Raw genomic sequence first — 57,671 nt, 5'->3', positions numbered from 1 at the left:
TCCCCTCTTTTTTGTAATCTAAAAACTAATTTTTATCCGTTTTTGCAAAGGTTTTTGCTATGAAAAATGATGAATTAAATTTTGGGCTTGATGAGCAACTTGTAAGGAGTATTTCCACGCAAAAAAATGAACCGCAATGGATGCTGGATTTTCGTCTTGAAGCTTTAAATATTTTTTATAAACTTCCAATGCCTCATTTTGGTCCTTCTTTGAAAAATTTAAATTTTGATTCGATTAATTATTATGTTAAGCCTTTGCAAGAGCAAAAACGTTCGTGGGATGATGTGTTACCTGAAACAAAAAAAACATTTGAGAAGTTAGGTTTGCCTCAAGCGGAGCAAGAGTTTTTGGCAGGTCTTGGTGCTCAACATGAATCGGAAATGATTTACCATCATATGAAATCAGAATGGGAAGATGAGGGGGTAATTTTTCTTGAACCATCGCAAGCGCTTTTGAACCATCCTGAAATTTTTAGAGAATATTTTTCCAAATTAGTTCCAGCCTCTGATAACAAATTTGCAGCTTTGAACAGCGCTGTTTGGAGTGGAGGAACTTTTATTTATGTACCTAAAGGCGTTGAAGTTACGATGCCATTGCAAACTTATTTTCGAATTGAGAGTAAGCAAATTGGACAGTTTGAACGTACTTTGATAATAGCTGATGAGAGAAGTAAGGTTCATTACATAGAAGGTTGTACTGCGCCGCAATATAAATCCGCTTCGCTTCATGCTGCGGTAGTTGAGATTTTTGTTAAAAAAGGTGCAAGCGTACGATATACAACAATCCAGAACTGGTCTAAAAATGTTTACAATTTAGTTACAAAGCGATCTGAAGTTTATGAAAATGGTAGAGTTGAGTGGATTGATGGAAATTTGGGAAGTGGCGTGACAATGAAATATCCTGCCGTTACGTTGAAAGAAACTGGTGCAAGTTGTGAGCTTTTATCGATCTCTGTTGCAAGTAAAAATGAGCAAACTCAAGATAGTGGTGCAAAAGCTATTCATTTAGCAGGAAATACAAATTCGCGGATCATTTCAAAATCAATATGCAAAGATGGCGGAGTTGTAAACTTTAGGAGTTTTGTGAAATTTGCAAAAAATGCTGAAAATTGTAAATCATTTGTTCAGTGTGATTCTTTAATTTTGGATGACAAATCTATTTCAAATACCTACCCATTTATTAGTATTGAAAATGGTGATGTCAATGTTGGACATGAAGCAAAAATAAGCAAAATAGAAGATGAACAGCTTTTTTATTTGATGAGTCGTGGAATTTCGCGGCAAGATGCCCAAACTATGATTGTGAATGGATTTATTGATTCATTTGTCAAAGTTTTGCCTATGGAGTATGCGATAGAAATGAATCGACTAATTGAGCTTGAAATGGAGAGTAATTAAATATGAAAAAGTTATTTTTATCTCAGGTTGTAGAAGATTCAAGCTTAGATTTTATTAGTTTAGATTTTGTGGATTCAAAAGATGTTTTGCTTATAGATGATTGTGAAAGTTTTGCAGAGTTTGAGATTGTTTTAAATTTGCAAAGCAAAGTTAAGCTTAATTATTTATTAAAAATTGAAAATGCAAAATTTGATTGTTTATCGCGCAAAATAACGGTTAATTTGCTTAGTGAATATTCTGATGCTTGTCTAAAAATTAGCGCTAAATTGCAACCATCACAAACTGTTTTTATAAAAACAAATCAAGTTCACTTGGCATCCAATAGTAAAAGTGATTTGATAGTTAAATCCGTTCTTGAAGAAAATTCCAAAATAAATTGTGAAAATCTGATCCGTATCGAAAAAGATCTTAAAAACGTTATTGCGTGTGAAAACAGTAAATCTTTATCACTTTCTAAAAATGTTAAAGTAATATTTATTCCAAAACTTGAAGTTGAGTCCAAAGATGTTATTTGCAAACATGGTGCAGCGTTTAGCAGTTTAAATGAAGAACAACTTTTTTATCTTCAAAGTCGCGGTATAAGCTTGCAGCAATCAAAAGAGATGCTAACAGATTCTTTCTTAAAAATTTGATTAATTTTATTAATTAAAATATTTCTGTATTAACTTTTTAAATTTTTGATAAAGTTTTAAAAGTTTGTATTTTTTAACATTCTAGGAGAATTTATGTTTAATCTTTTGGCACATTTGCTAGATCAAAATCGTTACATGGGGTTTGTTGGAATTTTAACAATTTTGACAATTGCTTTTGTATTTTCAAATAACAAAAAAAGGATTCGTCCTAAATTAGTCATTAACGCACTTTTGATGCAAATTTTATTTGCGCTTTTTATTGTTAAAACAACTTTTGGAAATGCAATTTTGAGTTTTATTTCAAGAGGTGTTGCAAAGCTTTATGATTTTGCAAATGTTGGTTCGAGTTTTGTTTTTGGAAAGCTTACTGATACCGCAGGTCCTTGGGGTTTAATTTTTGCTATCAAAGTTGCAACTATAATAATATTTTTTGGTGCATTGATGGCTATTTTATTTCATTTTAAAATTATTCAATTTTTCGTAAAATATATTTCTTTTGCGATTCGTCCAGTTTTGGGAACATCAGGTGCAGAAACATTGTGTGCGACTGCAAAATGCATTTTGGGACAAACTGAAGCGCCGTTACTTGTCAAAAATTATTTACCATCGATGACCGATTCTGAAATTTTTGTGATTATGGTTAGTGGTATGGCAACAATCAGCGGAGCGATTTTAGCTGTTTATGGTGCTATGGGTGTTTCTATGATTCATATGTTTTCTGCAAGCGTGATGGCGATTCCAGGAGCTATTTTGGTTGCAAAAATTTTATATCCAGAAGTTGAAAAACCAAAAACAATGAGCGGTGAAAGTGTAGATATGCCGGTAGAAACAAGCAATGTTTTAGATGCTGTTTCACGAGGAACAACGGATGGCTTAAAGTTAGCTGTTAATATTTTGGCAATGCTTATAACCTTTATAAGTTTGATTGCGATGATAAATTATATGTTATCTTCCGCTGGACTTTTTACATTGAATGATATTTTTGCTAAGATCTTTTCGCCAATTGCGTTTTTGCTAGGTGTTCCTTCGCAGGATGTTTATACAGCAGGGTCTTTGCTTGGTCAGAAATTAGTGATTAACGAATTTGTAGCATACAGCAGTTTTGTAAAAGCAAATTTAGCAGATAGAACACAAGTGATTTTGACATATGCTCTTTGTGGTTTTGCTAATTTTTCCAGTATTGGAATTCAAATCGGCGGAATTGGTGCGTTGTGCCCAACAAAGAGACATGTTTTAATTCGTTTAGGATTTAAAGCGCTTTTGGGTGGAACATTGGTTAATCTTTTGAATGCAGCGATAATTTCGCTAATAATTTAAATATTTTGGAGTTTTATTATGTTTAAGAAATTTATTTTGGGAATGTTTTTTGTTTCTAGTTTTGGTGTATTGAATGCATTAGGCGAATATGATGATCTAGTAGTTGGTGGTGGTTTAAATCACCAGGGTGCATATTTAAGAGAAGATCTTACTAAATATTTTAGTTCATTATTTGGCGAAGCATTGCGGTTTTATGTTTATTGTAAACAAAATGAAGTAACAATAGATTTTTGGAAATATTTAAATTCTTTAGTCTTAGACTTAAAAGCATATCCAGAAGAATTACAAAAAGATTATTCAACTGTTTTAGCTGAAATACAACAAACCGCTAGTTCTAAAATATTAGGATATTAAAGATGCAACTTGTTAAAATTTAATGGGAATTTTAAATGATTAAGAAATTGGTTTTATTTTTATTTTTTAGTTTATATTTAGGAATGGTTTCTGCAGTAACTGAAGATGATGTTAAAAATTATTGGAGGCTTCGCCGGGAACTAATTGATATTAATGCAACAAAAAATACAGATCAGATTAAAATAAAAGCTTTGAATTTAATAACTTTTATTGCACCTCTATTAAAAGATCCTTATTGGCGTTCTGAATTAAAAGCTCAGATGCAAATTACATTGGATTTTGCACGAGAAATTTATGCAGATTTGATGGGGTGTTCTAAAAAGCAAGAAGACCCGGAAAATGATGATGGCGATTGGGAAAAAATTTAGTTTAATTTCAAAATAATATTAGTTTTTATCACTTAATTGCTATTAAATGTGTAGACCTGCTAATTTTTTAGTAGGTCTTTTTTTGTTAAGGGGTGGGATATGTTAAAGAAATTGTTTTGGTTTTTAATTTTTTATTTAGCAATTAATACGGCAGTTTTTTGTACTGGGACAAAAGAAAAAGTTGATAATTTTATATGTAAATATTCGTTGATTATTAATAATTATCAGTTTTTGAATGTTGAGCCAACTGATGAAATATGTAAAGAATTTAAAATAGAGTATAAAGCTATTTGTCTTGAAATTTCTTCAACATTTGATTTAAATATTCAAGGAAAGCGTGAAGCGCGTAAAAATCTACGTTTTATAGTTTATAGTATGCATTTTTTGGGTAACTTTTGTAGATTCAAAAAGGGAATAGCATTTTGTCGAAGTCGTATAGGTCGTGAAGGTAGATTAGAATTGACGAATTTAAATTCAGCGGTGTTGGGTTTGGATCAATTATTGACAGATAATTTGAGAGCAGGTAAATATTCAGATGAAAATCTTAGAGCTTTTGTTGAAAAATTTTTGCAAAATTTAAAAAACATAGAAGCGGATATTGTGAGTTTAGAATATGTTTATTATGCAGCAGCTGGATAATTTTACTATTTTAATAAAGCAACAGTTTGATTGTGAATGATTTTTAGGCCAGCTGAGTTGTATTCGAGCAATTTAGTTGGCCGACTTACATAATTGATAATATCTTTTTTTCTAAAAAGTATTCCAAAATCAGCTGCTGATAAATATCGAATCAAGTCTTGTGATTTAATAAATTTTATTTTGTAACAAGAGTTATCTAGCCCTTTTTGCCTTGCAATTTTTTTAATTGTTTCTTCATCTTGGGAGTAGATTAGTAGAAAAATATTTTTGTTTTTTTCATGTTCTTTTTTAAAATATTCGATTGATTCTTCTATGCACTGCCAAGGTCTTGCTGAACCGCTATAACAATAAACTGCGGCTTCTTGTGGTATTTGCAGTTCACTGCGAATAGCTTGCCGGTATGTTTTTATTTCGACAGTAGATAATTTTTGTGGAATATCGAGTGCGGCTATTGTTATTTTATTTTTGTCAGCTTTGAATTCTGTTATCAAATATTCTTTTAGAGCTTCGCTTACAGATTCGATTTCAAATTTTGATAGATAATCTTTTCTGCAATAAGTTGCAAACTCAAGATTTTTTAATTTTTTGTAAATTATTCTGAACATTAATTTTTTTAGAATATTTTGGGACGGTGAATATTCGTTTGAAAATCGATATTCTTCAGCCCCAAGCCCGCGTGCCTGAACGGTTAGTTTTAGATTATATTTGTTTATTTTTTGCATAGTTTTAATAGCAACATATCCAGCTAGCGGTCCACGAGCAATTATTTCATCGAAGTAATTTTGTTTTAAAAAAATACAGAGGTTTTTTATAGGAAGAAAAAAGCTGATTTTGCCTATGAATGGAAATCTTTTTTTTATAATTAAATTTAAATTGGGATGAAGTTTGTTTATTTTTAGAAGTTCATTTTCTGTAGGTATTTTTTTTTCGAAAGATAAAAGTGTAATTTTTAAATTTGGGTTTTGATGCAATCTTTTTAAAATTGGATCGATTACCTGGCTTTGAAAAACAGAGTTGTGAATTCCATCGTAAACTATGAATAAAATCTGCTTATTTGATTCATTTTTCATCATATGTAATGATAGCTTCTGTGTTTGTTGGACGTTTTTAATTTACATGAAATATTATCATGTTTTTATGAATAAAAAATTATTTTTAGGAAATTTATGAAATACATAATTCCTTTTGAAGATATTAGATTAAAAGATTTACCGATTGTTGGAGGTAAAAACGCATCACTCGGTGAAATGATTTCTGCTCTTACTAGTAAAGGTATTTTGATTCCTTCTGGTTTTGCGATTACGGCTCAAGCTTACAGAGATTTTATTAAGTTTAATTTGTTAGAACAGAAAATAAAAAATTTGCTTTCTGAAATCGATATTCACGATTTAAAAAATTTTAGGCGAATTGGTGCAGAAATTCGTAAAATGGTTGCCTATGGGAAAATTCCAAACGAAATAGAAAATGAAGTAATAATCGCTTATGAAAAGTTAGAAAAGCGTTATGGTAAAAACTGCGATGTTGCAGTTCGTTCGTCCGCAACGGCGGAAGATTTGCCTGAAGCATCTTTTGCAGGGCAACAAGAAACCTTTTTGAATATTCATTCACATAAAAATTTGCTAGAAAGTTGTATAAAAGCATTTGCTTCACTTTTCACAGATCGCGCGATTGCATATCGAATTGAACATGGTTTTGATCATATGTCTGTTGCTCTTTCGATAGGTGTGCAAAAAATGGTGCGTTCTGATGGTGCAAGCTCGGGTGTAATTTTTACGCTTGATACTGAGACCGGTTTTCACGATGTTATTTTTGTAACATCTTCTTATGGTCTTGGTGAAAACGTTGTGCAAGGTTCTGTAAATCCTGATGAGTTTTATATTCATAAACCTACTTTGAAACTTGGTTTTAAACCTCTGCTCAAAAAAAGAGTTGGTAGTAAACTCTTCAAACTTATTTATGGTGGATGGTGGCAGAAGGTTGTAAAAAATGTTTCTGTTCCAAAATGTGATCAAATTAAATTTTCAATTTCTGACGACGAAGCTCTTTACCTTGCGCAGCAAGCTTTGATCATCGAAGAATATTATTCTGACCTCAAAGGTAAATGGACACCTATGGATATAGAGTGGGGTAAAGATGCAATCGATGGCAAATTATATATTCTTCAAGCGCGCCCGGAAACTGTTCATTCTTTAAAGCAAAATGCAACCACTTATGATGAGTATCGCTTTGAAGATAATGTGCGAAAAAAAGCAAAAGTTTTAACCGCTGGAAAAGGTGTTGGCCAAAAAATAGTAATAGGAAAAGCTAGGATCATCAAAAATATAAAAGATATGGCGAAACTTCAGAGCGGTGAGATTTTGATCACTGACATGACCGATCCGGATTGGGTACCTATCATGAAAATTGCTGGCGGAATAATTACTAATCGTGGAGGTCGAACATGTCATGCTGCTATAGTTAGTCGCGAATTAGGTATTGCTGCAATAGTTGGTAGCGCAAATGCAACACAAGTTATAAAAGATGGACAAGAAATAACTATGGATTGTAGTAGTGGTGAAGTGGGGTATGTTTATGATGGAGTATTCCCTTTCAAAAAAAATACGATTAAAGTTGCAAAGCTTCCTGAAATGCAAACTAAGTTTTTGATGAATGTTGGAAATCCTGATGAAGCATTTTCTTTTGCACAAATTCCAAATGATGGTGTTGGTCTTGCGCGTTTAGAATTTATTATTAATAGTTCAGTGAAAATTCATCCGATGGCGCTTGTTCATCCGCAAAAAGTAATCGATAAAAAAGTTAGAGATTTGATTGAAGAGTTAACGATAGATTATGCGGATAAAAAACAATATTTTATTGATAAACTTGCACAAGAAGTTGGAACGATCGTTGCTGCATTTTATCCAAAACCAGTTGTTGTTCGTCTTTCAGATTTTAAAAGTAATGAATATAGGCAGCTGATAGCTGGTGAATATTTTGAACCGGTCGAAGAAAATCCGATGATTGGTTTTCGTGGAGCGTCAAGATATTACCACGAGATGTACAAAGATGCTTTTGTGCTTGAATGCCTTGCAATGAAGAAAGTTTTGCAGGAAATGGGGCTTACAAATATGAAAATTATGATACCTTTTGTGCGAACGGTAAATGAAGGTAAAAAAGTAATCGATTTGATGAAGTCTTATGGACTTGTGCAAGGTGAAAATGGTTTGCAGATTATTATGATGTGCGAAATTCCATCGAATGTGATTTTGATAGACGAGTTTGCAAAAGTTTTTGACGGGTTTTCAATTGGATCTAACGATCTTACACAACTTACTTTGGCGGTTGATCGCGATTCAAATCTTGTAGCACCCATTTTTGATGAACGAAATGCAGCAGTTAAGAAAATGATTCAAATGGCAATCGAAGGTGCGCATAAGGCTAGGAAACCTATTGGAATTTGTGGACAAGCGCCGTCCGATTATCCAGAAATTGCTAAATTTTTGATAGACCTAAAAATTGACTCTATTTCGCTAAATCCAGATTCAGTTTTAAAAACTATTAGTGAAATTGGTAAAGGCTAAAAACAAAAAAGGGTGGAAAAATTCCACCCTTTTTTATTTCTTTGTATTTTATTTTGTTTTAGGATTTTCTTCATCAAGGTTGTAATGTCTAATTCTTTGCAAAGGAATTTCTTTTTGCAAAGGAATTCCTTTTGGATTTTTAATATTTGTTATTCCATATCGTGCAAATACTGTTTTACATTCTGGTGTTGCGAGAGCAAATGCTGCTTTGAGTTCTTTTTCGCTTAATTGAATTTTGTTATCTTTCCATAATGTTAAAAATGCTTCTATGCTATCAGGTTGCCCCGCTTTTGCGGCTTCCATTAAAGCTGTATTTTTATTATTATTTTTAATATTTATTTTAGCTCCAGCGTTTAATAATTTATTTATACAATTTACATATCCTTTTTGTGCTGCATAATGCAATGGAGTATTACCATTTGCATCTTGGACATTCACATTTGCATCTTTTTTTATTAAGGCATTTATTAAACGGGCATTTCCGTTCATTGCTGCAAAATGTAAAGGGGCATATTCTCCATAAACGGTATAGATACCAATTCTTGCAGCGCTAGTATCAGTCATATTTTTTGTTTGAGCATTAACGTCAGACTCTGCTTCTATTAAAATTAAAGCACATTCGGTTCTATCATTTCGGGTTGCGCGCAGTAATGCCGTATAATTCTCATATCCTTTGGCTTTTACATTTGCTTTTTTGGTCAATGAAGCTCGAACTTCTTGGACATCACCTCTTGCTGCTGCAAACAACAAATTTTCATCAAGCTCTGAAAGGGCATGTATTAAACTTGTTGATGACAATAATAATCCGACTAAAGCTGTTTTTTTGAATAAATTCATATTAATTCTCCTTGAGAAATAATTTTTAAAAAGGTTACAATTATAATTAATATAAATATAAACCATTGCGCCGTTAAATACAAATGGTAAATATAAATTTATTTAAATATTATTAAAATTGGAGTTTTTTAATTTTAAAAGCTTGAAAAACTATAAAATTATTAAAATTTGATTTTATAAAAAACTGATAATTTTTATAAAAAAACTGATTTGTTTAGTTTTATAACTATTTATTTTTAAATGAGAATGTTTACAGATTTTTTGAAATCTGATGTTTTTTGTTAATGTTTGCTAAGATTGCTTTGTTGAGTTTTGAGAATGTGTGTTTTTAAAAGGAGATTTTATGGGAAAAAAGGCAAAAGAGATTGTTAAAATCGATGTAAAAAAATTAATTGATTTGCTTAATAAAGCTTTGGCTGATGAATGGCTTGCATATTATCAATATTGGATAGGAGCAAAAGTAGTTGAAGGCCCTATGCGAAGTGACGCAATTGCTGAAATGGTGCAACATGCTACCGATGAATTAAGACATGCAGGTATGATTGCGGATCGAATTATTCAATTGGGCGGAGTTCCTATTTTGGAGCCAAAAAAATGGTATGAAGCAACAAATTGTGGTTATGCAGTTCCAAAAGATTTTTATATAAAAATCGTTGTTAAACAAAATATTGAGGGTGAGCAGTGTGCTATAGAAACTTATAATAAACTACTTGAAATAACTCGCGAAAAGGATTCTGTAACTCATTTTATGATACACTCTATTTTGGCTGATGAAGTTGTGCATGAAGAAGATTTGCAAAATTTGTTTGAAGATTTGGAATATTTAGAAAGGAATGTAAAATGCAAAAAATAAATAAAAAAGGAAATAGTAAGTGGATTTGGGGTGGAATTTTAGGATTATTTTTACTTGGAGGCGCTTTTTTTTATTTATCCAAAAAAGGTTTGTCTAAAGCAGAACAAACAAAGGCGGTAGAACTTTTGAATAAGGTGCTAGCTGATGAATGGTTTGCTAATTACCAGTATTGGCTAGGATCAAAGCTAGCAAAAGGTCCAATGAGCAAAGAGGTTTCAGCTTTGTTTACAAAATATTCTGATGATGAGTTTAATAACGCAAACAAAATTGTTGATAAAATATTATTATTTGAAGGCAATCTACCTCTTGAACCAAAAATTTGGTATGAAATATCAAAATGTGGTTATAGCGCGCCTATAGATACTTCTACGAAAAATTTATTAGAGCAAGCGATAAAACGTGAAAAATGTGCAGTGGAATTTTTCAAAGAAATTACAGATTTTATAGGAACTAAAGATGTTGAGGTATTAAAAATAATTCAAGAAATATCAGATATGCAAAACAGTCACATCACGGAATTACAAAATTTACTTGAACTAGTTCAGCATTAAAAATAGTTGAAAATCATAAACAAACGGCGCTTTTAGCGCCGTTTGTTGTTTTAGGTATAAAAATGAAATTTTTTAAAATTAATAAAAATATATTTTGGCTTAGTATTGCAAGCTTTTTAAATGATTTAAGCAGCGAAATGATCATTCCTATTTTACCTCTATTTTTAAAATCACTTGGAGCTGGAAGTATTGCTATAGGTTTTGTCGGGGGGGCGAGAGATGGGCTTGCTAATATTTTAAAATTTTTTGGCGGCTATTTATCTGATAAAATCGGTAAGAAAAAAATATTTCTTTTTTGGGGATATTCCATTTCTAATATTTTTAAACTTCTTTTGGCCTTTTCTTCGAGTTGGACCAGTGCATTAATTTGTTCTACTTCTGAGCGTATTGGTAAGGGAATTAGAACTGCTCCGTCAGATTCTATAATTTCGCAGTCGATGCCAAATCAAAGGGGAAAGGGGTTTGGATTTCATAGAGCGTTTGATACGGCGGGTGCTATTTTTGGGTCGCTTTGTGCACTTTTGCTTTTTTGGATATGGGGACTTAGTTTTAAATTTATAATTTTTATTGCAGCTATGATTTCGTTTTTGTCGCTTATTCCATTGAAGTTTGTAAGTGAACCTGAGGTTGAGAAAAGACCTGCGAATTTTAAATTTTTTGTAAATTTATCTAAAGAATTAAAACTTTTCATTTTTATTTCAACTGTTTTTGCTTTTGCAAATTTCAGCTACATGTTTTTTATTTTGAAAGCACAAACTTTTTTGATTAGTACTGGAATTGTTTCTGAGCAGTTATCTTTTGCGATAGTGATGTTACTTTATGTTTTGTATAACGTTTTTTATTCCTTTTTTGCTTATCCGCTTGGCATATTTGCGGATAAAATTGGTCAGAAAAAAATACTCATTTGGGGGTATTTAATTTTCAGTTTAACTGCTTTACTTACTATAATTGCTAAATCGATTATTGCTTTTGTTTTAGTATTTGTTTTATATGGTATATTTTGCGCCATTGTTAATAGCAATCAGCGCGCTATGGTTTCGAATTTGGCTTCAAAAGGTTCGCAAGCATCAGCTCTTGGTTTGTTTCATACCATAGTTGGTCTTGCAACTTTAGCAGGAAGTGTGTTTGCTGGAGTTTTGTGGAGTTTTAGCCCGCAAATACCTTTTGTTTTTGCCACGATTGTTAGTTTATTTGCTGCTATTTTATTAAGCTTTTTAAAAGTTTAATCTCTTTGGGGTAATTATCGCCGCTTGAGGTTTCTGGTGTTTCTAAAATTTTAGGAATATCGGAAAATCGTTTGTCGTTCATAATTAATTCAAAAGTTTTTAGCGGGATGGTTCCATTTCCAATATTTTCATGTCGATCAACCTTGGATCCACATGGAGATTTTGAATCGTTTAGATGAATAGCTTTTAAATTTTTTAAACCTAAGATTTTATCAAATTCTTCCCAAACTTTTTCATATGATTTAGGAGTACTGATATCGTATCCTGCGGAAAAAGCGTGACACGTATCAAAGCATATTCCAACTTTATTTTTATGTTTGCATAAATGGCGAATTTGTTTTAATTGCTCAAATTTGTAACCGATATTTGTTCCTTGTCCCGCCATTATTTCTAAAAGGATCATAGTTTTCCCATCGCAGTTTTCTAAAACAGCATCCAAATTTTTTGCAATTTTTTCGATTCCTACATCTTCACCTGCTTTTAAATGTGATCCTGGATGTAGAACAAGATATGGAACTCCTAATTCATTACAAATCTCTAATTCTTGTTTTAATGCTTTTACTGATTTTTGCTCGGTATCATTTGAGCTAGATGCTATATTTATGAGATACGAACAATGAGCGACTACAATTTTAATGGAAGAATTTTTTTGAGCTGCTTTGAAAGATTCGATTTCTTGTAAGGTTAATTTTTTAGCATGCCATGTCCGGCTGCTTTTTAAGAAAATTTGTATAGCAGTACAGCCTATCTCTTCACCACGTAGTATTGCTTTGTCAAATCCTCCAGTGATTGAAACATGAGCACCAAGTAAAATGTTTTTCATAAGATCCTTTTTATTGAATTTTAAATATTTTTTGATTGTATGGTAAAAGTAAATTTTTTTTAATAAAAGATAATTAAATTTATGAATTACTTTTGCATTGCTATAAATTTTGATTATTAAAATCAAAAGGTTCTTTTTGAGCAGCTTTTTCTGCTATCTCTTTATAGAAATAACCATCGTCTTTTTCTATTTTTCTTCGAAGTTTATAAAAAAGACGCCACGCTTTTTTATTCATTTTTGGAGGATTTATTTTAATTTTCACTTTGTGAATTTCAAATGTTTTGGATAGTTCTAATGCAGCTTGTAAGCTTCGAATACCGCCTTTATTTAGTTGTAACTCTTGGATGTATGTTGTACCAAATTTTTTAACTAAAAACGGAGTAATTTCAAAATTTATATAATTCTCTATGGATGATTTTTTGTTGAACATTCCATCATCACAAATTGTGATCGAATTGTTAGCGTCATAATTGAGAGTGAGTTTGTTTTCAATAGGGTCGAGCATAATTGTTTGTGCGGAAATTTTTTTATTTAATTTTAAAAAACCTATGAAAAAGAAGGTAAGACAAAAAACTAAACCAAACTTAAAAAATAAATTTTTGATTCTTTTGTTTAGCAAGATAATTGCGCAAGCAAATGGGAAAATAGCGAGTAAAACTTTGGAGGAAAAGGGAACGGCCACTAACCATTTTTTACTACCTAATCGTAAGCAATATTCTATAGCAATAGTGTTATAGTTTAAGGCCTGCGCTAAAAAGTCATTTGGGATAGATAAAATTTCTGTAAAAAATAAGAATGAACTTAAGACTAAAAATATTGTCATAAGCGGAGAAAATAAAAGGTTGCCCAAAATAGACATAAAAGATATAGGCATGCCCCACATTGCAAGTATTGGCATAGAAACAAATGTTGCAATTACTTGTACCAAAAAGAAGTTTAAAAAATATTTAATGATTTTGTTTTGAATGTTTTGTAAAAGCATAAATTATTTTTGTGGGAAGTTGAGATAAACGTTTTTCCAAAATAAATTGGAACTTCCGCTTTGTGGTGGGATTAAAATTTGTTTTTTTATAAAGTTTACAACATTTAGGGCATATTCTTTTGTTTCGTTTTTATCACAAAGTATTTGTTTTTTTGAAAAATAATTAAACAAAATATTTAATATTTCCAAACTATCTGTTTCGTTTAATTCAAGTTTTTTTAAATCAGATTCAAAAGTAATAGGATCGTTTAATTTTTGTTTTTCAATAAAATACTTTAGTAATGGATATTCTTCGAAATCGATTTCAAACTCTGCCTTTGGAAATTGCTTGATTAAAGAGCGCGATTTGATAGTAGGTAAAATTATTTTGATATTATTTGTTAAGAGAATGAAATTGTAACCTACTGGTGGTTCTTCGAGTATTTTTAAAATTTTATTTGCAGTTGCTGCTGTCAAAAGATGAGCTTTTTCTAGAACAAAAAAGAATTTTTGATCTTTATCCAAATTAAACTGAATTTTCTCAAAAATTTGTTCGATAAGGTCAACCGAATAACTTTTTTGTGGTTTTAGCCATAACACAGAAGAATGAGAAAAGCTTTTTAATTTTCTACAATTATTACAATAACATTCTGAAAAATTATCTATCGATTTGTTGATGCAAAAATTTAGCTGTAAAAAGGCGATTGTTTTTTCAACTAAATTTTTATTATCACCTTCCCAAAGTTGTACTGGAACTAAAGAATCATTTTTCATTTTATAAGGCTTTGAATTTTGTCTACAGATTCCATAACTAATTGTTCAGGACTTTTTGTACCATCCAAAATTAGAACATTTTTTTTGTCTTTAAAAATGGTTTCAAATCCTTTAACGGTTTTCTGCCAAAAAGTATTATTTTGTTGTTCGAAAGAAGTTAATGAACCTCTGCTGGATAACCTTTTAAATGCAGTTTCAATGTCTAATCTTACGTAGATTGTTAGATCTGGCGATATATCATTCATCGCCCATTTATTTATATCTTGAAGTGTTTCTATATCAAGACCTAGTCCAAAACCTTGGTATGCGATAGAAGAGTCGCCCATACGATCTGAAATTATAATATAATTATCATTTAATTTGGGAACTATTATTTCGTGAAAATGCTGAGCTCTATTTGCTGCAAATAATAAAAATTCAGTTTTGGCGGCCATTTGATGTTTTTCTTCATAAAGAATTTTTTTTATTTTTTCACCAATAATTGTTTGTCCAGGTTCTTTGGTTAAAAACAGTTTAGAATTGGATTCTTGTAGTTTTTTAAAGAGATTATTTGAAAGGGTGCTTTTTCCGCACCCCTCTATACCTTCAATAGTGATAAGTAAACCTTTTTTCATATTTTATTTCTTAAAAAAGTTTTTTATACAATCACAAATATAATCTATTTCTTCATTATTTAGTTCAGGCCAAATAGGAAGAGCTAATATTTTTGTTGTTAATTCTTGAGCTATAGGACATTCATTTTTTATTGCAGGATTGGTTTGCAAAAATTTAATGTCATTAAATGTTTGAGGATAAAAAATGTTAGATCCAATTTTGTTTTCTGTTAAATGTTGTATTAACTGATTTCTTTTATCTTTATCAACTTCTATGCAGAATTGATGATATGTGTGATGCCCCAAAATTTCTTTTGGTAATTTTATTTCTTTAATTGCTTCAAGGTTTTGAGTATATCTTTTTGCGATTTCTCTTCTTTTGTTGTTGAAGTCATTCAAGAAATCTAATTTTTGCGACAAAACAGCGGCTTGAAGAGCGTCTAATCTACTGTTTATTCCAAGCTCAATATAGTTATAATGGCTTTGGCGACCATGATTTCTAAGCTGCAATAATCTTGCTGCTAGTTTTGGATCGTTTGAACAAACTGCCCCAGCATCACCGCATGCTCCCAAATTTTTTGTTGGATAAAAAGAAAGAGTTGAAATATCGGCCAGAGATCCAGCCATTTTTCCATTTAAACTTGAACCTATTGCTTGTGCGCAATCTTCAATTGTCCAAAGCTTCCATTTTTTTGCAATTTTGGAAATTTTGTCAAAATCTGCACATTGCCCAAATAAATTAACTGCAATAATACCTTTTACTGGAAATCCGGTTTTATTGTGAATTGCGACATTATTTTTTAGTGTTGCATTTTCATTAAGCCATTTTTCGATGTTTTCTGGTGAAATATTAAATGTTTCAGGATCTATATCTACAAAAACAACATGACCTCGGTTTGCAACAACTTCACTTGCAGATGCCAAAAAAGAGAACGGAGTTGTGATAACTATGTCATTTTCTGCTAAATCAAGAGCTCTGACGGCAAGCCAGAGAGCATCTGTACCAGAATTGCATCCAATTGCATGGTTTGTTTTTAAAAATTTTGCTAATTTTTCTTCAAATTCTTTTACAAAAGGACCTCCAACATATTGTTGAGAGTCTAGAACTGAATCGATAGCGGGTTTAATTTTGGATTTGGTGTTATTCCATTGTCTTTCTAATGAAAAAAAAGGTATTTGATGGTTCATTTTATCCTAATATTTTAGATTTTAAAAAGATTTTACAATTTGAATTTATAGCCTAATTTCTTATTATTAATAAAACTGAATACTAATTCTAAAGTTAAAAGAAAATTTGTTAAGAAGTTTTTGTTTTACCTATGTTTTAATTAAATTTTATGTAAAATATTGGTATGTTTGGTGTGGGTTTTTTATTTTAATTTTATTACAAGGAAGCTAAATGTTAGATGCAACTAAAAATATTGAAAATTTAAGAGAACAAACATCTTTTTTACTTGAAAAACAAGAAGATTTGTACTCTTTTTGTAAAGAACGTTTTGAAGAATTATTAAGCATTGTTAAAGCTAAAGTTGTTGAAAGCGAAACCGATAAAAATCAAGTTGAAAAATTAAATTCAATTTCTAAAGTTTTGGGTGAACATTCTCAAAAAGTTTTGGGCGAAATAGAATCAGATGTTTCTTTTTTAAAAGAACAATTAGAAGTTATTGAGGAAGTTGAAAGCGGAAACGATCTTGCTAAAAAAGAAGAATTGATTTCTGCAATGATGGAAAATGAAGAGCTCCTTGAAATGGAAGAGTTTAGAGAAGACGTTCTCCAAGAAGTAGAAGACTCAAAAAAAGGATTTGATACTGTAGTTGAAGATTTGATTTCTGCGTTAGAAGAAGGAAATCTTGATGAAGTATTGGTCTATCTTCAAGAAATGGAAGATCACGAAGAAAAAGAGTCTGGATGCTGCGGTGGAGAATGCCATTCCGGATGTGAAGATTGTTCTAGCTGCGATGACGAATAACTAAAATAAAATTAAATTTGAAAAATAGTTATCATAAAAAAGGAGAGCTCAAAAAAAGAGAGCCGTTTAAAGGGGTTTTAAGGCCATTTAAACTGTTTTTGGCATTAGGGGCTAAACATGATATACTTTTTAAAATCTTTTGGAGGTTTTGTTTATGAAAAAAGTTTATATTGAGTCAGGGTGCATCGGGTGCGGTAGTTGCGAAGCAATATGTCCAGAAGTATTTGAGGTCGATGGAATTTCTACAATCAAAAAAGATTGCGATATTGAAAAAAACGCATCATGCATAAAAGAAGCAGCAAAAATTTGTCCTGTGGAAGTTATCAAGTATCAAGAGTAAAATTCCCTAAAAGTGCAGGGAGGATCAAATGGGAGTATTACAGAAATTAAAGGCTTATATATCGAGGAAGTCATTAATTCTTACAGAGGTTGATGTTTATAAATTTTTAGAAAATTTTTTAAATGTAGATACCAATTTTTATGTAGGAACTATTTTAAAAACTTCTGCCGAGAGATTTTTAAATAAAAATGCTTTAATTTTTTGTGGTAGATCCATTTCTTATAAAGAGCTTTATTTTAGATCCATTTTGATGAGTAAAAAACTTCAAAATCTCGGTGTTAAACCAGGTGATAAAGTTTTACTTCTTTTTGAAAATTCAATCGATTTTTATATTTCTTATTTTTCCATTTGGCAGGTAGGTGCTGTTTGTGTACCTCTTAACACTTTTTTACATGAAAAAGAGCTTTCATTAATTATTAAAGATTCAAAGCCAAATGTTGTAATATCTTCAAATAATTTAAAAAGTAAGTTCGATCTTGCAAAAGAATTTGTAGAAGAAAATTTCCCAATAATTTTGACAAATGATGATATTGATTTTGAAACAGAATTGACGGATCAAGCTTGGGAAGAATGCAAAAATTTTAAGATTGAAAAATTATCTAGTAATGCGCTTTGTTTATTACTTTATACATCGGGCTCTACTGGATCTCCTAAAGGCGTTATGCTTTCCTCGGAAAATATTATTACAAATGTGATGCAAGATATTTCAAGATTGTCTTCTATTGCGTTAAAAGTTCGAGAAAGTGTCTTAAATAAAAATGTTTCTGATGAGAAATTTTTCGCAGCTTTACCTTTATTTCACGTTTTTGCTCAAAACACATGTATTTGGTTTCCAATTATAATTGGAGCTTCGATTATTATAATTCCAAAAATTGACAGAAAAGAAATCGTAGAAGGATTAAGAGAAAAACCTACTTTATTTTTTGGAGTGCCAGCTCTTTATGCACTTTTATGTTTGATGAAAAATGCACCACTTGATTCTATAAAAATATTTGTTTCTGGTGGCGATGCTATGACGGATAAAATTAGGGGCGCATTTTCAATTATTTATGGAAGAAAAATTTGTGTAGGTTATGGTTTGACAGAAGCATCTCCTGTAGTTGCAATTCAGATTCAAGACAAAGAAACCTCTGCGAATATTGTAGGAAAATTGCTTTTAGGAATTCGCGCAGAAATAAGAGATGATGAAGGAAATGTACTTAAAAATTGTGAAATTGGTAATTTATGGCTTCATGGTAAAAATATAATGTTGGGCTATTATAATTCACCAAAAGAAACTGAAAAAGTTTTAAAAGACGGATGGCTCAATACTGGGGATTTAGCTAGATTTGATAAATCCGGAAGTTTAGAAATTATGGGAAGAACTAAAGATTTAATTATTCACAAAGGATTTAATATTTATCCTCAAGAAATTGAAAACGTTCTTCTTTCACACCCTGCAGTTTTTAAAGCAGCGGTGATAGGTAGAGATGATGTGACGGCTGGGCAAGTGCCAGTTGCTTTTATTGCCATCAGGCCTGGTAATGATGATGTTAAATTAAAATTAAAAGAATATTGCGGAAATTATCTTGCAGCATATAAAATACCTAGAAAGTTTATTTATCTTAATGATCTTCCAATGAATCCTACTGGCAAAATAGATAAAAAACAGTTGACCAAAGATTTATAAATCTCCCTTACTTAGGTATAAAATGTCACTTTTCTATGTAAAAATTAATCTTTTTTTTGGTTCTTTAATTCTTGCGGCAGTTTTCGCATTTTTAGAAACAGCTTTTACTTCTTTGCGTTTGTTTAAGCTTAAAGAGCTTGCAGAGCGAAAAAAATCGTTTGCTGCATTTTTTGAAGTTTGGGAAAATAGTCCTCGTAAAATTTTGATCGCTATTCTTATCGCAAATAATTTAGCACATGTTTTATGTTCAGTTCTTATCACAGATATAATGCAGGTTTTTTTGGGAGATACTGGTTTTGCATTAACTATTGGTGTTTTGCTTGCAACTACTATTATTTTGATCATGGGGGAGATTTTGCCAAAAAGTTATGCAAAAGAACGTTGTGACAAATTATTAAGTGCTTCTATTTGGCTTATTTTTATTTTATATAAACTGCTTTCACCTATTGTGTGTGTTTTAACCAAACTTTCAGATTTTGTTTTAAAAAGATTGGGCGGTGTTTCTTTAGAAAATAAACAAAATAATGTTACTGAAAAAGAAATAGAGTTTTTGATTGACTACAGTGACAAAGAAAAAATCATGGAAGCGCAAAAAACAGAAATGTTACAAAATATTTTTTCTTTGGGGCAGACAATGGCAAAAGATATTATGATTCCCAAAACAGATATGATTGCAATAAATGCAAATTTATCGCTTGTAGAATCTATGGATGTTTTTTCTAAATATCGCTTTACACGTCTTCCTGTGTACAAAGATGCGGAAGATAATATTATTGGATTGATTCATCAAAAAGATATATTTGAGCTTTTATACAATAAACAATCTAAAAGAGTAGATGAAATTGTAATGCCAATTTTGTTTATTCCTGAGACAAAAAAGGTTAATTTTCTGCTTACGGAGTTTCTAAAAAAACGTGTTCATATGGCAATTTTGGTTGATGAATATGGCGTTGTAACAGGACTTATAACTCTAGAAGATATTATTGAGGAAATTGTCGGCGAAATAAGTGATGAGCATGAAGTTGTGCATCAAGATATAGTTAATCTACCTGAGGGTGGATGGATGGTAGACGGTAGAGTTGATCTTGAGAGGGTGGAAGAGCTTCTTAATATTAAATTCGATGTAGAAGAATCAGTAACCGTAGGCGGATTTATAGCAGAAAAATTACAACGATTACCTAAAAAAGGGGATCAAGTTTTTTATCAAGGTTATTGTTTTCAAGTCCATCATGCTACGTCAAAACGAGTTCATAATATTCTGATATTTGCAGAATCCCAAAGTTAATTTATTTATAAAAAGATTTAATTTTAGATTCAAATTCACAAAATTAAAGGGATAAAAAGTTAGTCTAACTTTTTATCCCTTTAAAAATTCAAAAAATCGAATTTTATTTATTTAGTGGGATTCTATGAAGTACTTGAGTAGTACAGTGAGGCCCGCCATAACTTTTGGTTACGTTTTTAAAATCAAGCCAAGTTGCATCAACATTGGAATTTTTGATTCTTTCTGGATAAGTTTCACTTACACCTTTTACACCAACTATTTTATTATTACCTATGCACAAAAAATTACATCCATAATTTAGTTGTTCGCTATCAGCTATGTCTATGAGATTAAAGCCTTTTTCAATTTCTATATATTCGAAAAAGTCTTTATCTTTTTGGACGCATTCATATTTGCCTAAATTATTTTTTTTATAAACATCGACAGTTGGTCTAATAGGTCTTGTAATATCATCTCTTGTTATAAGGCCTTTTTCTCTTCTTATTTTATCAACAAGACCTTTTTTAGGTCCTAAAATATTGAAATAAGTATCGAGATGCATTTGATCTTGATGTTTAAAAGGATCTTTTACGACTGCTACTTCAGCATAACCAAAAACATCATTTTCAAATAATTGTTTTACGCCTTCGGCATTTGTTCTTAATCCTTGCCCTATTAATGCAAAATCTCCTACAGGAATAAAGTCGCCCCCTTCTAATCTTCCTTCTCCTGTTACTCTATAAATTGGTTTAATTCCAAGTTTATTAAATGCAAATTCAGTAACGTCGACTTCATGTGCCCTTTGAACAGAATTCATTTTTCCTAAAACTACACCTTTATCAGTTGTTATTTGCTGATCTCTTAGAAAATGCATATTCATTAAAGGATAAGATTGATAAGGCTCTGCTACGAATTTTGTATTTTTTTCCGTACTGTTTCTTAAATGAATTGTTGGGTGCTCTAAAATAATTCGTACAAGATCTTTAGGGTGAACTTTACTTAAAATATTTTTTTTATATTTTAGTTGTTCCTCTTTAGTTTCTTGTGACCAATTTTGAGGCATATCATAAACTAACGATTGGCTTGCAAATTCAATGAGTTGGTCTAATTCAGGACCTTCTTTTTTGCTGCCATCTTCATTAAGTGTTCCTTTTAGTAGGGCATCTGTTAGTTCAATTACTATAATATTATTTTCTCTTAATGTTGCCATATAATTCAAATGTTCTTTTTGAGCTGCGCAAGTATCGAATGAGTCCTCAAATAGAGCTGCATTGGCATGCAGCAAGCCATAAAATACTTCTTGTCCTGGAGTATGCATTAAAATTACTTCTGGTTTATCCCATTCCGCACTTACTCCGACTGCCCAAGAATGTAAAGATTGTTTAGAAAATACGATTGATAAAATTGCAGCAAATAAAACTTTTTTATGAGTTAATTTAATCATAAAATTCCTTTAAATATGTTTTTAAACGGTTTATACAGGAAATTGCGCAATTTGTTATATTGTAATGATTTGTTAAAATTTGAAAAGATAAATTTAATCTACTTGATAAAAAAGTTTTATTTGCATAATTTATCAGAAATCCATTGATGTTTTTTCCTTATGTATATTATTAAAGCTCAAGGTGTAGAGATGAAAAAAATTTTGTTTGTATTAGGTTTAAGTATTGTTTTTTTTAGCAGTTGGTATTTGTTTAAACATGGAAAAAAAACAAATTCTAATGATGTTATTATTGTAGGTACTAATGCGGAATATCCACCATTTTCGTTTGTTAAGAATGATACTATCGTAGGTTTTGATATAGATATAATTTCTGAAATTTGTAAAAGATTAGGTAAAAAAATAATTATCAAAGATATGCCTTTTGATGTTTTAATTCCAGAAATTCAACGAGGATCTATTAATTTGATAGCAGCTGGCATGACCCCTACTGAAGAAAGAGCTAAAGAAGTTATTTTTACACAATGTTATTTTGTAGGTGATCCTTTAGTTATAATATCGCCATCAAATAAATCTTTAACAAAAATAGATCAATTGTTTGGAAAAGAAGTAATTGTAAATGAAGGGTATACCGCTGATTTTTATATGACTTCTTTTAAAGAAATAAAACTTAAAAGATTACAAACACCTGCAGCTGCTTTCCTTGCATTAGATGCAGGTAGAGCGGATGCTTATGTTGTAGCTCGATCTACGGTATCTTCTTTTTTTAAACAATATGGAAATGAAAAATTTATAGTTACTTCAATCCCTAATACAGAAGAAAAATATGCAATAGCAGTTTCTCCTTGTAATTCAGATTTATTACCCAAACTTAACAATATTTTAGATGATATGAAAAAAGATGGTACTTTGGATCAGTTAAAGCAAAAATGGGGATTAAATTAATGGATTTTATTTTTTTAAATGAATCTTTTTTTTATTTATTGCGCGGTGCTTTGGTTAGTATCCGTATAGCTGGAATTGCTTGTTTAATAGGTTTAATTGGTGGGACAGTTCTTGCTTTGGTTCAAACGGGTTCAAACAAATTTTTACGAGTTTTAGTTACATTATATATTACTCTTATTAGAGGCACTCCGATGCTTGTGCAAATAATGATTGTTTTTTTCATTTTGCCTCAATTAGGAATAAATTTTTCAGCATTTTGGTCTGCTGTTTTAGCGATAGGTATGAACAGTAGTGCTTATTTGAGTCAGATAATAAAAGCTGGAATTTTATCCATAGGAAAAGGACAATGGGAAGCAGCTCAAGTTTTGGGGTTTAATAAAGCACAGACTATGAAATTTATTATTTTACCGCAGGCTTTACGAGTTATTATTCCTGCTTTAGGAAATGAATTTATTACATTGCTTAAAGATTCTAGTTTAGCTTCAACTATAGGTGTTGTGGAACTTGTAAAAGAGGGATCGTTAATAATAAGCAAAACTTATAAAGTGATTCCTGTTTATTGTTTAGTTACTATAATATATTTAATTATGACAACCATTCTTTCGGTGGCTCTTGTTAGATTTGAAAAAAGGATAAAAAGACATGCTCATAATTGAAAATCTTTCAAATACTATTCATGGGAAAAAAGTTTTAAAAAATATTTCTCTGCGAATTAAACATGGAGAAATTGCTGTTTTACTTGGTTCATCCGGGGTTGGTAAATCGACCTTACTTCGAGTTTTGAATAATCTTAATTCTTTTGATTCAGGCGATATTACACTTGATGGAAAATCTTTTGATTTTGATAAGGTTAATCAAAGTCATACTGTTGGAATGGTATTTCAACACTTTAATCTTTTTGATCATTTGACTGTAAAAGAAAATATTACACTTGCTTTGGAAAAATTGCTTAAAAATAGTAAAAAAGAAGCTGAAAAAACAGCAATTGATTTATTGAAAAAGTATGGGCTTGAAGATTTTGCAAATTCATTTCCTGCTGATTTATCGGGGGGACAAAAACAACGGCTTGCCATTGCGCGTACTGTTGCTCTTAAGCCTAAAGTTATTTGTTTTGATGAGCCAACTTCTGCTTTAGATCCTATGCTCAAAAATTTTGTTGCCGAAAGTATTCAAGATCTTGCAAAACAAGGATATATAGTTTTGGTAGCGTCGCATGACATAATGTTACTTGAAAATCTTGTCTGTACTATTTATTTGATGCAGGAAGGCAATATTGTTCAAGTTGCTGATTCTTTGGATTTTATAAAAAATAAAGAAAATTACGCGCTTATAAATGCTTTTATAAAAGGAAGATAATATATCAATTTTATAATTGAAAAAAAAGGCCGTTGAGCAAATTTACTCAACGGCCTTTTTTTATTTAAAGTTTTATTATTTCTTCATAAAACAACAACTTTTTCCAGATTTTGGACAAGCTGTTTGAAATTTGAATATGATTAACCCAATTATTAAAAGAGAAACAAATGGGAGTATATAAATTACGCTTCCGATTTCGATCCAGCTAAAATATCCCAAGATTAAGCAAGAAATGATTCCTATTATAGGAGTTATTATTTCTTTGAGCGCATTCTTTTTAACTAAAATTACTATTAAAGAAACTAAAGTTAAAGTTAATGTAAACAACTGTCCAAGGTTTGTTATAGAAATCAATGTAACTTTGTGATTTATTAAAGATAAAAAGGCAAAAGCTAAAAAGCTTTGTGTAAACATTGCTGTATAAGGTCTGTGAAAAACATTCATTTTTTTTAAAAAATTGGGGAAAAATACTATTTTTTCTTTTGCCATAGAGTTTAAAAGAAAGCTTTGTGCATTTACTTCTCCATATATTGCACCGGCATAAGAACAAAATATAGACATTATGATAATTGTGCTTATTGCGGATAATATTAAAGGGGAAGTGATGTAGAGGAAGCTTATAAATCCGCTTGTGCCTTGAGTTGCAAGATTTTCAAATCCCATTATTTGAATTAATCCAAGATGAAATACTGTATAAATTAGTACGGTGATAAAGAAGCCAAGAAGAATTGCGCGGGATGCATTTTTTTCACCTTCTTCTATTAGATGGCTAATGCTGCAACAGGATTCAAATCCCCAGAATCCGAATATTGCTAAAGGGATAGAGTATTTTAGGTCTAACAAAGAGTAATTTGGGGCTGAATATCCTTTTAATATTAATTTCCCACTTAATAATAAATACAAGGCTGCGAGTATAAGAATGATAAGAGGTAAAAGTTTTGCGAATGTTAAAATGGATTGAATTTTGCTAACAATTTTAATACTTATCAAGCTTAATAAATAGAAAATTGCAAAGAAAAATAAATTAAAAATTATTGGATGTGCTGCGATTAAAGGTAAATCAAATCTAGCTATTAAAAGTTCTCTAAACGAAAAGCCTTGAACAGACATTGCGCCTAAATATGTTAAAAAATATGCCCAACCGCATAAAAAACCGGCTGTAGTTCCAAGACCGCTTCTTGCATAATTGAAGAAGCTACCTTCGTCTGGAAGAAATTTTGAAATTTTAGCAATGCTGAAAACTAGGGGTAAAAATATGATGGCACTTAATCCCCAACCTAAAAAACTTAAAGGACCAGATTTTTGAGCCATGATTGGAGGCGTAATAAAAATTCCAGCTCCGATCATAATATTTATGTTAATAACAATAGCGGCGAACAAAGATATTTTGGGATGCTTTTTTTCAGACATTTTCTTCCTTTATTTTTATAGAGATGAATACTGCGGTAAATCATAAAATCTCAAATTTGTAAGGTATATTATAAAAACAAAAATAACAATACAAATAGAACTGTGAGGCTATTGATGTTGAATATAATAAGATGTTAGTGGAATAGTTTAAATAATATATTTTCTTGAAAATTTGAAATGGTGTGATAATATTGGCAAGGTATAGGTCTTTGGTCCTATTTGCAAAAAATGCAAGGTAAGGTAGTAATAAAGAAAAGATAAGATTTGGTTTTTACATTAAGGATAAATATGAAAAGTAAAATGCAGATAACTTCTAAGATTTTAGTAGGCGGTTTAATTTTAACAGCCTTAACAGGATGCGGCGGTTTGTTTAAAAAAGATAAAGAAGAAGGCGCAGCTTTAATAACAATCAATGGCGAAGCAGTTCTTAAGCAAGGCGAATTTAACAAATACCTAGAACAATTTCTTCAATTACCTCAACTTCGTGGCGCAATGACAATCGAAACAATGCCTGAAGTTATGAAAAAGAATATTCTTCAAAGTTTAGTAGACCAAAAAGTTGTTCTTTATTGGGCAAAGAAAAACAGCGTAGAAGGTAATGCCGAATTCAAGAAAAATCTTAATGATTTAATCAAACTTGTTACAGACCAATCAATGATCAAGTTTTTCGAAAAAGATACATTCGACAATATAAAGATTTCAGAAGACGATTCAAAAGCAGAATTTGAAAAAAATAAAAAAAGATTTGTTAAAGCTGAAGGCGGAGTTGCTGTAGTAGGAATTAGCTTTGAAAAACCAATGGATGCAACAGCATTTATGAGCAGAATCAAAGGCAAAGAAGCAAATTTTGAAGTAATAGCAAAAGAAACTAAATCGGGCGTTTTCAGAAATTTTGGCCGAGTTGAAAAAGATTCTAATATTCCAGGTATGCCAAATATGAATTCAGTTTTAGCAGCTGCAACATTCCCAACAATCAAAATGGTAAAAGATGGAAGATTGACATGGGTAATTTGTGGAATCGATAAGAAAGAAGCAGAATATAGAACTTTTGAAGAAGCTAAGAAAGAAATCGAAGACCAACTTAAAATGCAAAAGTTTGGCGTAGAGTTCAAAAACAGAATCGACGGTTTGAAAAAAGAATACAAAATTGAACTTAATGAAGCTGCTTTAGCTCCAAAAAAAGAAGAACCAAAAGCTGAAGAAAGCAAAAAATTAGCAGAAAATGAAACACCAAAATGTGCTTGCGATGAATGCGGCGAAAAACATGCAGAAGAAATGAAAAAAGAAGAACCAAAAACTGAAGAAGCTGCAACTGAAGCAGAGCATAAAGAAGAAGATAAAGACTAATTTATTAAATATTTAATAAGTTTGTGTGGGGCAAGGTGCAATGCGCTTTGCCCCATTTTTTTAGAAAAAAACTAGGAGAAATGTGAAAAAATTATTTTTGCTTGGGGGTTTGTTTTTAATAAATAATTTTTGTTATTCGAGAGAGCTTGTCAATAAAGAGACCGTGAAGGTAAATGGAGTTAGTATTTTGCTCTTAGATTTAGAAATTCCTCATATCGGTTTTGAAGCAAAAAAATATACAATAGATGATGCGATAGCCCAAGAGCTTTATTTTCAAGAAGCTTTAAAGAAGAAATTAAATGCTACAGGGACAGATTTAGAAAAACAAATTTCTAGCATGAAAAATTCACAAAACATAAAAACGGATGAAGAGCTTGAATCTTTTTTGAAAAAAGAAGGTTATACATTAAAACGATATAAACTTGAACTTATAAAATTTATGTCTGTTAATAACCTTTTGCAGCTTGAGGTCAAAAGTAGAATATTTGTTACGACTCAAGAGTTAGAAGAATATTACCAGAAAAATCCACAGTGGGAAGAAGCTGAATTTATCTTGAAAACATGCATTATTCCTTTTAAAGAAGTAAAAGATGAAAAAGATATTTTGAAGAAAAAAGATTTGGCATGGATTCAAACCGATTGGGTAAAAAAAGAAGATCTTTCAGAGGAAATGTCTTTTATTTCTGATATGCAAAAAGGGGATATTTCAAAGCCCATTAAAACAGCAAAAGGTTATCAACTGGTACAGATTGTTGATAAAAGAGAAAAACATTTAAAACTTCTTGATGAAGTGGCTGTTGAAGTTCGAAAAAAAATTCGTGAAGAAAAAATGGAAAAATTTGAAAAAGAATATTTAAAAGAACTTAAAGATAAGGCTTTTATAGAGTATTTGGATTAAAAATAGCTAAACAAAATTAAAAAAGAAAAGTTGTAAATGAAGTTTGAATTTTAGAAATTTTATTTAATAAGGATTAATTTTATGTTTAAAAATAAACTTTGTTGTTTGATTATGCTTGCAGCTTTTTCTTTTGGTTTTGTTAAACCAATTCAAGAAAGTACTTCGACGGTTTTAGCTTCTGTTGGTGGTGCTACGACTGCAGCGGTTGTTTATGGTGTTTGTGATTCTTGCGGAATGGGCAATTTTAAATTTTTAGCAAGTTTGGGAGCTGGCGCTACTGCTGGATTGCTTGCAAAGTTATTTTTTGATCAATTTACTCCACAAGGAAGATTAAAAAGAGCTATAAGCAAGATTGCTTTAGCTGAAGCATGTGAAATAATTTCTTACAATATTACTTCAGAAAAAGATCTAATTTCTTTTTCAAGAAGAGTTTATATAGCAAGTAATTATCCTTTAGTTTTAGCAAATATAGAGCTTAATGAAATACGTCTTAATCTAATTGATGCAAAAGGCCTTCTATATGCTGCTTTAAATGAGTCTTTAGATAAAAAAGATTTTTGTGAAAAAGTTAAATTTTATATTCAAAAAAATGATTTGCTTTTAAAAAGAGTCATAGATTCTATGGAAATTATTACAAGAGATAATCTTTATTCAGTTGAATTCGAGAGGTATCAGAAATATCAACTTGCACTAGCAGAAATGGCTCAACGAGAAAAATTTCACAATGAAGATAGATGGCAAAAAGAAAGAAGCTTAAATCAAAAAGAACGTCTCAATGATAATCTGGTTGATGCAATTAAAAATCGATAAATTTAAAGGTAATAAATTAAAAAACAGGATAAAGAGTCTTGTTATTATGGAAATTTATAATATTTTAGGTTGATTCACGATTTATATTAAGGCGACAAATTTTTGTCGCCCTTTTTTTATGTTTTGCATCTTTTTACTTCTCCCAGTACAATATTTAAATATTAATTTATTCAAAAAAGGTTTTGCAGTATGAAGCCGATTGTTCTTGTAGTAGGTACTCGCGCAGAAGCTCTAAAATTAGTTCCTCTTTATATAAAATTGAAGGAAGAAAACTTTTTTGTTTATCTTTGTGGAACATTTCAACATGCAGAAATGCTTCGGCAGGTTTTCGATCTTTTTAATGTTTCTCCCGATTTTAATTTGGATATAATGGTTCCAAATCAAGATCTTTTTCATGTTCATGTTGCGGCTTTAGAAAAAACTAAAGAAGTTTATCAAAAAATTAATCCTGCTCTTGTTATCGTTCATGGTGATACGACTACAACTTTATGCGCTGCAATGGCAGCTTTTTATATGCGTATTCCTATAGCACATGTTGAAGCTGGACTTCGAACCGGAAATATGTATTCTCCATTTCCTGAAGAAATGAATCGAAAAGTTGTTGGTCAAATTGCTACGTATCATTTTTCTCCTACGGCCCTTGCAACTGCCAATATTTTGGCAGAAGGTGTATCGCGTGAAAATGTTTTTTGCACTGGTAATACAATAGTCGATTCATTGCAATTTATTTCTCGTAAAATTTTGTCAAAAGAAGTTTTGGTAAATTCGGATTTGATTTTTAAAGTTGATGAGTGTAAAAGAAAAAATAAAAAAATAATTTTACTTACAGCGCATAGACGGGAATCTTTTGATGGAGGTTTAAATCGCATTTTTTCTGCTATTAAAACTTTTGCAGAAAACTATCAAGATGTAGAAATTTTCTATCCCTCGCATCCAAATCCCAATGTTTTAAAAGCGATCGAAGAGTCAGAGTTAAAAGAAATTTCTAATATTTCAATAATGCCGCCACTTATTTATAAGGATTTAGTTTATATTTTGATGAATTGTGATTTTGTAGCAACCGATTCAGGTGGAATACAGGAAGAGGCTGTTAGCCTCGGTAAAAAAGTTTTATGTTTACGTGATGTGACAGAGCGATATGAAGGCGTTTGGGAAGGTTCTGAAATTCTTGTTGGTACAAATGTAGAAAAGATTTTGGATGGTCTTCAAAAATTTTATCAGCAAGATTATTATTCCTCTAAACCATCATCTATTTATGGTGATGGTAATGCGTGCACGCGAATTGCATCGATTCTAAAATCAAAATTAAATTTGGAAATTCCAAATTCTTTAATTAGGTCTGGGATTGTAAAATTGGAAAAAATTTAAAAGGGTGATCTTATGAAACAAATAGCTGTTATAGGACTTGGTTACATCGGTTTACCTACGGCTATTTTGGCTGCAAAAAGTGGTTATGATGTTTTGGGTTTTGATGTTGATGAATCTAAAATTTGCAAAATTAAAAATGGTGATCCATCGATAATTGAGCCACAAATTAAAGAAAATTTGTTAGATGTTTTATCAAGTGAAAAATTTGAAGTTTCATCTATTCTAAAACCGGCAGATTGTTTTATTGTAGCTGTTCCAACTCCTTTTAAAGAAGGTAAAAAAGCAGATTTAAGTTTTGTATTTTCTGCGGCAAAATCTATCGCAAAAGTTTTGAAAAAAGATGATTTGATTATTTTAGAATCAACTATTCCTGTAGGTACAACAGAGCTTGTTGCAGAATTTTTAGAAAGAGAAAGTGGACTTGTAGCAAAAAAAGATTTTTTGGTAGCTCATTGTCCAGAGCGGGTTTTGCCAGGTAGAATTTTTTATGAGCTTGTCAAAAATGACCGTGTTGTTGGTGGAATAGATCAAGAATCTTGCAATGCAGCGAAAAAATTTTATGCTGCATTTGTTGAAGGTGATATTCATACAACAGATGATAAAACGGCAGAAATGGTAAAACTTGTTGAAAATAGTTCTCGCGATGTTCAAATCGCTTTTGCAAATCAAGTTGCAGCTATGGCACGTGATGCAAAAATAGATCCTTACGAAGTTATAAACCTTGCAAATCGTCATCCTCGAGTAAAAATTTTAAATCCAGGCTGCGGTGTGGGTGGGCATTGCATAGCTGTTGATCCTTGGTTTTTGATAGAAAGTTTTCCTAAAAGTACAACATTGTTGCAGTCAGCTCGAGATGTAAATGATTTGCGCCCGCGTGAGATTATTAATGAAGTTTCTAAATTGGTTGAAAAGATAAAACAAGAAAAAAATATTTTAAAAGTAAAAGTTTTAGTTTTAGGTTTAACCTTCAAACCAGGTGTTGATGATTTACGTGAATCGCCAGCTCTCAAGATCGCTAAAGATTTAAATTTGCAAAAAGATGTTGATTTATTTGCATGTGAACCAAATGTTACTAGTGAAAAAATTAGTCATTTAGGTTTTTTGTCTACAGCTTTAAATGAAGGTTTGAAAAATTGTGATTTAATAGTTTCTTTGGTTTTACACAAAGAATTTAAAAATATTCCTTTAAATATAATTCAATCAAAATTAATTATTGATACATGTGGTTTGATACATGAGCTTGAAAGAGGAAAAGAATGAAGCAACTTTTTTTACAAAAGGGTAGCGTTTTAATTAAAAATGTTCCGATTCCGCAATATTCCAAAAATGATGTGGTTGTACGAACTTATTATTCATTTATTAGTTCTGGTACAGAAATTGCGACTTTAAACGAATCTGGAAAATCTCTTTTGAAAAAATTTATTAGCAATTTTTCAGATAATTTCAAAAAAGTAAAAGCAGCAGTAAAGGATAATGGTATTCAAGGAACATTATCTTTGATTAATAGCAAAAAAAGCGAAGTTATTCAGCTTGGTTATTCTTGCTCTGGACAAGTAGTTGCTGTTGGTAGTGATGTAGAAAAATTTAAAATTGGAGATTATGTTGCTTGTGCGGGGGCTGGTTTTGCAAATCATAGCGAAATTGTCTGCGTTCCTTCTAATCTTATTGTAAAATTACAAAGTGATGAATATTTAAAACAATCATCTTTGGCTGCTATCGGATCCATAGCGATGCAAGGTTTTAGGCGTGCAAATTTATCCTTGGGAGAGGTGGTTTGCGTTGTTGGTTTAGGACTTATTGGACAATTGACTGTTCAGATAGCAAAAGCAGCAGGTCTTTTTGTAGTAGGTATAGATATAGAAGAAGAGCGAATTTCTTTAGCTAAAAGTTTTGGTTGTGATTTGGTTTTAAATTCTAGTCGAGATGATGTTAAAAAAAATATTGATTTTTTTACGCAGCATTATGGTGTTGATGCAACTATAATCACAGCAGCTTCAGCTTCAGGCAAAATAATTCAACAAGCAATGGAAATTACACGTAAAAAGGGAAAAGTTGTTTTGGTAGGAGATGTAAAAATAGATTTTGATCGCAGTCCTTTTTATAGCAAAGAAATAGATTTTTTGATTTCTTGTTCTTATGGTCCGGGACGATATGATCAATCTTACGAAAATGAATGTAAAGATTATCCTTTTGCTTATGTTCGTTGGACTGAAAACCGAAATATGCAGCTTTTTGTAAATATGATTGTACAAAAAAAGATAAATATTGATTCTATTATTTCTCAAGAATTTTCAGTTGATGATTCAATCGAAGCTTATAAAGCTTTGAAAAATAAAAAATCTTTGGGAATTGTGCTTTCTTATAAAAATAATTCTGATCTCTTGGTAAACAATGTATCAAAAGAAAATTTTGATTTGAATTTATCTAAGCCTTATATTGCAACGTATCAAAATATTTTAAAGACTGCCATTGTAGGTACAGGTGGATTTGCAAAGGTAAAATTATTACCACTACTATCAAAACGAAAAGATTTAAAAATTGAAGCAATTGTTGATCTTCAATCATCGCAGAGTATAAATATTGGTAGTCAGTATGATTCTGCAATAGTTACAAATGATTTGAATGCTATTTTAGAAAATGAAGAAATAAAGTTGATAGTTGTTGCAACTCCTCATAAATTACATTTGCAGCAAACTTTATCTTGTTTAAAGGCGGGTAAAGCTGTTTTCGTTGAAAAGCCAGCAGCTGTAACATGCGAAGAATATTCGTCGCTAAAATATTTTTTGAACAATGCAAAAAATTATTTATATTGTGTTGATTTTAATCGCTCATTTGCACCTTCTATTTTAAAAATCAAAAAAGAAATAAAAAAAAGAAATTCACCATTGGTTATAAATTATCGAATGAATTCTGGTTTTATATCTAAAGATCATTGGATACAGTCGATTGCAAATGGTGGTCGAATCATAGGCGAGGCGTGTCATATTTTTGAACTATTTAGTTATTTAACAGAATCGATTCCTACATTTGTTTCCGTAAGCGCGATTCATTCAAATTCGGATGATTTATTATCGTCTGATAATTTTGTTGCAGCCGTAACTTTTTCGGATGGATCAATGTGTTCTTTGATTTATACATCGCTTGGTAACAATGCACAGACAAAAGAGCTGATGGAAGTTTTCTTTGATGGCAAATCGATTGTGATGGATGATTATAGGCAAATTTCTGGTTATGGTGTTGATATTAACGAAAAATATTTACAGCAAGATAAAGGTCATGAATCATTATTAAATCAATTTATTGATGAGGTAAAAAAAGAAGATTTTGTTTCACCAATTTCTTCGCAGCGAATTTTGTTTGCTACGAAATTAAGTTTGATTGTTGATGCACTTTCAAAACAAGGTGGCGGATCTGCAATTTTGCATTCAGATGATCTAGAAATATTTTTTGATGATTATAAAAATTGTAAAAATGTTGCATGTAAAAATATTAATACAAATTTTAAGGAAGATTTGTTATGAAAGCCAAAAAGGTAGTAGTAATTGGCGCAGGGCCAGCGGGTTTAACCGCTGGCTTTGAGTTTTCTAAATTTAAAAATTTTGAAATTGTTATATTAGAAAAAGATGAAGCTGTTGGTGGTCTTGCAAGGACTTTTGATTATAAAGGCTACAAATTTGATATTGGACCGCATCATTACATTACTGATTCACCAAAAATTGAAAAATGGTGGAAAGATTTAATGGAAGATGATTTTATTCCTTTGAAGCGTTTTACAAGAATTTATTATAAAAATAGATTTTTTAATTACCCTCTTGAAGCAATGAATGTTTTAAAAAATTTGAATTTTTTTGAATGTGTAGCATGCGTTGGAAGCTATGCAAAAGTAAAAATTGCGCCTAAAAAAGATGTGAAAAGTTTTCAAGATTGGGTTTCAAATAGATTTGGTAAAAAGCTTTTTGGTATGTTTTTTAAAACTTATACAGAAAAAGTTTGGGGAATTAAGTGTGAGCAAATTTCTGCTGATTGGGCTGCACAGCGCATAAAAGGACTTTCGCTTTCTAATGCTATTTTTTATGCTTTTTTTGGAAAATGGTTTAAGAAAAATGCTCCTAGAACACTGCAAAGCAGTTTTTATTATCCTTCCTTAGGTTCCGGAAGTTTGTGGGATAGAGTTAGAGATAAAATATTGCAAAATCAAAATTCAAAAATATTTTGTAATTCCAATGTGGTTGAAATAGCTCATCAAGATGGTCTGATTAAAAAAGTTGGTATTTTAGACAAGAGTGAAGAATCTAAAATTCAGTTTTTTGAAGCAGATGAGTTTTTATCTTCTATGCCTCTTCAAGAGTTAATTTTTGCTCTTCGACCTTATGCGCCACAAGAAGTTATTGAAGCAGCTTCGAAATTAAGATATCGCGGACTTATAACTGTAAATTTAGTTGTAAATAAAAAAAATGTGATTCCAGACCACTGGATGTACATTCATGATGCAACTGTGAAAATGGGGCGCATTGGGAATATGAACAATTTTTCGATGAAAATGTCCGCACGAGAAGATCATACCGCAATTGATTTAGAATATTTCGCTTTTACGGATGAAGAATTTTGGTTAAAGAGTGATGAAGAATTACTTGAAATCGGAAAGCGAGAATTAGAAAAAATAAATATCGTAAAATATCCTGAAATTATAGATGGCATGGTTTTAAGGTCTAATCAGGCGTATCCAATTTATGATGAAAACTATCAGGAAAATTTAAAAATAGTCCTTGATTATTTATCCAATTTTTCAAATTTACATCTTATGGGTCGCAACGGCTTACACCGATATAACAATATGGATTTAGCTATGGAATCAGCAATTATTATTGTTGATAAAATATTGCAAAAACAAAATCTAAATTCAAAAGTTGTAAAGAATGAAAAAGAAATTATTGTGAATTAAAAATAATAAAAAGGATATTGAATGAAGTTTCATTTTTTTAGATTTTTAATAATATTAATTTATTCATCTTTATCGTTTTTAATTTTTTTTAATATTTCTTTACTTTCGATAATGGAAAATGATTCTGCAGCATATGTTGGATATTTAAATTGTTTTGAACGATGTGGCGCTTTTAATACTATTGGTGATCATATTTGTCATAACTGGTATAGTTTAGGATATCCCGCATTTATGGTATGCATTAGATCGTTATTGGGAAAAAGCTTTTGGCCCGTGATTTTTATACAGATTTTTTTAGCAATTTTGATAATATTTTTAATTTTTAAAATTGCATCTTATTTTTTTTCGCGAAAAGTTGCAAATTTAAGCATGATTTTAGCTTCTTTTAGTTTGGGTATTTTGTTATACCCTTATTTTATTTTAACGGAAAGTTTGCTTTGCTTTTTGCTTTTGTTTGGGTTTGAGCGATTTGTTTCATATCTATTTAGCGGGAAATTAAGTTCTTTAATTTTATCAGCTTTATTATTTGGACTATCAATTGTTGTAAAATCAGCAGCTATATTTTTTGTTCCTTTTTTAGCTATTATTTTGCTTTTTGTGAAACAAGGTTTTTCAAAAAAAATTATTAATGCAGCTATATTTTTATTCTTTTTTTTGCTTCCTGTTTTTGGGTATGTTTTGCGCAATCAGCAAGTTTATGGATACTTTTACTTAAAATCGGTAGATAAGGTTAATTTGTATGGTTTTTATCTGCCGGAAGTTTATGCCGAAAGTGAAAATATTCCTTTTGATGATGCAAATAAATATGTTAGATCTTTAATTCACGTTGATAATTTTGCATCTGGAGAAGGGTACAAAGAGGTACATGAATTATTTTGCAAAACTATAATAAAACATCCATTTTTAGCGGTTAAAATATGGATGAAAAATGTTATGAAAACTTTTTTAGGTCTTTATACAAATCATTTAAAAGTTCTGCTTTATCCAGAAATAAAAGATAACAATGGTTATTGTTCCTTTTTTAGTTTACAGGGAAGCTTTATTCAAAAAGTATGGAAATATCTTTCTTTTCATACTAATTCTAAATTTTTAGTTTTATTGAGTATTTTTGAAGTTATATGGAATGTTTTAAGATATTTATTTGTTTTAATTGCATTATCCTTTTTATTTTTAAAGCGTAAATTTTTATTATTTGTTTTGTTTAGTAGTTATATCTTTTATTTTTCTATAATTTCTGGTCATGCCGGATGCGCTCGTTTTAGGTTTTTGTTTGAACCAATTTTGATAATTTTAACGGCGGTTGGAATTTTTATTTTGTATAATTTTGTTTTTGGCAAAAAAGAAGAGATCTTTTTAAAGTAAAATGCTTTTAGGAGAGAAGGTATGAATTTTATTGAAACGATAAAAAAAGAGAAGAAATTTTTATTCATTCTGTTTTTAATAGCTTTTTTAGTGCGTGCTTTTATTTTTGTTACATACCTGAGCAAGAATGAAAATTATTTTCAGGTTGATTCAGATGCGTATCATAAAATCGCTACAAACATTGCGGAAGGTAAGGGCATTTCAGCGGATGGAAGTTCACCTCAATTTTATAGACTTCCAGGGTATCCAGCTTTTTTATCCGTTTATTATAAAGCTGTAGGTGTTGATCCCAAAAATGTTTTGTGGATACAAATTATTTTCGCTTCGCTTATTCCAATTTTGATATTTTTGCTTTCTCTTGTTTTGTTTCCAGGATATTTATTACTTGCGAGAATTGTCTCTATTTTTAGTTGTTTTCATTTTGGATTGGTTTTGTATTCTGGATTTTTTATGACGGAATCGATTTTTATACTTTTTTTTCTTTTGTTTGCGATTTTATTTTTCTCTCAAATATATCTTTTTTTTATTCCTAGAAAACGATCTTCATCTTTACTTGAAACCGTCATTTGCGCGGATGAAATGTGCCAAGGTCCAGGATTTATAGAACTTTGCGAAAAAATAGATGAAGACGATGATAAGAAATTTCGTAATAATTTAATTTGGAAACTGTTTTTAGCGGGCATTTTTTTAGGTTTAGCAGGTTTATTTAGGCCGGTAGGACATTATTTTATAGTTTTATCTTTGGTTGTTATTATTTTTTCAAATCTTAAATTTGCTGAAAAAATATGGGGTAGTTTAAGCATATTTATAGGTTGGGTTATTCCGGTTTCTTTTTGGTTAATTAGGAATTTTGTTTTAACAGGATATTTGTTTTTTCACACACTTCCAGGGGGACATTTTTTAAATCTTTCAGCTTCACGAGTTGCGATGACTGTGCAAAATTGTTCTTACTGGGATGCTCGTACAAATTTAAATAAAGAAGCAGCTGCAAATATTGCTCAAAAAGAGGTAGAACTTGGAAGAAAGCTGCAAGATATAGAAGTCTGTAATGAATCGCTTAATGTAGCCACTAAATATTTTAAAAAGTACCCAACAATAGCTATGAAATTTTGGTTAACAGATATGCTTAGAACTTCGCTATCCCTTTATTCTTCAGAGTTGGTAGTGATAAATTCGAAAGAAAAAATTGATTACTTTGACAAAAATAGAACCGTTTTTTCTTTGTTTAAAAGGTATTTAGTCCCTCCGATATCAAATAAATTTCTTATTTTTATAATTTATTTAGAGATTATATTATTCTTATTTGTTTTACTTGGATTTGGGTTCTTTATTTTTAATGTTTTTAGAAATTTTAAAAATAGAAAAAATGATTTTTCGAATCTTTTTAAAGTGATACCATTTATGGCTTTATTTATTGTTATTGCTCTTTCGGGAGGTTATAGTCGAATGCGATTACCGATAGAGCCTTTTTTAATGATTTTTGCATTTAAATTTTGGATTGAGTTTTTTAAAATTAACAAAGAAAATTGATAAAAAATGTGTGGAATTGCCGGTTATTTAAATCTAACGCGTCAGAATTTTAAAGTAGAAGAGTCTGTTTTAAATGATATGCAAACAGCTATCGCACACCGCGGGCCTGATGGTATTGGGTTATGGAAAGATGATAATTTTGGCATAGGTTTTGTGCATCGAAGGTTGAGCATTATAGATCTTTCTGATGCCGGTAATCAACCGATGATGGATGCTGAAAAAACGATAGTTATTTGCTTTAATGGTGAAATTTATAATTATCAGCAAATTCGAAAAGAACTCCAAAATTTAGGATACAAATTTATTTCCAATTCAGATACAGAAGTTTTGATTTATGCTTATAAAAATTGGGGTATAGATTTTATCAAAAAGCTCGAAGGTATTTTCGCGATTGCTCTTTTTGATTTGCACAAAAATGAATTTTATTTAATTCGGGATAATATAGGTGTAAAACCTGTTTATTTTTCAAATCAAAATGGAGTTTTTGCGTTTGCTTCAGAGATAAAAGCTTTATGGCAAATTTCATATTTTTCTAAAGAAATAAATGATCTTGGACTATATCACTATTTAACTTTTTTGGTCTCTCCAGCTCCAATGACTTTGTATAAAAATGTTTATAAGTTACCTGCTGGGTTTTATATAAAAATTGATTGTTATAAAAAAGTTGAATATCACAAGTGGTATTCTGCGGTTATTGCTGGCTCAAGAGAATATAAAAATGAAAAATTTTGTCAGGATGAACTTCATAGACTTCTTTTTGCTTCAATAAAAAAACAAATGATAGCGGATGTGCCTGTCGGGGTTTTTTTATCCGGCGGCGTTGATTCAAGTCTTAATGTTGCACTGATGTCTCAATTTTCAAATAATTTAAAAACTTTTAATGTTGTTTTTGAAGATGGTTTGGAGTTTGATGAGCGATCTTGGGCGAAGAAAGTTGCCGATAAATTTGGTACAAATCATCATGAAAAAGTAATTTCTGAAAAAGAAGCTTTTGATGCTTTTTCAAATATTGTTTATCACCAAGATGAACCGCTTGCTGATTGGGTTTGTATTCCTTTGTACTTTGTTTCAAAACTTGCAAGAGAAAATGGAATAACGGTTGTGCAAATCGGTGAGGGAGCAGACGAGCTTTTTAGTGGATACGGTTCCTATGCAAATTTTGTAGATTTTTATAAGAAATGGTGGCAACCAACTCAAAAACATTTGCCTAAAATTGTTAGACAATTTCTTTATAGAACCGCATCTCCTTTCTTAAGATCACAATATTCGGACTATTTAAGAAATTTGGCTTATGATCGAAGTTTATTTTGGGGAGGAGCTGTTGCCTTTCGAGAATCTGCCAAAAAGAATTTATTTTTGAAATCTAGAGAAAAAAAATTAGATCCAATTTGTAGCAAGATTTATCAAAATTTTGATTTAGGTTTTGATAGTTATAATGTTGTTGATTATCATTTATCTGAATTTAAAAAATTAGATCCTAGCGGTGATTTTTTGAAATCTATGATTTATTTGGAGTTTCAAAATCGACTTCCAGAATTACTTTTGATGCGTGCTGATAAGATGACAATGGCTCACAGCCTAGAGGGAAGGGTGCCCTTTTTGGATAAAAATTTAGTTGAATTTGGATTTGCGATATCTTCAGATTTAAAATACAAAAATGGAATTACAAAATATATTCTCAAAAAAGTGGCAGAAAAGCATCTGCCACATGATCTTATATATCGTAAAAAAATCGGATTTGCGGCTCCTGTGAAATATTGGCTTTCTAAAGGAAAATATTTTAAACCTTACTTTGAAAGTGTACTTCAGGATAAAAACAACTTTTGGCGACAATATATTAATTTTGCGGAAGTTCAAAAGTTGTTTGCACAACACATTGCGGGGAAAAAAGATCTTTCTCCTCAACTTTGGTTGTTATTGAATTTGTTTGAAGTAAAAATTTAGCAGATAGTTTTTGGCAAGGTTGAATTTTACCATAACTAGGCGAATAAAATCCTATACTCTTTTCTAAATTTAACTCTGAATGAAGTATTAAAACTGTGTTATTGAAATGTTTAATTTCCCAGAGTTTTTCGCTGATGTTTACTAAATTTATTTGTGGATGAAAAATAAAATTCCAGCATATTTCTGCGTGTGGAGAATTTATTTGTTCTGTAGGTTTTATCCAATCATCTATTTGAATCTTGTTTTCATTTTTATAAAAATTCAATTTTCTAAATTTTTGTAATTTTTTAAAATCGGATTGAAAGCTATGATTTTTTATGGTGATTAAATTTGAGTCGTTATTTATGATGCTAGTATCTTTTTGTTGCTGTTTTTGTAATAAAAAAAGCTCGTCAAGATCTTCTTGTTTATTTGCGCCTGTAATATAAAAAGTATTGTGGTTTTCATAAGAGCGCATCAAATTTCGCCAAGCTTTATTAGCTGTATAAACATAAGAACCACAATCGACAAGTATGGGTATATTCCCAATATTTAGAGTAATGGCAAGATCATCTTGGTGAAAATGTCCGGTTGGTTGCTTTTTGTCATATGTGCCATGTCGATAACTTATTTCCCAGTTATTTTTGATAATTGTTAATCCAAAATTTGGAAAATGAAATAAATGTTTATATTTATTGTCAGGTTTTTCTTTATTCAAAAATGGAGGTTGCGGGATGATTTTTCCACTGTCATTATCTCCGATTTGTAGAAGCTCTTGATGGTTTGTTTGGCAAATTCCTATAAAATTTTGCATTGATTCAAATTTGTCATATAACAGTTTTGGTATTTTTAAATTTATAGACTGACTTAATGTAATAAAAAGCCAAACGATTTCAGTAACCAATTGGTGATAATTTGTAGATCCTTCATAAGCTGTACCATCTATGTTTATCTGCGTGTCTATTTCTTTAATAATTTCTTTAAAGCACCATTCTAAATTCGTGTGGAAGGATTTGACATCTTGAAAGAAAATGCAAAGATAAAAATATCCAATTAAATCTGATAAATAATGATTGTTTGTTTGTTTATATTTTTCCCAATTATATTCCAGATAAGTTGCGTGATCGAAGAGCATGCAGATAAATTTTCCCCAAAAAGGTTTTGTAATAACATGCGAATTTTTGAAGAAATGAAATGCTAAAATAAGATTAATGCTTCGAATAGCAACTTCCATAGGACTAACCCAGTTGGGACCATATAAAAATTTATTTTTTTCTATCCAGTCTTCTATTTGTTTTTGAAAATACTGTGAATATTTTTCATTATTTGTTATTTGGTAAGCTTTACCTATGTAGTAGAGGTGCTGGAAGCGTGAAAGTTCCCATGGGTTTTTGATGTCGTAGGCATAATCTTGAAGATTTTGTTTTGATTTGTTTGAGATGTAAATATCTTGATAAAATTTGTTTGCAATATTTGGTTGAAAATTTTTTAGCTTACAATCAAAATGCCAATTAATTTTGTAAAAATGGTCTTTATGTCCGAATATTTCAAAGCAATTTCCAATTAATTCATCAGCTTTATCTAGAATTACTTTTTCGGGTAAATCTTTTGTATTTTTCAAAATATCGTAAAAATGTTTTTCTTTTTTTAATGATAAGAAAAAATCATTTGAACTATTTTTTATTTTGTACTGTTTTTGAATTTCACTCCAGCTATGAAATCTTTTTAAGTTTTTATACTTTAATTTAAATATTCTTTTTTTAAATCGATTTTTAATTGAAAAGAGTAAATCGATAGGGGTTTTAGTTTTTAATTTTTTGACAACATTCATGCTTTAGTCATTTTCGAGTTTTTATAAATTTTATCTAGCTAATTAATTTAGAATTTTCCGATGTTTCGTTGCTTAAAAATTTGTGCCAAATTTGTGAAATAGAATTTGCTGCAAGTGATGTTAGAGCTACTTGATTCTCTTGATCTTCTTCTGAAGAGCCAAATAATTTAGCAAAGGTGGATGTTGGTTTTGGCCTTATATACTTGATTTTACCTTCAACTTTTACGCCACGTTCTTTTAGCAAATTTTTAATAGTTTCAGTAGCATCCGATAATGATCCTAATTCATCTACAAGTTTTAGTTTAAGAGCCTGATTGCCTGTGAATATTTTGCCATCAGCCCAAATTTTTTCATCTTGAAGATGGAGATTTCGGTTTGTAGCAACGTCGCTTGTAAATTGTTTGTATACATCGTCAGAAACAGATTGAAGTAGTGCTGTTTCTTCCAATGATCTTTCTCTTGTTGTGCTTAAAATGGTTTTATATTTTCCACTTTTAACTTCATCAACTTTTATGTTAAATCGTTGTAATAATTTTTCTATGTTTGGAAGCATGCACACAACACCAATGCTACCGATAAGAGAAGATGGATTTGCTATAATTTTATCAGCGCAACATGCAACGTAGTATCCGCCGGATGCAGCCAAATCTTCTACAAGTACGACGACAGGTTTATCTTTTTTGAATTTTTTTAATTCGTTAAAGATTGCTTGAGATGCACCAGGAAGTCCGCCGGGGGAATTGATCTGGAGTAATAATGCTTTAATATCTGAATTTTTGTGAAATTTTTGAATTTGTTTTATTACATATTCGGAGCTATTGATTGTTCCTATTTTTATTACACCAACTTCGGTATCCGGTGAAACAACTTTTTTAATAGTTTTTTTTACGCTTGTGTAAACGATTGGAACAAATTGTAAAATTATCAAAATGATTAAAAAATTTTTTAGAAAATTAGAAAAACGGCTTGAACCATTTGTATTTGCCATTGAATTCCTTTTTTTGTTTTTGAACCGAAATAAACGGTTTTATATTAAAATTTTGGATGTAAATTTGCAAGAGATTATTCTACTGTAACTGATTTTGCTAAATTTCTTGGTTTATCAATTGGGAGTCCTAATTCTTTTGTAATTTGATAAACAAAAAACTGCATCAAACCTGTCATTGCAAGTGGAGCAAGTAATGGCTTGACTGGTGGTATTACAAATGCTAGATCTGCAAGTTGCAAAAGTTCTTTTTGATTTTCAAAAGCAAAAACGATCAAATGTCCCATTCGAGCTTTTACTTCCTGAGCATTTGAAACTATTTTACGATAAATTGTTTCATCCAAAGATGAGAAAATAACTACAGGAACATTTTCATCTATTAATGCAATTGGACCGTGTTTAAGTTCGCCAGATGGGTATGCTTGTGCAAAAATATAAGAAATTTCTTTTAGTTTTAGTGCTGCTTCCATGGCAAATGGATAGCTGATGTGTCTGCCTAAAAAGATGAATTTGTCATACATCGAATAGATTTTGGCTAATTTATTTTCGATTTCGTTTTTGTACATCTCTATTGATGTTTCCAAAATTTCTGCAGCAAATAAAAGATCTTCTTCTGCTTCATGCATTTGATTTATGTTTATTAATCCTTTTTCAAATGCTATGCGATTTGCAAACCAATAAAGAGATGCAAGTTGGCATGAAAAAGCTTTGGTTGAACACACAGATATTTCAGGACCAGCATGTAATAGTAAAAATCCATTTGCTTCGCGCACCATAGTGCTTGAAGCAACATTTGTTAGGGCAATGGTTGGAATATTCGATGTGCTTACAAATCTTAATGCTTCAAGGGTGTCTGCAGTTTCGCCAGATTGTGAGATCATGATGAAAGCACTATCTTTTTGCGGAAAAAAAGGCATGTATCGAAATTCTGAGGCGAGATAAACTTTGGTAGGTATTTTGCAAATGTATTCAAAAAAGAATTGTGCGATTTTTGCCGAATGCCAAGATGTTCCGGCGCCAAGAAGGTTTATTTGTTTTAAGTTTTTTATTTCATCTTTAGAAATTCCGACTTGATTCCAAAATTGGTCTTCAGTGATTGTTGCTGAAAATTTAGAATCGATAATATCTTCATCTTCCCAGCCGCTTACTTTTTTATAAAAATGAACAGTTTTGTTGATTGCTGGTTTTTGCTCATAGATCTCTTTGAGCATGAAATGTTCATAACCATTTTTTTCATTTTGAGAATAATGATTTTGAACATTTTGAATATTTAAATCTAGTTGTTTTCCACTGAAGTGGTAAAGTTTTACAGAATCTTTGGACACTAAAGCAAAACTTTCATCTGGCATAAACAATGTTTTTTCTGTTTTATCCGAGAATACAAGGGAGTCAGATCCCACAAACATTTCATTGTCTCCGATTCCTATTGCAACCGGAGATTTGTGTCTCATAACTAAAAGTTGATTTGGATAATCTTCTAAAATAAAAACAAACGCATAAGCGCCTTTTAATTTGCTTGCAAGATCGACGATTGCAGCATGTAGATTTGTGTGTTGTTGTAGAATATCTTCAAAAAGATGAGCGACGGTTTCTGTATCTGTTGTTGATTTAAAAATATGACCTTTTGCAAGTAACTCATCTCTTAGAGAGCCATAATTTTCGATAATACCATTGTGAATCACGGCTATTTTGTTTTTACAATCGAAATGTGGATGCGTGTTGGTTTCGTTTGCGATTCCATGAGTTGCCCATCGCGTATGCCCCATACCTACAAAACCATCATGTTGGTTTAAAGATAATTTATCTTTGAGTTCGCTTAGCCGACCTTTGGCTTTAACAACATTCAAATGACCATTTTTTGCATCTATGCAAACAAAACCCGCGGAGTCGTAGCCTCTGTATTCTAGTCTCGATAAGCCTTCGACTACAAAGTTGCGACATTTATTTTCTCCGACGTAAGCTGCAATACCACACATACCACTTTTCCTGATTTAAAAATAAATAATGAAAAAAGGTTTGATCGTTTTAAGACAGTATGAAAATTATCGTTTTACGAATTGGAATTTTCTTCTAGCTGCTTTTTGTCCATATTTTTTACGTTCTTTTACTCTTGCATCGCAAGTTAGAAAGCCGCTTTTTCTTAATGCTGAACGTAATGTTTCGTCCATTTCGACTAAAGCTCTTGAAAGGCCTAATCTTACTGCGCCTGCTTGTGCTACCAAGCCGCCACCTTGAACATTTGCATCTATGTCAAAATCTTGACCTAATCTTGCAACATTCATAGGGTCGACAACTATTTGTTTTTCTATGTCTGTGTCAAAGTATTCTTTGAAGCTAAGGCCGTTTACTGTAATATTGCCCTTACCAGCTTTTAGCCAAACTCTTGCTACTGCTGATTTTCTTCGGCCGACACCGTGGTGTATTGTCGACGTTTTGATTCCTTTCATAAAACTCCTAAATATTTGGAATAAACTAAAATTTGTTATTTTATTATTTTAATGTCCAAAAATTAAAATAAAACTGTTTATAATCCTATAAAAAGTGCAAAGTTTTGTCAAAAACAAGAAAAATGGGGTTTGGGATTGTACAGGAATCACATTTTTTATAGGATTTATCGGTTGTTTAAGGATTTCCTCAAAGACTTGATTTTGGGGGAGTTTTAAGGTTGCAAAGCTTAATTTATTTAGTCATAATTTAGGCTGTTTATGGGGCGCGTACCACAAGAAAATAAAATTAAGGGGCAGAAAACCATTTGGGATGGTACAAAATAATTTTGAATTTTATTGTAAGAGGTATTTATGCCGTTAAATCTTATATCAATAACAGAGGGCTGCTATATTTTAGTTGGTTCACCGCGACAACCAGCTCCAGGGCTCATTGTTAATGCGGATCAAAAAACTGCTATTTTAATTGATTCTGGGCCAAATGATAATGTTGCTAAGGATATCGATAAAACTGTTTCGGGGGCCGGATATCAAATAATCGCTATCATTAATACCCACCATCATGCAGATCATTGCGGGGGAAATCATTTTTTTCAATGTAAATACCCAAATATAAAGATATATGCAACTGAATATGAGAAAACTTTTATAGAGCATCCTTTTTTAGAGCCAATGTACCTAAGTTCAGGTGCTCATACATTTAGTTTTGTTGGAAACAGTCCTTTTCTAAATGCAAAACCATCACAAGTTACTAATGTCATACCTAATGAAGATGGATATATTCTATCCGAGCAGGGCTTTCAACTGACAGTCAGAACATTGCCAGGACATACGCGAGGTATGATCGGAATCGGAACAAAAAATAGAGTTTTTTATTGCGCTGATGCGCTTTTCAGTAGAATGGTAATGTCTAATCACGGTCTTTTGTTTCACACGTGCATTGATGAGGCGCTAAAAACTTTAGATAAGATTTTAAACCTAACAGAAAGTTATTTCTCCATCTCGATGTATCATGGCGGATTAGCAACAGATGTTCACGAGCTTGTTTCGATAAATAAAGAAAAGATTCTGGAGGTAAGTGGCTTTCTGCTTCAGACAATTAATAACAGAGCGAATATTTCAATCGATGATATTGTTGGAGTAGCTGTTTGTAGATTTGAAAACTCTGAGGTAGAAATTACTCCGTCACAATTTCTTTTGAATCGAACTGTAATTATGGCGTTTTTAGCAGACATGGAGAGAGCTAAAATAATCAATATTAAAATCTATGAAGGCAAACTTGTAGCGCAAAGGAACTAACAAGATGCTTTGTATTTTATCTGGAGCCGGTGGTCGGATTTGAACCGACGACCTACTGATTACGAATCAATTGCTCTACCACTGAGCTACACCGGCAAAAGCAAAATCTTGCTTTTATTTTTCCAAAGCTTCTTGGCAAGCTATGCATCTTGCTGCATAAGGGTAAATTTCTAACCTTTTTGAATTTATCGGTTGTCCGCAATCGAGACAAATTCCATATTCATTTTTTTCGATTCGAATTAAAGCGTTTTCAATCAGCTTTAATTCATCGATTTCTGTTGCTTCAAGAGAGCTTTGTAACTTGTCCATAGAAGATGATAATGCTTCATCAGCGCTATCTTTTATTTGCGATTTTTCGCTCCAATCTTCTTTGGTTATGCTGGCTAAAAGTGTTGTTAATTCTGACCTTTTTTTTAACAGATCGGATTTCATTTTATTTATAAAATCAAAACGATGCTCCATTGTCTGGACCTTTCTTTCGTCTCTCTTTGAAAAACTGTTGTAACAAAAAAATGCTTTCGGCAGTATTTAAATTACTGATCGAAAACAATTCTTTGTTGTATACCGGAAAATTAGACATGTTGTCAAGACCGGCTCCAAAAAGAGGGGATTTTGCGCCGTAAAATATACTTTTCATTCGGCTTAATGCTATTAACCCAAAGCACATTAAGCAAGGCTCTAGAGTAACATAAATTGTGCAACCTTCAAGTCTCCAGTTACCTTTTTTTTTACAGGCTTGTTTGATGGCTATTATTTCAGCATGAGCGGTTTGGCAACCTGTTTTTTCTGCTTTGTTATAGCCTTTTCCGATGATTTTATTGTTTTCGTCAACCACAATGGCGCCGATTGGAACTTCCCCTATTTTTAAAGCTTTTTTAGCTTCTTTTAGGGCAATATTCATAAAAAATTCGTGTGTGTTATTATTTTTCATATTTTTAAATATTTAATAAAAAATTGAGGGTCGATTGAAAATATCGACCCTCAATTTACAACAAATTATAAATAAGTTTAATTTGTTTTTACGATTTTGAATAAATGTCTATTTTCGCTGATTTCAGAAGGATTTTTTTGTTGTATTGAAAAAGATGTACCGTTTAAGATTTCAGCATCTTTTTCTCTTGCTGTGGTTACAAACTTATCTCTTCTTGCTATTTGTTTTTGTTCTTTGGTTTGTCCCGATTTATCCTGCCCAATTCTTGCAATTTCATTTGCATTTATAGCTGGAAGATCTGCGCGAATTTTTTTAACTGTTGCTGTATCGGGAATTTCTGCAACGATTGTTTGTTCTGCGGCTATATTCTGATATTTTTTAACTATCTTATGTTCGCCATCTTTTGCTTTTATTCGCAAGCTTGTTACTGTTCTATTGGTGTTATTTGTGACGCTTATATTTTTTGCAACAACTAATGAACAAATTGTTGAAAAAGCTAAAGCTGTTAAAAGTATCTTATTAAATTTCATATTTAATCCTTTTTATTAACTATAAATCGATATATTACAACATGTTTAGTGTAGCATCCTTGAAAATAAAAAATAAAGGGTTTGTCTTATCTAAAGAGTAAATTTTATGATTGTTATCGATTTTTGGTTAAATTGCAAAAAACATTAATCAAATAAAAGCTTTTTTCACTTGTTTTAGGGCAATGTTTATGAAATTAAAATTATTGATTTTCTTCATAAATATGTTTTCATCATTTTTAAAAGGATGTTTTAGTTTTTTGTATAAAAATAAAAGAGGCTAAAAAACAGAGGTATATATCTTTTATTTTAAAAACTAATTGCGCGATTTAATTTTGCGTTAATTTATAAAGGTTCAAGGGGATAAAAATGGTGAAAATTAGTAAATAATCTATTCCTTTGTTATAATAGCAAAAACCTTTTGAATACAGTATAAAGTCTCTGTTTTGGAGGAGCGAAAAGGGCTTACATGAAAGAAAATAAAAATTTAGCTAATCAAAAAAGTACTACAAGTGCAGAATACGGTGCAAAATCTATTAAAGTTTTGGAAGGTCTTGAGGCGGTTAGAAAGCGACCAGCCATGTATATCGGATCGACAGGAATTGATGGTTTGCATCATTTAATTTACGAGGTAGTAGATAACTCTGTCGACGAAGCGCTTGCAGGATATTGTAATCATATTGTTGTTAGGTTTGAGACTGATGGGTCTTGTTCTGTTGAGGATAATGGACGCGGAATTCCTACAGAAATTTACCCAACCGAAAATGTTTCAACTGCGCAAGTTGTTCTTACCAAGCTTCATGCTGGTGGTAAATTTGATAAAGATACATATAAATATTCTGGTGGATTGCACGGAGTGGGTGTGTCTGTAGTAAACGCTTTATCAGAATGGTTTGAAATTAAAATTTTTAGAGATGGCAAAATTTATCAGCAATTCTATAAAAAAGGTGATCCGCAGGAACCTCTAAAAGTTGTTGGCGAAACAGACAAGAGAGGAACATACATTCGCTTCATGCCTGATTCAACAATTTTTGAAAATACAGAATTTAATTTTGAAACGATTTCAACAAGAATGCGAGAACTTGCATTCTTGAATAAAGGTTTGAATATCGAAGTAAAAGATGAAAAAAATAATCAAGAGCATGATTTCTTTTTTGAAAATGGAATTGTTTCTTTTATAGAGCATATAAATAGCAAAAAGGTTCCTATTTTTTCTGAAATTATTCAGTTTCATAAAGAAGATGAAATTTACATGTTAGATTTTGCTTGTCAGTACAATGATGGTTATGCGGAGCAAACTTTTAGTTTTGTAAATAACATTAGAACAATGGATGGTGGTACTCACGAAGCTGGTTTTAAATCTGCTCTCACAAAAGCATGCAATCGCTATGCACAATCTCTTAATTTGTTAAAAGATGGAAGCTTTTCAAGCGAAGATGTTCGAGAAGGTTTAGTTTGTGTTTTGAGTATCAAAGTGCCAGAGCCTCAGTTTGAAGGACAGACAAAAGGTAAGCTTGGTAACTCCGAGGTCAAAGGTGTTGTCGATTCTTGGATGTATGCATTGCTTGAAACATATTTTGAAGAAAATCCAAATATTGCAAAAAAAATTATTCAAAAATCTATTTTGGCTCAACAAGCACGAAACGCGGCGAAAAAAGCAAGAGAACTTACGCGACGTAAATCTGTTTTGGAGTTTTCAGTGCTTCCTGGTAAGCTTGCTGATTGTTCAGATGATAATCCAGAAAATACAGAAATATACATTGTAGAGGGAGATTCTGCAGGCGGTTCAGCAAAACAAGGTCGAGACAGATTTACTCAAGCTATTTTGCCTCTAAAAGGTAAAATAATAAATGTTGAAAAAGCGCGTCTTGATAAAATGTTAAACAACAATGAAATAAAAGATTTGATTACTGCTATCGGCGCAGGCGTCGGTAATGAAGAATTTGATAGTAGCAAAGTTCGCTATCACAAAATAATAATAATGACAGATGCTGATGTCGATGGAGCACATATTCGAATTCTTCTTTTAACATTTTTCTTTCGACATATGCTCCCATTAATTGATAAAGGATATTTGTATATTGCACAACCACCTTTGTATAAAGCAAAAGTTGGCAAAGTTGAGCGTTATCTAAAAGATGATTCAGAGTTAAAAGCTTTTCTTTTTGATTGGGCAGCAAATAATTCTGAATTGATAATTCAAAATAAGAAATTTGAAAATGATGATTGGAAAAAGCTGCTTGGAAGTATCATCGAATATGATAATGCGATTTTGAAATTGAGCCACAATTTAGAAATTACAACTCAGTTCTGTCATCAGATGGTTAAGTTCTTGCAATCTATTAACTGGAAACCTGGAAAATTTGAGACTCAAGATATTTTTAATAAGTTAGTAGAAAACTTTAAAGAATACTCAATCTCCGGGATGCAGGAAGAAAAAATAGAAGGTGATATGGCGCTTGAATCTGAAGTCAAACATAAAGCGGTTATTACATTTAAACAATTGAAGAAAGTTTGGGAATTGCCAGTTAAATTTTTTGAACTTGAAGATGTTGCCAAGTTATTAGAACTGCTTAAGCCGCTTGAAGCTCTTGAAAATGTTGAATGGGATTTGAAAGTTCAGGCTAAAAACGTAGACAAAAAAGGCAACGGCATTTTAGAGCTTGGTAATGCGATTGTGAAAACCGGAAAATCTTTGATGACTATTCAGCGTTATAAAGGTCTTGGAGAAATGAACCCAGAACAGCTTTGGGAAACTACTATGGATCCAAAAACCAGAACGTTACTGCAAGTTACTATTGAAGATGCGATCAAAGCGGATCAGTGGTTTGCAGGTTTGATGGGTGACTGTGTTGATGAACGTAAATTATACATTGAACAAAAAGCTGTCTTTGTAAAAAACTTAGACGTTTAAGTCTATCTAAATATCAATTTAAAAGGGCGCAAAGTTGCGCCCTTCTTTTATTCTACAATTTTATCGAAACCAATATCTTTTAATAATTGATCATCTGTTAGCCGTTTCATAAAGGCTTCTTTAATTATTTGGTTAAAATTCAAGGTTGTTTTGATCAAAAAATGGTCAAAAATCAAGGATGTTTCTTTGGTAATATGGTTAAAATTTAAGGCTTTTGTAATTTCAAAGGTTTTTGTGTGGGACCAATTCTATAGGTTTTGTTTTTCTGCCTTTAATAAATAGACATGTAAGTTAAAACTCTACTAAGTGTAAAGTCATTTAGCTCTTAGATGCTCCAAGTGTAAAAATGACTTTACACTTAGAGTGAAAAAGTGTGATTTTATGTTTTCTTTAAATCTTTTTATTAATTTGGTACAAGGAGTTTATTGGATGGATAAATTTTTTATGGTATTAGAGGATTATTTTTATGGCGATTTTAAAACATATTCAAATTTTAGTTTTTGTTTTATTTCCTGCATGTTTATTGGGCATGGAACAAGGGTCCTTTACAACGCAAGACAGACTTAGAAATAAAATTACTTTTGAATGGTACAAAACAACCAGTTACGAACAAGTATTGAATTTGGAAAAACCGCTAATGCCGGTATGGGCAGAAGCATTTGCGGATCTTACACGAGATTTTTTACTTGATCGCACTACTTTGCAAATTAAAAAAGAATATGTCGAAATAATTGAGAGTCTACCGAAAGAAGCAAAAGAATGGCGGATAAATGCAATAGAATTCATAAAAAAACACCCTTCTGATACTGATGCCGATCGAAAAGCGCGAGTTGAATATTATACGCAAGATGCTTACGAATACCTTCAAAACGAAATATCAGAACTGCAACAACATTCAGAAAAATTCTTGGATTCTATTTTTTTTGTGGTCATAGTTAAGAATGAAAATCAAGAGCCTTTGGGTTATGCCTTTCTTAAAACAAGACCTATAGACGTGCCAAATACTGTGTATTTTGATACAATGGTTTTTGTGCCTGGTGCTCAAAATCGTGGTTTTGCTAAAATTTTAGTTCGTTTATTTTTAGAAAAATTGAAACCAGAAACAAGGGGTTTTGTTTTTAAGGTACTGGCTTGGAATCTACCAGCACAAACAGTTTACCGAAATCATGGGTGTACAGAGTGTGGTCGAGATGGTTCGGTTTTTTTATTTGAAGTAGGTCGCGAGACGCTAGAGAAGATGCTTCAATGAAGCGCTATTTAAATTAATCTTCGACAATTAAACTTTAAAAGGGCGCAATTTTGCGCCCTTCTTTTATTCTACAATTTTGTCGAAACCTATATCTTTTAATAATTGATCAATTTGTTTGCGCGCTTCTGGATCGGTGTAAGGTCGAGGAAGATGTGCGGCGCTATAAAATCCTATTTTTAAAAGAGTTTTGTCGTATGTCCAATTTCCTCTCTCAACTAATCTGTCAAACGAATGTCCGCGTTTAACCACTTTGCTTTCATATTTGTCCCATGCTGTGATGCGAGCGCCGAGTGTTAATTCATCAGTCATCCAAATCATTTTTGTTTTTAGGTCATGATCCACATTTAAAATTGCCGCTTTTTCATACAGACTTTTGATAATTGTTGGGATATTTCGCACATCATAAATTTGAAAAATGTCTTGGAATGTTTTTCCTTTTGCGATATTAAAACACATTGGATATGCGGGAAGGCTGCCCATGATAGGGCCGTAACCTTTGTCACTAAATATCAAAAATTGATCATCAGAAAATGTTTTTACGTAATCTAAAAAATACTCTTTATTGATTGGTAACATATCGATGTCTGAGATCAAAACCGTTTCATCGGGAAAATAAAGTGGCATAAATAATCTTATAACTTGCGCTTGAAAACCGGCAGGTACACCTTCGATTGGTTGAAATTTTATTACATCTCCAAGCGATTCATCTATTTTGTATTCACCATCACAGATTAATGCAAGCGTTGGTTTAATTCCGAAAACCTTGCTCCATGTTTTTGCAATCAATGGCCAAAAGTCGATGTAGGTGTGATTTGTGTTTGTGGATAAAATGACGCGATCAATTTTCATCGGCAAAATTTGCGACTGAAAAATAAAGAATGTAAAAATTAAAAACTTAAAAATTTTCTTCATTATCTCTCTTTATTTTGATAAGTGGTTATGTGAAAAAAGCTAAGTCTAAAAAATTTTTAGACTTAGCTTTTTTGTTGTTGTTTTTAGATTCTTACTCTATGCAATTCTAACATTCGAATTGTTTTTTGAATTTCCAATTCGGTTGAGTTCATTGTTTGCAGCAAGCTTAAACCAATCAGGTGCGCCGGCGATGTTTGTTAATTGTTTTAAATAATTTTTTGCTTCGTCTGTGCGACCCAATTTTTCTAGGCAAAGCGCAATTCGTAAGTGACTGTTTGCAATAGCATTTGGAAGATTTTTTGCTTTGTTAAATGCATCAAGCGCTGCTACGTAGTTTTCTCTTTTCAATTTTGTTTCAGCTAAATTATAAATGTATTGTGAGTTTTGTGGCTCAGCTTGAGTTAACTTTTCATAAATATTTTCTGCTTTGTCCAAATCATTTACCATAAAGTAACAGTTTGCAAGATTAAAATATGTTTGAGGATTAGATGATCCTTTGCTTATAGCTGTTTCAAAAGCTACTGCACCTTCTTTGTACTTTTGCATTTTTATACATGCTTCACCAAGTATTTGATATCCAAGTGCATTATCTAAGTCGCCTTTTACTGAGCTCAAAAAGCATTGGTACGCTTTCTCACCCTCACCTTTTTCCAGGTAAAGCCGACCAAGGTTCATATGCGCTTTTCCGTAATATGGTCTTAGTTGTAAAGCTGTGAAGAAGCATCTTTCTGCAAGTGCATAATCTTTTTTCATTATCAAAAATGAACCTAGATTGTTGTAAGCTTCTGGATAATTTGGGAAAATTCGAATTGCAGTTTTGAGTGCATCAATAGCAAGATCTACTTCGTTTTTGGTTGAGTATGCAACTGCTAAGTTTGACCATGGATCTGCATACATTCCGTCTAGCCTGATAGCTTCTTTATAACATACGATAGCAGCATCCCATTTGCCACCTTCTCCTTTTGCAACTCCAAGGTTATTCCATCCGCGTGCTTTTAGCGGAGCTTTGATTGTTATATCTTCCCAAAATGCTTCACTCGATGACCAAACTTTATTTCTTGAAATTGTAAATATTCCCAACGGAAGAAGTATTAAAAATGCTAAAATTATTTTGTTTTGTTCTTTTGAAAGCGTAGTTTTTGCAAGGATGGTTGCAAAATTTGGATTGATACTAATTTTTTCGTAAAGATAATTTATACCTTTAGTTATAACAACTGCAAAAATTAACAACCAGCCAACAGATGCAAGATATGTTTTGTAATCACAAATTAATTCTGCGGATGGGATGATGCTTGAGCGTGGGGCGATTGTGATAAAAAACCAAATTAAACCGAATGTTAAATATTCAAATTGTTTTTTTAGTGCAAGTTTGATAACTGTAAATCCAATTGCTGCTAGGGCTAAAAATGGAAAAAATGAATCCATTGCAAAGAATCCACTAGCAAGTTTCCAGTCATATTCAACGCTGATTCCAAATGGCCAAATGAAAATAAATAGATAATGCAAAATTACTTTAAATTCAGAAATTAAATAATGCATTGGTGTGATCATTTGAGTTGCAGATTGAGTCAAAATGTTACCACGATTATTGGAAGCTGTTAATTTTAGGCTAAATATTTGTACAAACCATTGGACATTTTGGTAATACAAATATGAACCGAAAACCAGAACGCTAAATAAAACATGAAGCCAAATTCTTGTTTTGAAATCTTCCCAGGACTGTTCTGCTATCAAAAACCAATCAAGTGTTAATGCGAGAAATGGTGCGATGATTACTATTTCTTTGGTGCTGCAAGATATTAAACTAAAAAATATTAGCAATATTGAAAGTAGTATTTTTGCGCCTGTATTTGTAGATCTTGCTATTAATATAATTGTTAACATTGATAATAGAACGAATAATGTTGCAAGGCCTTCGAGTCTTGCTTGTATCACATAAGATACAAGTTGTGTTTGAACGGGATGTAGTAAAAATAGAGCAGTTGTGATGGATGCAATTATTAATGAATTTTTTTGTAAGAATTCATTTTTTTTAAGTCTAGAAAGAAGTAAATATATGACTGTGAATAATGCTATGCCTGATAAAATGTGAATCATTAAATTTGTGCATCTAAAAGGAAATGGATTGAATTCGCCCATTTTATAATTTATTTTATTTAACCAATCTGCAAACCATCGTGGATGAAATAAAGATGCAATACTCCATGATGTATACTGACGGATTGAAAAGTTTTTTGTTATGTGTGCGATGTCGTCGAATTGAAATGGATATTTTAGAGAAGGCCAATAAAATATTGTAGTTAAAATGGAAAGAATGCTCGGAGGAAGAAGTAATTCCCAAAGTTTGTATTTTTTCTCCATCACCGTACTCTTCGGTGCGTTTGAATTATCAAAACCTGTCCTTTTTTTATTTGACATAAAAAACTCCTTTTTTATTGTGATTGTTGATTTTTGCATATTAATTTTTGTTCAACTAATATTCAAGTTTAATACAAAAATATAAAGAGTATAATTTTTATTGAACATGATTTGGTCGATTTTTAAATTTGACCTTGTTTGCAAACTTTTTTAATATTTTCCGTAGGTTTTGGTTTTTAAATTTTATTGAGGAAATAATGGATTATTTTACACATCAACAAATTGCAGTTTTTATTTATAGTACAATTGTTTTTTTATTTTCCGCAGCGGTTCATGAATATTGTCATGCACTTGCCGCGACTTTGTATGGTGACGATTTGCCAACTCTTGATGGTAGATTGACTTTGAACCCGCTTGCACACTTTGATATTTTGGGTTTTTTCGCATTGTTTGTTTTTGGAATAGGGTGGGCAAAACCTGTTAGATATAATCCGTTTAATCTTCGCAATCCAAGGTTTAATTCGGTAGTTATTGCGCTTGTTGGTCCATTCTCAAATTTAGTCTTAGCAATTTTGTCATTATTTATTTTAAAATATTTACCGATTTTAGGTATTTCAAATGAAGCTTTAGTCATGACGCTAACGGACTTATTACAATATGCTTTTTCTATTAATGTTATGCTTTTTGTTTTGAACATGTTACCGATTCCAGCGCTTGATGGTAGCAATATAATCACATCTTATTTTCCAGAACCGATTGCACAGTTTTATTGGTTTTTGCAACCTTATGGATATTTGATATTGATGATTCTTTTAACTATTCCGTACAGTTTGGGAATTTATTTATATCTTATGAATTTTATTAGCAGCTTTTTATTTCACTTAGTTTTTTAAAATTTGGATTTTGTAATGAATAATTTAAACGAACTTTTACAAACTTTGACCAAAGGGTGTCAGCAGGTTTTACCAAGAGAAGATTTTGAGAAAAAATTGAAATCTGGCAAAAAATTAAAAATTAAATTCGGAGCAGATCCTACGGCTCCAGATTTGCATCTTGGTCATGCGATTGTTTTGCGCAAGATGCGACAATTTCAAGATTTGGGACATGAGATTATTTTTATTATTGGTGATTTTACAGCCAAGATCGGTGATCCAACAGGTAAATCCAAAACACGTCCACCGCTTTCAAATGAACAAATTGCTGAAAATGCAAAAACATATTTAAACCAAGTTGGTAAAGTGCTTGATCTAAAAAAAATGAAGATTGTTTTCAATTCAGAGTGGATGTCGAAATTCAGTTTTGAGGATTTTATAAAAATTGCAGGCAAAGTAACACTTGCAAGACTTATCGAGCGTGAAGATTTCCAAAAAAGATTATCCGAAAATGCACCCATTGGTTTCCATGAACTGTTTTATCCTATGATACAGGCATATGACTCTGTGCATTTGCAAGCAGATGTAGAACTTGGTGGAACGGATCAAACTTTCAATTTATTATTTGGTCGTTTTTTGCAAGAGCAGTATGAACAAGAAGCTCAAATCATTATGACTATGCCAATTTTGGAAGGTCTTGATGGCAAGCTGAAAATGTCAAAAAGTTATGGCAACTATGTTGGTTTAACTGAAGATCCCTCAAATGCATATGGCAAATTGATGTCGATATCTGATGAGCTTATGTGGCGTTATTTTTCTCTGCTTCTTGAATATCCTGCTAATAAAGTTGAGCAATTAAAATCTGATGTTAAATCTGAAAAATTGCACCCAATGGCTTTGAAAAAGAGAATGGCTTTTGAGATTATTTCTACTTTCTGGTCGGAGAGTGACGCAAAAGAGTCTCAAGAAAAATTTGAAGCTTTATTCCAAAATCGAGATTATTCACAAGCAGCTGAAGTTATACTTGATAAATCGGTTGCAAATCCGATCTGGATTGTTGAATTGTTGAAACATCTCAAAGCAGTTGCTTCTTCTTCGGAAGCAAGACGACTGATTGAAAGTGGTGCTGTAAAAATCGATGACGAAAAAATTGTTGATTTCAAAGCGCAGATAAACTGGCAAAGAGGAATGACGATAAAAGTTGGGAAGCATCGAATTTATAAAATATCGTGAAAAAAGAAAGGGGCGATGTTTAAATCGCCCCTTTCTTTTTTCACGATAGATTTTATTTTTTAAATACTGATATTGAAAATTGATTTAAGAATTTTTTGAAATCGGTTTAATTTTCTTTCTGGCTTAACATAATTTTGCTGTATTAATTCTATTTGTTTTTTCAAAGGTAATGATTCAAAAATTGCACTATGTATACTATTTGATAAATCCAAGATTTTTTTATTCTTCCAAGCAGTAACAAATAGTGTTTGTTGGAGGGTTATTCTTTTAGGTATAAAAACTCTCCAAGTATTATCTTCTAATTGAGCAACAATTACACCGTTAGTACTTCTAGCAAATTCAATAGTATGTCCCGCTATTTCTAAAGGTTGAGGACTAGATAAACTCTTGTCAGGATTTATAGTCAAAATTTTGTAAGTATTATCTTCTAATCTAGCAACAATTACACCGTTAGAAGCTGAAGCATTTATAATAGTATGTCCCGCTATTTCTAGAGGTTGTAGGCTGTTGTCAGGATTAATAGTCCAAGCTCTTGTAGTATGATCTTCTAATGTAGCAATAATTACACGGTCATAAATATTAGCAAATTTAATAGTATGTCCCGCTATTTCTAAAGGTTGTAGGCTATTGTCAGGATTTATAGTCCAATATCTGAAG

At 31.3% G+C, this 57,671-nt stretch carries 51 protein-coding genes and 1 tRNA gene; 32 read left to right on the top strand and 20 right to left on the bottom strand.

From position 1 onward, the window contains the following. Window positions 1–59: 59 nt before the first annotated feature. The 6 genes from sufB to DEA20_04050 all read left to right on the top strand — a co-directional run bounded on the left by sufB (window position 60) and on the right by DEA20_04050 (window position 4,707). Window positions 60–1,397: a Fe-S cluster assembly protein SufB gene (sufB, locus tag DEA20_04075; protein ID HBS48349.1), complete on the top strand. Its 1,338-nt coding sequence runs from the start codon at window positions 60–62 to the stop codon at window positions 1,395–1,397. A 2-nt stretch (window positions 1,398–1,399) separates the two neighbouring features. Next, window positions 1,400–2,029: a hypothetical protein gene (locus DEA20_04070; protein ID HBS48348.1), complete on the top strand. Its 630-nt coding sequence runs from the start codon at window positions 1,400–1,402 to the stop codon at window positions 2,027–2,029. 93 nt (window positions 2,030–2,122) lie between these two features. Then, window positions 2,123–3,346, top strand: a complete 1,224-nt coding sequence (locus DEA20_04065) for a NupC/NupG family nucleoside CNT transporter (protein HBS48347.1) — start codon at window positions 2,123–2,125, stop codon at window positions 3,344–3,346. An 18-nt stretch (window positions 3,347–3,364) separates the two neighbouring features. Beyond that, window positions 3,365–3,700 carry a hypothetical protein gene (locus DEA20_04060; protein HBS48346.1) on the top strand — a complete coding sequence of 112 codons (336 nt, stop codon included), beginning with the start codon at window positions 3,365–3,367 and terminating at the stop codon, window positions 3,698–3,700. A 35-nt stretch (window positions 3,701–3,735) separates the two neighbouring features. Beyond that, complete coding sequence (locus DEA20_04055; protein ID HBS48345.1) at window positions 3,736–4,068, top strand: hypothetical protein; 333 nt, start codon at window positions 3,736–3,738, stop codon at window positions 4,066–4,068. A 99-nt stretch (window positions 4,069–4,167) separates the two neighbouring features. Further along, window positions 4,168–4,707: a hypothetical protein gene (locus tag DEA20_04050; protein ID HBS48344.1), complete on the top strand. Its 540-nt coding sequence runs from the start codon at window positions 4,168–4,170 to the stop codon at window positions 4,705–4,707. A gap of 5 nt (window positions 4,708–4,712) precedes the next feature. Here DEA20_04050 and DEA20_04045 read toward each other — a convergent pair whose 3' ends face one another. After that, window positions 4,713–5,780: a hypothetical protein gene (locus DEA20_04045; protein HBS48343.1), complete on the bottom strand. Its 1,068-nt coding sequence runs from the start codon at window positions 5,778–5,780 to the stop codon at window positions 4,713–4,715. Window positions 5,781–5,873: 93 nt separating this feature from the next. Between DEA20_04045 and DEA20_04040 the strand changes: the two genes are divergently transcribed. Further along, the gene (locus DEA20_04040) at window positions 5,874–8,267 is read left to right on the top strand and encodes a phosphoenolpyruvate synthase (GenBank protein HBS48342.1); all 2,394 of its coding nucleotides are present in this window, start codon (window positions 5,874–5,876) and stop codon (window positions 8,265–8,267) included. 48 nt (window positions 8,268–8,315) lie between these two features. Here DEA20_04040 and DEA20_04035 read toward each other — a convergent pair whose 3' ends face one another. Continuing rightward, window positions 8,316–9,170, bottom strand: coding sequence for a hypothetical protein (locus tag DEA20_04035; protein HBS48341.1), 855 nt, complete (start codon window positions 9,168–9,170; stop codon window positions 8,316–8,318). A 277-nt stretch (window positions 9,171–9,447) separates the two neighbouring features. On the opposite strand from DEA20_04035, the gene DEA20_04030 reads away from it, so the two are divergent. The 3 genes from DEA20_04030 to DEA20_04020 all read left to right on the top strand — a co-directional run bounded on the left by DEA20_04030 (window position 9,448) and on the right by DEA20_04020 (window position 11,734). Then, the gene (locus DEA20_04030; GenBank protein HBS48340.1) at window positions 9,448–9,957 is read left to right on the top strand and encodes a ferritin; all 510 of its coding nucleotides are present in this window, start codon (window positions 9,448–9,450) and stop codon (window positions 9,955–9,957) included. Further along, window positions 9,945–10,508 (top strand): ferritin, encoded by a 564-nt coding sequence (locus tag DEA20_04025; GenBank protein ID HBS48339.1) that lies wholly within the window; start codon window positions 9,945–9,947, stop codon window positions 10,506–10,508. The genes DEA20_04030 and DEA20_04025 overlap by 13 nt, the downstream gene beginning before the upstream one ends. Window positions 10,509–10,570: 62 nt before the next feature. After that, window positions 10,571–11,734, top strand: a complete 1,164-nt coding sequence (locus tag DEA20_04020; protein ID HBS48338.1) for an MFS transporter — start codon at window positions 10,571–10,573, stop codon at window positions 11,732–11,734. Here the strand turns inward: DEA20_04020 and DEA20_04015 are convergent. Genes DEA20_04015 through DEA20_03995 form a run of 5 tightly spaced genes read right to left on the bottom strand, consistent with a single transcriptional unit; the run spans window position 11,706 to window position 16,073 of the window. Continuing rightward, window positions 11,706–12,683: a deoxyribonuclease IV gene (locus tag DEA20_04015; protein ID HBS48337.1), complete on the bottom strand. Its 978-nt coding sequence runs from the start codon at window positions 12,681–12,683 to the stop codon at window positions 11,706–11,708. The genes DEA20_04020 and DEA20_04015 overlap by 29 nt on opposite strands. Then, window positions 12,658–13,539, bottom strand: a complete 882-nt coding sequence (locus DEA20_04010; protein HBS48336.1) for a hypothetical protein — start codon at window positions 13,537–13,539, stop codon at window positions 12,658–12,660. The genes DEA20_04015 and DEA20_04010 overlap by 26 nt, the downstream gene beginning before the upstream one ends. Window positions 13,540–13,542: 3 nt before the next feature. Further along, the gene (locus DEA20_04005; protein HBS48335.1) at window positions 13,543–14,292 is read right to left on the bottom strand and encodes a hypothetical protein; all 750 of its coding nucleotides are present in this window, start codon (window positions 14,290–14,292) and stop codon (window positions 13,543–13,545) included. Beyond that, entirely contained in the window at window positions 14,289–14,906 is a 618-nt protein-coding gene (tmk, locus tag DEA20_04000) for a dTMP kinase (GenBank protein HBS48334.1), read from the bottom strand. Before tmk ends, DEA20_04005 begins: the two co-directional genes overlap by 4 nt. Before the next feature lie 3 nt (window positions 14,907–14,909). Beyond that, window positions 14,910–16,073: a transcriptional regulator gene (locus DEA20_03995; protein HBS48333.1), complete on the bottom strand. Its 1,164-nt coding sequence runs from the start codon at window positions 16,071–16,073 to the stop codon at window positions 14,910–14,912. 211 nt (window positions 16,074–16,284) lie between these two features. Between DEA20_03995 and DEA20_03990 the strand changes: the two genes are divergently transcribed. From DEA20_03990 to DEA20_03975, 4 genes are all read left to right on the top strand, one after another. Beyond that, on the top strand, window positions 16,285–16,854 hold the full coding sequence (locus DEA20_03990; protein HBS48332.1) for a hypothetical protein: 570 nt from the start codon (window positions 16,285–16,287) through the stop codon (window positions 16,852–16,854). 148 nt (window positions 16,855–17,002) lie between these two features. Beyond that, window positions 17,003–17,194, top strand: a complete 192-nt coding sequence (locus DEA20_03985) for a 4Fe-4S ferredoxin (GenBank protein ID HBS48331.1) — start codon at window positions 17,003–17,005, stop codon at window positions 17,192–17,194. Between the two features lie 28 nt (window positions 17,195–17,222). Beyond that, window positions 17,223–18,863: a hypothetical protein gene (locus tag DEA20_03980; GenBank protein HBS48330.1), complete on the top strand. Its 1,641-nt coding sequence runs from the start codon at window positions 17,223–17,225 to the stop codon at window positions 18,861–18,863. A gap of 22 nt (window positions 18,864–18,885) precedes the next feature. Further along, window positions 18,886–20,148, top strand: a complete 1,263-nt coding sequence (locus tag DEA20_03975) for a hypothetical protein (protein HBS48329.1) — start codon at window positions 18,886–18,888, stop codon at window positions 20,146–20,148. A gap of 103 nt (window positions 20,149–20,251) precedes the next feature. Here DEA20_03975 and DEA20_03970 read toward each other — a convergent pair whose 3' ends face one another. Then, a complete protein-coding gene (locus DEA20_03970; GenBank protein HBS48328.1) occupies window positions 20,252–21,571 on the bottom strand; it encodes a hypothetical protein in 1,320 nt (439 codons plus the stop codon). Window positions 21,572–21,730: 159 nt separating this feature from the next. Here DEA20_03970 and DEA20_03965 point away from each other — a divergent pair, with 159 nt between their 5' ends. From DEA20_03965 to DEA20_03955, 3 genes are read left to right on the top strand one after another with little or no spacing between them, the layout of a single operon-like run. Next, window positions 21,731–22,513 carry a basic amino acid ABC transporter substrate-binding protein gene (locus tag DEA20_03965; protein HBS48327.1) on the top strand — a complete coding sequence of 261 codons (783 nt, stop codon included), beginning with the start codon at window positions 21,731–21,733 and terminating at the stop codon, window positions 22,511–22,513. Then, window positions 22,498–23,169, top strand: a complete 672-nt coding sequence (locus DEA20_03960) for a hypothetical protein (GenBank protein HBS48326.1) — start codon at window positions 22,498–22,500, stop codon at window positions 23,167–23,169. The genes DEA20_03965 and DEA20_03960 overlap by 16 nt, the downstream gene beginning before the upstream one ends. Then, window positions 23,156–23,869 carry a peptide ABC transporter ATP-binding protein gene (locus DEA20_03955; protein HBS48325.1) on the top strand — a complete coding sequence of 238 codons (714 nt, stop codon included), beginning with the start codon at window positions 23,156–23,158 and terminating at the stop codon, window positions 23,867–23,869. Before DEA20_03960 ends, DEA20_03955 begins: the two co-directional genes overlap by 14 nt. A gap of 75 nt (window positions 23,870–23,944) precedes the next feature. Here DEA20_03955 and DEA20_03950 read toward each other — a convergent pair whose 3' ends face one another. Beyond that, window positions 23,945–25,279 carry a hypothetical protein gene (locus DEA20_03950; GenBank protein ID HBS48324.1) on the bottom strand — a complete coding sequence of 445 codons (1,335 nt, stop codon included), beginning with the start codon at window positions 25,277–25,279 and terminating at the stop codon, window positions 23,945–23,947. Between the two features lie 288 nt (window positions 25,280–25,567). On the opposite strand from DEA20_03950, the gene DEA20_03945 reads away from it, so the two are divergent. The 10 genes from DEA20_03945 to asnB all read left to right on the top strand — a co-directional run bounded on the left by DEA20_03945 (window position 25,568) and on the right by asnB (window position 39,480). Further along, complete coding sequence (locus tag DEA20_03945) at window positions 25,568–26,626, top strand: hypothetical protein (GenBank protein ID HBS48323.1); 1,059 nt, start codon at window positions 25,568–25,570, stop codon at window positions 26,624–26,626. Window positions 26,627–26,708: 82 nt separating this feature from the next. Further along, window positions 26,709–27,524: a hypothetical protein gene (locus tag DEA20_03940; protein HBS48322.1), complete on the top strand. Its 816-nt coding sequence runs from the start codon at window positions 26,709–26,711 to the stop codon at window positions 27,522–27,524. A gap of 81 nt (window positions 27,525–27,605) precedes the next feature. Then, a complete protein-coding gene (locus tag DEA20_03935) occupies window positions 27,606–28,334 on the top strand; it encodes a hypothetical protein (GenBank protein HBS48321.1) in 729 nt (242 codons plus the stop codon). Between the two features lie 189 nt (window positions 28,335–28,523). Continuing rightward, window positions 28,524–29,702 (top strand): UDP-N-acetylglucosamine 2-epimerase (non-hydrolyzing), encoded by a 1,179-nt coding sequence (locus tag DEA20_03930; protein HBS48320.1) that lies wholly within the window; start codon window positions 28,524–28,526, stop codon window positions 29,700–29,702. A gap of 12 nt (window positions 29,703–29,714) precedes the next feature. Further along, entirely contained in the window at window positions 29,715–30,962 is a 1,248-nt protein-coding gene (locus DEA20_03925; protein ID HBS48319.1) for a UDP-N-acetyl-D-mannosamine dehydrogenase, read from the top strand. Beyond that, window positions 30,959–33,223 carry an oxidoreductase gene (locus DEA20_03920; GenBank protein HBS48318.1) on the top strand — a complete coding sequence of 755 codons (2,265 nt, stop codon included), beginning with the start codon at window positions 30,959–30,961 and terminating at the stop codon, window positions 33,221–33,223. Before DEA20_03925 ends, DEA20_03920 begins: the two co-directional genes overlap by 4 nt. Further along, window positions 33,220–34,644: an FAD-dependent oxidoreductase gene (locus DEA20_03915; protein ID HBS48317.1), complete on the top strand. Its 1,425-nt coding sequence runs from the start codon at window positions 33,220–33,222 to the stop codon at window positions 34,642–34,644. The genes DEA20_03920 and DEA20_03915 overlap by 4 nt, the downstream gene beginning before the upstream one ends. A gap of 21 nt (window positions 34,645–34,665) precedes the next feature. Continuing rightward, window positions 34,666–36,006, top strand: a complete 1,341-nt coding sequence (locus DEA20_03910) for a hypothetical protein (GenBank protein HBS48316.1) — start codon at window positions 34,666–34,668, stop codon at window positions 36,004–36,006. A gap of 21 nt (window positions 36,007–36,027) precedes the next feature. Beyond that, window positions 36,028–37,536, top strand: a complete 1,509-nt coding sequence (locus tag DEA20_03905; protein HBS48315.1) for a hypothetical protein — start codon at window positions 36,028–36,030, stop codon at window positions 37,534–37,536. Between the two features lie 6 nt (window positions 37,537–37,542). Further along, window positions 37,543–39,480, top strand: coding sequence for an asparagine synthase (glutamine-hydrolyzing) (gene asnB, locus DEA20_03900; protein ID HBS48314.1), 1,938 nt, complete (start codon window positions 37,543–37,545; stop codon window positions 39,478–39,480). Here asnB and DEA20_03895 read toward each other — a convergent pair. The 4 genes from DEA20_03895 to DEA20_03880 form a co-directional block, all read right to left on the bottom strand. Then, entirely contained in the window at window positions 39,374–41,290 is a 1,917-nt protein-coding gene (locus DEA20_03895; GenBank protein ID HBS48313.1) for a hypothetical protein, read from the bottom strand. The genes asnB and DEA20_03895 overlap by 107 nt on opposite strands. A 34-nt stretch (window positions 41,291–41,324) precedes the next feature. Continuing rightward, window positions 41,325–42,278 (bottom strand): signal peptide peptidase SppA, encoded by a 954-nt coding sequence (gene sppA, locus DEA20_03890; protein ID HBS48312.1) that lies wholly within the window; start codon window positions 42,276–42,278, stop codon window positions 41,325–41,327. A gap of 74 nt (window positions 42,279–42,352) precedes the next feature. Next, a complete protein-coding gene (gene glmS, locus DEA20_03885) occupies window positions 42,353–44,251 on the bottom strand; it encodes a glutamine--fructose-6-phosphate transaminase (isomerizing) (GenBank protein HBS48311.1) in 1,899 nt (632 codons plus the stop codon). A 66-nt stretch (window positions 44,252–44,317) separates the two neighbouring features. Next, on the bottom strand, window positions 44,318–44,722 hold the full coding sequence (locus tag DEA20_03880) for a 30S ribosomal protein S9 (GenBank protein HBS48310.1): 405 nt from the start codon (window positions 44,720–44,722) through the stop codon (window positions 44,318–44,320). A gap of 351 nt (window positions 44,723–45,073) precedes the next feature. Between DEA20_03880 and DEA20_03875 the strand changes: the two genes are divergently transcribed. After that, window positions 45,074–46,018 carry a hypothetical protein gene (locus DEA20_03875; GenBank protein HBS48309.1) on the top strand — a complete coding sequence of 315 codons (945 nt, stop codon included), beginning with the start codon at window positions 45,074–45,076 and terminating at the stop codon, window positions 46,016–46,018. 21 nt (window positions 46,019–46,039) lie between these two features. Here the strand turns inward: DEA20_03875 and DEA20_03870 are convergent. The 4 genes from DEA20_03870 to DEA20_03855 all read right to left on the bottom strand — a co-directional run bounded on the left by DEA20_03870 (window position 46,040) and on the right by DEA20_03855 (window position 47,479). After that, window positions 46,040–46,114: transfer RNA gene (locus tag DEA20_03870), tRNA-Thr, on the bottom strand. 18 nt (window positions 46,115–46,132) lie between these two features. After that, the gene (locus DEA20_03865; GenBank protein HBS48308.1) at window positions 46,133–46,480 is read right to left on the bottom strand and encodes a molecular chaperone DnaK suppressor DksA; all 348 of its coding nucleotides are present in this window, start codon (window positions 46,478–46,480) and stop codon (window positions 46,133–46,135) included. Continuing rightward, a complete protein-coding gene (locus tag DEA20_03860) occupies window positions 46,464–46,949 on the bottom strand; it encodes a tRNA-specific adenosine deaminase (protein ID HBS48307.1) in 486 nt (161 codons plus the stop codon). The genes DEA20_03865 and DEA20_03860 overlap by 17 nt, the downstream gene beginning before the upstream one ends. Window positions 46,950–47,026: 77 nt before the next feature. Further along, window positions 47,027–47,479: a hypothetical protein gene (locus tag DEA20_03855; GenBank protein HBS48306.1), complete on the bottom strand. Its 453-nt coding sequence runs from the start codon at window positions 47,477–47,479 to the stop codon at window positions 47,027–47,029. 466 nt (window positions 47,480–47,945) lie between these two features. On the opposite strand from DEA20_03855, the gene gyrB reads away from it, so the two are divergent. Together gyrB and DEA20_03845 are read left to right on the top strand one after the other, a co-directional pair. Further along, window positions 47,946–50,390 carry a DNA topoisomerase (ATP-hydrolyzing) subunit B gene (gene gyrB / locus DEA20_03850; GenBank protein HBS48305.1) on the top strand — a complete coding sequence of 815 codons (2,445 nt, stop codon included), beginning with the start codon at window positions 47,946–47,948 and terminating at the stop codon, window positions 50,388–50,390. A gap of 466 nt (window positions 50,391–50,856) precedes the next feature. Beyond that, entirely contained in the window at window positions 50,857–51,639 is a 783-nt protein-coding gene (locus tag DEA20_03845; GenBank protein ID HBS48304.1) for a hypothetical protein, read from the top strand. Window positions 51,640–51,702: 63 nt separating this feature from the next. On the opposite strand, the gene DEA20_03840 is transcribed toward DEA20_03845, so the two are convergent. Next, window positions 51,703–52,551, bottom strand: a complete 849-nt coding sequence (locus DEA20_03840; GenBank protein ID HBS48303.1) for a hypothetical protein — start codon at window positions 52,549–52,551, stop codon at window positions 51,703–51,705. A gap of 96 nt (window positions 52,552–52,647) precedes the next feature. Next, window positions 52,648–55,008, bottom strand: coding sequence for a hypothetical protein (locus DEA20_03835; GenBank protein ID HBS48302.1), 2,361 nt, complete (start codon window positions 55,006–55,008; stop codon window positions 52,648–52,650). A 158-nt stretch (window positions 55,009–55,166) separates the two neighbouring features. On the opposite strand from DEA20_03835, the gene DEA20_03830 reads away from it, so the two are divergent. Then, the gene (locus DEA20_03830; GenBank protein ID HBS48301.1) at window positions 55,167–55,802 is read left to right on the top strand and encodes a site-2 protease family protein; all 636 of its coding nucleotides are present in this window, start codon (window positions 55,167–55,169) and stop codon (window positions 55,800–55,802) included. A 15-nt stretch (window positions 55,803–55,817) separates the two neighbouring features. Next, a complete protein-coding gene (locus tag DEA20_03825) occupies window positions 55,818–57,014 on the top strand; it encodes a tyrosine--tRNA ligase (GenBank protein HBS48300.1) in 1,197 nt (398 codons plus the stop codon). A 59-nt stretch (window positions 57,015–57,073) separates the two neighbouring features. Here DEA20_03825 and DEA20_03820 read toward each other — a convergent pair. Beyond that, the coding region (locus tag DEA20_03820) for a hypothetical protein (protein HBS48299.1) at window positions 57,074–57,671 on the bottom strand (598 nt) is incomplete at its 5' end.

It is taken from the genome of Candidatus Dependentiae bacterium, from assembly GCA_003511165.1.
Lineage (GTDB): Bacteria > Babelota > Babeliae > Babelales > UBA12411 > UBA12411.
Note: the sequence above shows the minus strand (reverse complement) of the source record. Positions and strands in the feature narration are given on the sequence as shown.

What these genes read in the sequence shown, in the direction of transcription:
- sufB (HBS48349.1), top strand. Translation starts at nt 60, where the DNA reads ATGAAAAATGATGAATTAAATTTTGGGCTTGATGAGCAACTTGTAAGG.
- DEA20_04070 (HBS48348.1), top strand. Translation starts at nt 1,400, where the DNA reads ATGAAAAAGTTATTTTTATCTCAGGTTGTAGAAGATTCAAGCTTAGAT.
- DEA20_04065 (HBS48347.1), top strand. Translation starts at nt 2,123, where the DNA reads ATGTTTAATCTTTTGGCACATTTGCTAGATCAAAATCGTTACATGGGG.
- DEA20_04060 (HBS48346.1), top strand. Translation starts at nt 3,365, where the DNA reads ATGTTTAAGAAATTTATTTTGGGAATGTTTTTTGTTTCTAGTTTTGGT.
- DEA20_04055 (HBS48345.1), top strand. Translation starts at nt 3,736, where the DNA reads ATGATTAAGAAATTGGTTTTATTTTTATTTTTTAGTTTATATTTAGGA.
- DEA20_04050 (HBS48344.1), top strand. Translation starts at nt 4,168, where the DNA reads ATGTTAAAGAAATTGTTTTGGTTTTTAATTTTTTATTTAGCAATTAAT.
- DEA20_04045 (HBS48343.1), bottom strand. Translation starts at nt 5,780, where the DNA reads ATGATGAAAAATGAATCAAATAAGCAGATTTTATTCATAGTTTACGAT.
- DEA20_04040 (HBS48342.1), top strand. Translation starts at nt 5,874, where the DNA reads ATGAAATACATAATTCCTTTTGAAGATATTAGATTAAAAGATTTACCG.
- DEA20_04035 (HBS48341.1), bottom strand. Translation starts at nt 9,170, where the DNA reads ATGGTTTATATTTATATTAATTATAATTGTAACCTTTTTAAAAATTAT.
- DEA20_04030 (HBS48340.1), top strand. Translation starts at nt 9,448, where the DNA reads ATGGGAAAAAAGGCAAAAGAGATTGTTAAAATCGATGTAAAAAAATTA.
- DEA20_04025 (HBS48339.1), top strand. Translation starts at nt 9,945, where the DNA reads ATGCAAAAAATAAATAAAAAAGGAAATAGTAAGTGGATTTGGGGTGGA.
- DEA20_04020 (HBS48338.1), top strand. Translation starts at nt 10,571, where the DNA reads ATGAAATTTTTTAAAATTAATAAAAATATATTTTGGCTTAGTATTGCA.
- DEA20_04010 (HBS48336.1), bottom strand. Translation starts at nt 13,539, where the DNA reads ATGCTTTTACAAAACATTCAAAACAAAATCATTAAATATTTTTTAAAC.
- DEA20_04005 (HBS48335.1), bottom strand. Translation starts at nt 14,292, where the DNA reads ATGAAAAATGATTCTTTAGTTCCAGTACAACTTTGGGAAGGTGATAAT.
- tmk (HBS48334.1), bottom strand. Translation starts at nt 14,906, where the DNA reads ATGAAAAAAGGTTTACTTATCACTATTGAAGGTATAGAGGGGTGCGGA.
- DEA20_03995 (HBS48333.1), bottom strand. Translation starts at nt 16,073, where the DNA reads ATGAACCATCAAATACCTTTTTTTTCATTAGAAAGACAATGGAATAAC.
- DEA20_03990 (HBS48332.1), top strand. Translation starts at nt 16,285, where the DNA reads ATGTTAGATGCAACTAAAAATATTGAAAATTTAAGAGAACAAACATCT.
- DEA20_03980 (HBS48330.1), top strand. Translation starts at nt 17,223, where the DNA reads ATGGGAGTATTACAGAAATTAAAGGCTTATATATCGAGGAAGTCATTA.
- DEA20_03975 (HBS48329.1), top strand. Translation starts at nt 18,886, where the DNA reads ATGTCACTTTTCTATGTAAAAATTAATCTTTTTTTTGGTTCTTTAATT.
- DEA20_03970 (HBS48328.1), bottom strand. Translation starts at nt 21,571, where the DNA reads ATGATTAAATTAACTCATAAAAAAGTTTTATTTGCTGCAATTTTATCA.
- DEA20_03965 (HBS48327.1), top strand. Translation starts at nt 21,731, where the DNA reads ATGTATATTATTAAAGCTCAAGGTGTAGAGATGAAAAAAATTTTGTTT.
- DEA20_03960 (HBS48326.1), top strand. Translation starts at nt 22,498, where the DNA reads ATGGGGATTAAATTAATGGATTTTATTTTTTTAAATGAATCTTTTTTT.
- DEA20_03955 (HBS48325.1), top strand. Translation starts at nt 23,156, where the DNA reads ATGCTCATAATTGAAAATCTTTCAAATACTATTCATGGGAAAAAAGTT.
- DEA20_03950 (HBS48324.1), bottom strand. Translation starts at nt 25,279, where the DNA reads ATGTCTGAAAAAAAGCATCCCAAAATATCTTTGTTCGCCGCTATTGTT.
- DEA20_03945 (HBS48323.1), top strand. Translation starts at nt 25,568, where the DNA reads ATGAAAAGTAAAATGCAGATAACTTCTAAGATTTTAGTAGGCGGTTTA.
- DEA20_03935 (HBS48321.1), top strand. Translation starts at nt 27,606, where the DNA reads ATGTTTAAAAATAAACTTTGTTGTTTGATTATGCTTGCAGCTTTTTCT.
- DEA20_03930 (HBS48320.1), top strand. Translation starts at nt 28,524, where the DNA reads ATGAAGCCGATTGTTCTTGTAGTAGGTACTCGCGCAGAAGCTCTAAAA.
- DEA20_03925 (HBS48319.1), top strand. Translation starts at nt 29,715, where the DNA reads ATGAAACAAATAGCTGTTATAGGACTTGGTTACATCGGTTTACCTACG.
- DEA20_03920 (HBS48318.1), top strand. Translation starts at nt 30,959, where the DNA reads ATGAAGCAACTTTTTTTACAAAAGGGTAGCGTTTTAATTAAAAATGTT.
- DEA20_03915 (HBS48317.1), top strand. Translation starts at nt 33,220, where the DNA reads ATGAAAGCCAAAAAGGTAGTAGTAATTGGCGCAGGGCCAGCGGGTTTA.
- DEA20_03910 (HBS48316.1), top strand. Translation starts at nt 34,666, where the DNA reads ATGAAGTTTCATTTTTTTAGATTTTTAATAATATTAATTTATTCATCT.
- DEA20_03905 (HBS48315.1), top strand. Translation starts at nt 36,028, where the DNA reads ATGAATTTTATTGAAACGATAAAAAAAGAGAAGAAATTTTTATTCATT.
- asnB (HBS48314.1), top strand. Translation starts at nt 37,543, where the DNA reads ATGTGTGGAATTGCCGGTTATTTAAATCTAACGCGTCAGAATTTTAAA.
- DEA20_03895 (HBS48313.1), bottom strand. Translation starts at nt 41,290, where the DNA reads ATGAATGTTGTCAAAAAATTAAAAACTAAAACCCCTATCGATTTACTC.
- sppA (HBS48312.1), bottom strand. Translation starts at nt 42,278, where the DNA reads ATGGCAAATACAAATGGTTCAAGCCGTTTTTCTAATTTTCTAAAAAAT.
- glmS (HBS48311.1), bottom strand. Translation starts at nt 44,251, where the DNA reads ATGTGTGGTATTGCAGCTTACGTCGGAGAAAATAAATGTCGCAACTTT.
- DEA20_03880 (HBS48310.1), bottom strand. Translation starts at nt 44,722, where the DNA reads ATGAAAGGAATCAAAACGTCGACAATACACCACGGTGTCGGCCGAAGA.
- DEA20_03875 (HBS48309.1), top strand. Translation starts at nt 45,074, where the DNA reads ATGCCGTTAAATCTTATATCAATAACAGAGGGCTGCTATATTTTAGTT.
- DEA20_03865 (HBS48308.1), bottom strand. Translation starts at nt 46,480, where the DNA reads ATGGAGCATCGTTTTGATTTTATAAATAAAATGAAATCCGATCTGTTA.
- DEA20_03860 (HBS48307.1), bottom strand. Translation starts at nt 46,949, where the DNA reads ATGAAAAATAATAACACACACGAATTTTTTATGAATATTGCCCTAAAA.
- DEA20_03855 (HBS48306.1), bottom strand. Translation starts at nt 47,479, where the DNA reads ATGAAATTTAATAAGATACTTTTAACAGCTTTAGCTTTTTCAACAATT.
- gyrB (HBS48305.1), top strand. Translation starts at nt 47,946, where the DNA reads ATGAAAGAAAATAAAAATTTAGCTAATCAAAAAAGTACTACAAGTGCA.
- DEA20_03845 (HBS48304.1), top strand. Translation starts at nt 50,857, where the DNA reads ATGGCGATTTTAAAACATATTCAAATTTTAGTTTTTGTTTTATTTCCT.
- DEA20_03840 (HBS48303.1), bottom strand. Translation starts at nt 52,551, where the DNA reads ATGAAGAAAATTTTTAAGTTTTTAATTTTTACATTCTTTATTTTTCAG.
- DEA20_03835 (HBS48302.1), bottom strand. Translation starts at nt 55,008, where the DNA reads ATGCAAAAATCAACAATCACAATAAAAAAGGAGTTTTTTATGTCAAAT.
- DEA20_03830 (HBS48301.1), top strand. Translation starts at nt 55,167, where the DNA reads ATGGATTATTTTACACATCAACAAATTGCAGTTTTTATTTATAGTACA.
- DEA20_03825 (HBS48300.1), top strand. Translation starts at nt 55,818, where the DNA reads ATGAATAATTTAAACGAACTTTTACAAACTTTGACCAAAGGGTGTCAG.